Raw genomic sequence first — 55,808 nt, 5'->3', positions numbered from 1 at the left:
CCCTGCTTGCGCACCGGCACAAACCCAAGGTTAAGCTCGTAGGCCAGCACCGACCCGACAATAAAACCACGCGCATCGATCCCTGCCACGAGATCCAGGCGCTGGCGCATATAACGATATACAAAAAGGTCGATCAATACCCGGAAGGATCGGGGGTCTTGCAGTACAGGGGTAATATCGCGAAACTGCACGCCGGGCTTGGGCCAGTCGGGTACGGTGCGGATCGTGTCGCGGATGTACTGGGCCGGATCGGTTTGCATGACATCATCCTGTGGAAAAAATCTGGGCGGGCACAGTGTAGCCCACAGAGCGGGGCCTGAACCAATCGGTTTTTTGACCACCCGCCGGGTGCAAAAGCGCCCTCTGGCAGTATCCCATCGTCTAGTGCAGACGAATAGCCGCCAGGCACAGTAAAATCGCCTGATGCATACTCTACCGCAGATGACACCTCAGGCGCTGCGCCTCAGTGCCTCGCGCACCTTCACTACCGAAATCCAGGCGCTGCAGGCCTTGCAAGGGCGCATCGACACCTCGTTCGACAACACCGTACAGGCCATTTTGGCCTGCTCTGGGCGTGTCGTGGTTACCGGCATTGGCAAATCCGGCCATATTGCCCGCAAAATCGCGGCCACTCTGGCGTCCACCGGTACCCCTGCGTTTTTCATGCACGCAGCCGAAGCCATCCATGGCGATCTCGGGATGCTGACAGGCCAGGATATCCTGCTGGCCATCTCGTACTCGGGATCGGCACAAGAACTCATCACCATTATCTCGGTGGCCAAGCGGATGGGCACGCGCATCATCGCCATCACAGGCCATCCCGATTCCGAACTCGCCCACAATGCCGACATCGCACTGGATGCAGCGGTGGCACAAGAAGCCTGTCCGCTGAACCTGGCACCCACAGCCAGCACCACAGCGGCTTTGGTTCTGGGAGACGCCATTGCAGTGGCCTGCCTTGAGGCCCGTGGCTTCAACCAGGAAGATTTCGCCCGCTCGCATCCGGGCGGCGCCCTGGGACGGCGCTTGCTTACTTCGGTATCCGACATCATGCGCAGCGGCGCGGCACTGCCCTGCGTCAGCCCCGACACCCTGATTCCTGATGCGCTCACAGAGATGTCCTCCAAAGGCATGGGCATGACCATCGTAGTCGATCCTGCGCATCATCCAGTGGGGATTTTCACCGACGGCGATTTGCGCCGCATGATTGCCCAGCACGGCGATATCCGGGCATTGCCGGTGTCCGCAGGCATGAGCCTGCACCCCCGGGCCATCGACGCCCGGGCACCTGCCATCGAAGCGGCCACCATCATGGACGCCAACAAACTCAACCAGATGCTGGTGCTTGACACCGGCGGTCTATTATTGGGAGCCCTGCACATGCACGATCTTCTGGCCGCAAAGGTGATCTGATGAACGAACTCCCTGGCTTCTCTCATCCCACCGAAGCACAAATCCTGGCGCGCATCAGCCCCGAAGTACGTGAGCGCGCCAAGGCGGTGCGGCTCATGGTGTTCGATGTCGACGGCGTACTCACCGACGGCAGCCTCTGGTACAGCGAACACGGCGAGGCAGTCAAGCCATTCAATGCTCTCGACGGACATGGCCTGCGCCTGCTGCGCGAACACGGCATTCGCGTGGCATGGGTGAGCGGGCGTAAAAGTGCCATTACCGCCCGCCGGGCAGCCGAACTGGGCATCTCGCCCGTGCTGCAAGGTATCCGCGATAAGATCGGCACTGTCGAGACCCTCGCACAAGAATCCGGGCTGAGTCTAGACGCCGTGGGATACATGGGCGATGACATTATCGACCTCCCCGCGCTCCAGCGCGTGGGGTTTGCCGTCAGCGTACCCAACGCGCCCTTTTACATCGGCCAGGCCGCCCACTGGGTATCCGGACAAACCGGCGGGCACGGCGCGGTGCGCGAATGCTGCGACCTCATCCTGGCTGCCCAGGGCCGGCTGGGCGCCTGCTTCACAGCGTCGTTGTCCACACTGGGCGGCGCAATCCAATGAAAGACCGCCTGCCTGGTCTGGTTGCAGCATTTTTGCTAATCCTGCTGGTGTTGGGTACCTGGTGGGCGTCCGATTACGCGCTCAATTCCATCCAGGTAGATCCTCCACGACGGCTTACCCACGAACGCGACTCCTGGGCCAGCCACTTCGTCATGATCCGCACCAGCCCCCAGGGCTTTGCGATCAACCGTCTCGAAGGTGATGCCATGCAGCACTACCCCGACACGGACAGTTATGACATCACCCTGCCGCGAGCCGTGGGCCACCAGCAAGACGCCCCCACCACGATAGGGACGGCCGATATGGGGACACTCGACCAGCACGGCGACCGCATTGTGCTAAATGGCCACGCAGTGGTTAAACGCCTGCCGGACGCCAACAACCAGTTGCTCGAAGTACACAGCGACCAACTGATCATCCAGCCCAATCTGGATCTGGTGCACACCGACCGCCCGGCACTGGTGATCAATGGTCGCTCGACCCTGCGCGGCCAAGGGATGCGCTACGATAATCGCACCCGCCAGTTGACGGTCAAGGCCGCCAGCGACGTCAAGATTTCCGGCGAAGACCAGGCTGCAAAAAATGCCGGACCAAAAAAGGCTCCAACACCATGAACAAACTGTCCCACGCCCTGCTGGCGGCTTCGTTGGCCACCTGCCTCGCCGCCAGTGCGGTGGCGGCGCCTGCCGCCCAAACCCCTGCCCCAGAACCCGACACGATCATTCTGTCGGACACTCTGCACTACGATGATGTCACTAAAACCAGCACATTTACCGGCAATGTGGTGCTAACCCGCGGCGCCATGACATTGCGCGCCGACAAACTGGTCACTCACGAAGACAAAGATGGCAACCAGTTTGGTACGGCCACCGCAGCTCCCGGCAAACTGGTTAATGTCCGGCAAGAAGATCCCCAAAAATCCGAAGTCCTGATCGGCACCAGCCAGCAGGCCGATTACGTGGGTCAGTCGGGCGACATCACACTCACAGGCCAAGCCACCGTTATTCGCCAGATCTGCGGAGAAACCTTTGACAGCGTGCGTGGTGCCCGGATTGTTTACCACGACAAATCCGGCACCTACGAGGCCTTTGGTGGCAAAAACTCTGCCGCCGCAGGGGGACGTGTCCGCTCTCTGGCACAACCGCAATCCAAAGTTGATCAAGCCATTGCCAAGTGCCGTGCAGGGCGTTCATAAGCAGTCACCCATGTCCACCACTTCTACCAGTTTTTCCAGCTCTTCTGATAGCGCCCGCGACAGCGGCAGCCTGCAAGCCATTGGCCTAGGCAAAACCTTTGGCCGCCGAGCGGTGGTGCAAGATGTCTCGCTGTCGGTCAACAGCGGCGAAGTAGTGGGATTGCTGGGGCCTAACGGCGCCGGAAAAACCACCAGCTTTTACATGATTGTGGGGCTGATTCCGGCCGATACCGGGCGCATCATCATCGATCAACATGATGTCACGGGTGTCCCCATGCACCAGAGGGCGCGCCGGGGGCTGTCATACCTGCCGCAAGATGCGTCCGTGTTTCGCCGCCTGACAGTCGAACAAAACATCCGCGCGGTGCTTGAGCTGCAGCGCGACGAACACGGCCATAGTTTGTCGGCCCACCAGCTTGAAGAGCGTCTTGAATCGCTGATCGATGAGCTGCAAATCGAGCACATCCGGCGCAACATGGCACTGTCGCTTTCGGGGGGCGAGCGCCGACGCGTTGAGATTGCCCGGGCATTGGCTACCCACCCACGGTTTATTTTGCTGGATGAGCCCTTTGCCGGGGTCGACCCTATCGCCGTGATCGAAATCCAGCGCATCGTGCAATTTTTGCGGGGACGCAATATCGGGGTGCTGATTACCGACCACAATGTGCGCGAAACCCTAGGCATCTGCGACCGTGCCTACATCATCAGCGAAGGCAAGGTGCTAACCAGCGGCCATCCGGCAGAAATCGTTGACAACGAAGCCGTGCGCCAAGTGTATCTGGGCAAGAACTTCCGGATGTAGCCAATCCAACTATCTTACCCTTTTTCACCCCCCTTGCTGTATCGGCGGCACCCGGTACACTGGATCCATCCATTCACTCATCACAAGGAGCCTTAATTACGTCAATCCCGGTTCACCCAGAACCACCCTTGTTTTTTCCGTAAGGAGTCTGCACTATGAGCCTGACAATCACCGGCCGTCATCTGGAAATTACCCCCGCAATCCGCGAATACGTTCACACCAAGACAGCCCGCGTCCTGCGGCACTTCGATCAGGTTATCGATACCCAGGTCATGCTCTCCATCGAGCCGCTCAAGCACACCGCAGAAATCACCATGCGCCTGCGTGGCAAAGACTTGCACTGCGAAGCCTCGGATGAAAATCTGTATGCCGCCATCGATCTCCTCATCGACAAGGTCGACCGCCAGGTCATCAAGTACAAATCCAAGGCCCAAACCTACGCGCATGAACCACCAAAGCGGCAAGAGATCCACGCTGAGTAAGCACTTGCCCGCGCTGGCCTAGCCTGGCCAGCCTAACTCATGGCCTCGCTGCACTGCTTCGAGGCCATGTTGCTGTTTGCGCCCCTATAATGCTGTTATGAACCTCAGCTCCCGTATCCTGCCACCCGGCAATATCGTCCTGGATCTGGCGGCCACCAGCAAAAAACGCGCCTTCGAGCACGCCGGCCTGCTGTTTGAAAACAATCAGGGTGTCGCCCGCATGTCTGTTTTTCACAGCCTGCTGGCGCGTGAAAGGCTGGGCTCTACCGCCCTGGGCCACGATGTTGCCATTCCGCATGGCCGTCTGAAAGACCTCCGCGAACCCCATGCCGCGTTCATCCGCCTCTCAGAGCCCATCCGCTTCGACGCCAACGACGGGCGTACCGCCCGGCTGCTGTTTTTTCTGTTGATGCCCGAAGCAGCCACCCAAACCCACCTCGATCTTCTGGCCGGTATTGCCCGGCTGCTTTCCGACACACAGATCCGTCACACTCTGACGCACTCTGAAAGCCCCGAAGAAATCCACCAGTTGATCCTCAACGGCTCACTTGCCCGGCCCACCGAATATGCTGACCATCCAAGAGCTGATTCGTGACAATGCTGAGAAAATCAGCTTCACCTGGTTGGCAGGCGAAGAGGCTGCCACCGATCACACCATCCCGGATACCCGCGAATCCGCTGCCGATCTCATTGGCCACCTCAACCTGATCCACCCGGGGCGCATTCAGGTTTTTGGCGCCGAAGAGATCTCGTACTATCAGCGGCTGGACACCAAACGGCGCCTGCATCACCTTGACGATCTGGTGGCTGGCGGTGTACCCGCCATTGTTCTGGCCGGCAACGTCGAGATCCCCGAAGATCTCCACACGTTTTGCCAGGAACATGCCATTCCTCTGGTCAAAACCCCCGTCGACGCCGCGCATCTCATTGATCTGCTGCGCGTCTACCTGGGCAAGCGTACGGCCCCAAAAACCACCGTGCATGGTGTATTCATGGACGTACTGGGGCTGGGCGTCCTGATTACCGGAGAATCCGGCCTGGGCAAAAGCGAGCTGGCGCTCGAGCTCATCTCCCGCGGCCACGGGCTGGTGGCCGACGACGCGGTCGAGCTCTCGCGCACCGCGCCCAATTTTGTCGAGGGCCAATGTCCCTCGCTGCTGCAAAATCTGCTTGAGGTTCGCGGCCTGGGTCTGCTGGACATCCGCACCATTTTTGGCGAAACCTCCGTACGCCGAAAAATGAAAATCAAGTTGATTGTGCATCTGGTGCGCATGACGCCTGACCACTTCGAGCGCCTGCCCATGCAGGACGAATACCAGGATATCCTGGGCATTCCGATCCGGCGCGTCATGCTGCAGGTGGCAGCCGGCCGCAACCTGGCCGTGCTGGTTGAAGCTGCCGTACGCAATACCATTCTTACGCTGCGCGGCATCGACACCATGGGCGACTTCATCGAGCGCCAGGCACTGGCCATCATGGAGAGCACCCAGGAGAAGCGCCCGTGCTGAATATTGTCCTCATCACCGGCATCTCAGGCTCAGGAAAATCTGTCGCGCTGCGCGTGCTTGAGGACACCGGCTATACCTGCGTCGACAACCTCCCGGCGCGATTTCTGCACGACTTCATTGCCAGCACCCAGGATACGGGCCTCGAACGCGTGGCTGTTTCCATCGACGTGCGCACGCCGGGCGATCTCGACGACCTGCCTGGTATTCTTACCAGCCTGCGGGCAATGGGCATCGCATTGCATGTAATTTTTCTGGATGCCGACGACCACACCCTGATGCAGCGCTACTCAGAATCCCGACGTCGTCACCCGCTGACCGATCGCCTGCAAAAAGAAGGCATCAATGCCTCCTTGCAAGACTGCATCAGCCGCGAGCGCGAGCTCCTGGCTCCCCTACGCAATCAAGAACACGTAATCGACACCTCCGACCTTACCCCCGGACAACTGCGCAGTTGGGTGCGAGACCTGGTGCAGGTTGCCCGCTCATCGGTCATCCTCACCTTCGAATCCTTCGCCTACAAGCGCGGTGTACCTCACGACGCCGACCTGGTGTTTGATGTGCGCTGCCTGCCCAACCCACACTACGATCCCTTGCTGCGCCCCCTCACAGGTCGCGACGACGCCGTGGCCGCCTGGCTGTCCCAGTTTGGCAGTGTGGATTCAATGATCGAAGACATCAGCAGCTTCATACGCAAGTGGCTGCCCTTGTACATGCAGGACACCCGCAACTACCTCACGGTGGCCATCGGCTGTACCGGGGGCCAGCACCGCTCGGTGTATGTCACCGAGCAACTGGCGCGCCGCTTTGCCGATCACTCTCCGTTGCTGGTTCGTCACCGCAACCCTCTGCTACATACGCCCACCTCATGAGCCCACGCCCCATTGGTCTGCCCCGCCTTGCTGTTTTACCCGCCTGGCCTGCATCATGCCTTGCCCAACGCCTGTTGCTGGCGCTGCTGTGCCTGACACTGCTGGTACTGGCCGGATGTGCATCGCGCTCGGGTGGCTACTACAAAGACGACAGCCCCGGCACCGACATCCCGGCCGATATTGCCTCGATTCCCAACGCCGTACCCCGCATTGAAAAACACGCCCCGGCAAATTTTCGGCCTTACGAAGTCTTTGGCGTGGAATACCGGCCTATCGGCGAAAACCAGGCCTATCGGCAATCGGGTATCGCCTCCTGGTATGGCCGTAAATTTCACGGTGCCAAGACAGCCAACGGTGAAACCTACGATATGTACGCCATGACGGCGGCACATCCCACCCTGCCAATACCCAGTTACGCCCGTGTCACCAGCCAGGAAAACGGTCGTTCAGTCATCGTCCGCATCAACGACCGCGGGCCATTTCACCCCGGACGTATCATCGACCTCTCTTATGTGGCTGCCGCCAAACTGGGCTTGATCGGCCCCGGAAGCGGCCGGGTAACCGTGCAGGCCATCACCAATGCCGATATCCTGGCCGGCCGCTATCCCTGGGCCACATCCACTCAAACCGCTTCCACAAGCGATACCGCACAAGCCAGTGCCATCACACTGGCGCCAGCGCCCTCTGTGCAACAGGTTCCCCCGCCACGCGCAGTGTCTACCGCACCCGTCCTGGCTGACAGTAGCCCGCTGGGTGGCAAGATCTACCTGCAATTTGGTGCTTTTTCATCCGAAGACAACGCCCAGGCACTGGCTCAACGGGTAAATACCCAAATTACAGACGTTTCTGTGCTGGGCCAGGCGGTGGTGGGCTACGAAGCCCCGCTCTACAAAGTGCGGATGGGCCCGTTTCCCAGCCGGGATCAGGCGCATCAGGCGGCAGCCACCCTTTCCTTGTCCACAGATCTGAATCCAGTGGTGGCACTCGATCAGGGGCTCTGACGCAAGGCCCAGGCATACAGACGATCACGGGCAAGTCCAGTAACCGTTGCGGCAATGCGTGCCGCATCGCGCACGGATAACTCTGCCAGCAGCGCACGCATCAGCTTTTGCTGATCTGCCGAGAGCTCTTCCGTATCAGGCGCTGTTGCCTGTGCAGGATGCAGCACCAGCACAAACTCGCCCTGGCCGCGATGCGGATCCTGCGCCAGCCAGCCCTGCACATCGCCCAAAGAAACCGTGTCAATTTCCTCGAAGCGCTTGGAGAGCTCACGTGCGATGGTGATTTCGCGCGTATCACCTGCCAAGGCTTGAAGTTCGGCCAGCGCAGCCTTGAGCCGATGAGGTGTCTCAAAGAACACTACCGGCATGGGCGAATCCAGCCAACGCGCCAGAAATTTGCTGCGCGCCTGGGCTTTGCTGGGCAAAAACCCGGCAAAGACAAACCCCGGCTCATCATCCAGCCCGGCGCCACTGGCCATCAAGGCGGCAATGACGGCACTGGGGCCTGGCAGCGGGACGACACGAAAACCCGCTGCACGCACCCGCTTGACGATCCGGGTGCCTGGATCACTGATGGCCGGTGCGCCTGCATCCGAAATAAGCGCAATACGCTCGTCTGCCGCCAACCGCGCCAAAATGGTCTCGGCCGCCTCGGCTTCGTTGTGCTTATGGGCAGCCAATAATGGCGTGCTGATCCCCCAGGCATCCAGCAAGGTGCGGCTGGTACGTGTATCTTCTGCGGCGATCGCATCGCAGCAACGCAGGGCTTCCCAGGCGCGCAAACTGAGGTCGGCCAGGTTGCCGATGGGGGTGGCCACCACATACAGGCATGCCGTGGGCCACATCTGCTGTGACACCTGCTCGGCGTGATGTTTCCATGTCGCCGCAACCGAGTCTGTACCGACGATCTCGCTCATACTGTTATCCCCTGCACGACCGGCCCCTACCGCATCATGCTCATTGACCCGTATGCACGCGCACAGGCAGCACAGGATCTGATCCGAAAAAAACGTCGGCGTGCCTTGCGTGCCGCCGAGCGCCGCCCGCCCGCCAAAAAAGAGCCTTCGATGCGGGAATCCCCCACCCAGACACGCGGTTTTGCCGCCGAAGCACAGGCTGCCGACTATCTGCAGGCACATGGCCTGCTTGTCCTGGCCCGCAATTTGCACTGCAAGCTGGGCGAACTCGATCTGATTGCTCAAGACGGCCAGACCCTGGTGTTTGTCGAGGTACGCATGCGCCAGGACAATCGCCACGGTGGCGCCGCCGCCAGTGTAAACCGTGACAAGCAGGCCCGGCTGATCCGTACGGCGCTGTGGTTTCTGCCCTCGCTCTGCCGGTTGTATTTTCAGGGCCATGTCCCGCCTTGCCGCTTTGACGTCATCGGCGTGCGGGGCAACACGATCGAATGGATCCGCAACGCCTTTGAGGCCTGAAGAACTGTTACGTCCGGTGTTACCGGACCAGCGGGCTCATGCGATAATCAGCGATATGGACATGACCTCTCGCATGACGTCGCATTTTGATGATGCCGTCGACACTTTCAAGGCCAGCGCACGCGAGCTCGCCCCCTCACTGGCCGCCGGGGTAGAGCTTCTTTTTGGAGCGCTCACCAATAATGGCCGCATCCTGGCTTGCGGCAACGGCGGCTCGGCCGCCGACGCCCAGCACTTTGCCGCCGAGCTCGTTGGCCGCTTCGAGCGCGACCGCCTGCCCCTGGCAGGCATTGCGCTCAATACCGACACCTCCATCCTTACCGCAGTGGGCAACGATTACTCCTTTGCCTCCATCTTCGAGCGCCAGGTCAATGCCCTGGGCCAGCCCGGCGACGTACTGGTGGCGTTGTCCACCAGCGGCAACTCGGCCAATGTGCTGCGCGCCATCGAAGCTGCCCACGACCGCGAGATGCAGGTTATCGCCCTGTCGGGCAAGGGCGGCGGAAAGCTGAACAGCCTGCTCTACGAAACCGACATCCATCTTTGCGTGCCCCACGACCGCACCATGCGCATCCAGGAGGTCCATATCCTGCTGCTGCACGCCTTGTGCGACGGGATCGACGCCTTACTTCTGGGAGACCCCCTCTGATGCCATCGTTCACCCGACTGTCCATCACCCGTCCCCTGGCCCGCGGCCTGCTGGGGTTTGCCTGTCTGTCCACACTGGCGGGTTGCGGCCTGCTGGTGGTGGGGGGCACTGCCGCCACCACCGCCGTGGTAGCCACCGACCGCCGCACCGCGGGCGAGCAAGTAGACGACCAGACCATCGAGCTTCGTGTCAGCAACGAAATGACCCAGGCCTTTGGCGATAAAGCACGCGTCTCCGGAACCGCCTACGCCGGACGCCTGCTGCTGATCGGAGATGTCCCCACCGAAGCCGACCGCCAAAAAGCCGTCCAGATCGCACAAACCATCCAGAAAGTGCGTAAGGTCGACGACCACATCCGCGTCGGAGACCTCACCCCGCTCAGCGTGCGCACCAACGACACCTGGATCACCTCCAAGGTAAAAAGCCAGCTGGTTACCACCGAGCACGTACCCTTTCGCACCATCAAGGTCACCACCGAACGCGGCATCGTCTACCTGATGGGTAAAGTCACGGCCACCGAGGGCGATCTTGCCAGTAAAGTGGCTTCCAGCATCAGTGGTGTCAACAAAGTCGTAAAATTGTTCCAGATCGTCTCACGGGAGAGCCTGATCACTGATCAAGGCAAGCCGGCCCCCGTCACAGATAGCAGCACTACCAGCGCCCCTGCTCCGTCCCCGGCTGGCGACAGCTCAGGCGCACAACCCATGCCTGTGCAATGAAAAAATTCGTTCTCGGTCTGGCGGCCGTTATCGCCATTGGCGGCGCTGCCCTGCTTTGGCAGCAACAAGGGGTAGCCAAAACAGCGCCCGATGTCGTGTTCACCGATCTCCAGGGTCACGCGGTCACCACCCAGGATCTCCGTGGCAAGGTTGTGCTTGTCAAATTCTGGGCCACCAGTTGCACCACCTGTATCGCCCAGATGCCCGACACCATCCGCCACTACCAAGAGCTTAAGGCCCAGGGTTTTGACACCATTGGGGTGGCCATGCAATACGACCCCCCCAATTACGTCAAAAACTACGCTGAAACCCGTCAGTTGCCCTTTCCGGTGGTTATTGATGCCCAAGGCAAGCTGGCCAAGGCATTTGGCGATGTCCGCCTGACTCCCACCGCTTTCCTGATCGACAAGCAGGGCAACATCATCAAACGCTATCTCGGAAACTACGACGAACAGGCCTTTCTGGCCACAGTAGAGAAGGCACTGGCTTCATGAACGCTCTTGTAGACACCTCTTCGGCGCAATCAGCCAGCATCAAGGCTGAAGTCCTCTCCGAAGCCCTGCCTTACATCCGACGTTTCCATGGCAAAACCGTCGTCATCAAATACGGCGGCAACGCCATGACAGACGAAGCACTGCAGCGCAGCTTTGCCCACGATGTCGTGCTACTCAAGCTGGTGGGCCTCAATCCCGTCGTTGTACACGGCGGCGGGCCACAGATCAACAGCGCCCTCAAGCGTATTGGCAAAGAAGGCACCTTCATCCAGGGCATGCGGGTCACCGACGCCGAAACCATGGAAGTCGTCGAATGGGTGCTGGGCGGCCAGGTGCAGCAAGACATTGTCATGATGGTCAACGAGGCCGGCGGCAAGGCAGTTGGTCTTACCGGCAAGGACGGCTGCCTGATTCAGGCACGCAAAAAGATGATGCCCGACCCCGAAAATCCTGGCCAAGTACTGGATATCGGCTTTGTGGGCGACATCGAACGCATCGAGCCCGCCGTGGTCAAGGCCCTGCAGGACGACCAGTTCATCCCCATCATTTCATCCATCGGCTACGGTGAGGACGGCCAGGCCTACAACATCAACGCCGATGTCGTGGCAGGCAAGATGGCCGAAGTACTGGGTGCCGAGAAACTGGTGATGCTTACCAACACGCCCGGCGTGCTGGATAAGAGCGGCCAGCTATTGCGCAGCCTGTCTGCACAAACCATCGATACCCTCTTTGAAGATGGTACTTTGTCGGGGGGAATGCTGCCCAAGATTGCCTCAGCCGTGGATGCCGCGCGTTTTGGCGTCAATTCAGTACACATCATCGACGGACGCGTTCCACACTGCCTGCTGCTCGAGATCCTCACGGATCGTGGCGTAGGCACGATGATCAGTTCTCACTGATGTCTCCCTTACGGCCGCCCAGCCCCTTGCGGCGGGGGCGGCATATCCCCGCCGACGCCCCAGTCTGGCTGTTCGACCTCGACAACACCTTGCACGATGCATCACGAGGCATCTTCGGGATGATCGACCAGCGTATGGGCTCGGCAGTGGCCCAGGCGCTGGGCGTACCTGCCGACCAAGCCGACATCCTGCGACGCCGATACTGGAAACGCTACGGGGCCACGGCCATCGGGCTGGCCCGACACCATGGCGTGAACCTGAACCAATTCCTGGCAAGCTGCCACAATTTTGACGTCCAGCCGCTGGTTCATGCAGAAACCGGGCTCAAGGCACGCCTGCGAGCGCTGCCGGGCACACGTATTGTGCTGACCAATGCACCGGCCCATTATGCGCGACGCGTACTCAAGGCGCTGGGCATCCTGCAAGAGTTTGACGGCCTGTGGGCCATCGACCACATGATGCCCATGGGGTTTGCCCGGCCCAAGCCATCGCCAGGCCTGATGCATCAGATCATTGCACAGCTGCAGGTACCCGCCCACCGCATCATCCTGGTAGAAGACACTCTGCGCAACCTGAGATCAGCCCGTCAGGCGGGGATGAAAACCGTGTACCTATACCATCCAGGTACCCCGTTTGCGCGCCAGCAGCACGGGCGCGATCAGTATGTGGATGTACGCATCAATCGCCTGAGCACCCTGCTGCTGCAGGCGGCCGCCGGGCACATACCAGGCAGTCGGGGTCGCGCTTAAACCGGATGGTGTGCCATTGCATGCGCAAGGCATCCACGGATAACAAGCGCCCCACCAGGGGCTCTCCCATACCGGCAATCAGCTTGATGGCCTCTGCCGCCTGCACGCTGCCCACCATGCCCAGCAAGGGCCCCAGTACACCTGTGGTGGCACAGCGCAGTTCTTCGAGATCATCAGCCTCGGGGAAAAGGCAGTGATAGCACGGGGAGGCCTCATCGCGCAGATCGTAAACGCTGACCTGCCCAGAAAACTTGATGGCTGCACCAGACACCAGGGGGGTGCGGGTGGCCACGCACGCGCGATTGATGGCGTGCCGGGTAGCAAAGTTGTCACAACAGTCGAGCACGAGATCAACCTGGGTAGCCAGGGCAATGAGGCGCGCATCATCCAGGCGTTCAACCAGGGCCTGCACTTCGATATCCGGATTGAGTGCCAGCAGGGCATCCCGGCCAGACTGGGCCTTGTGCCGCCCCAGGCCACTGGTGTCATGCAAAATCTGGCGCTGCAGATTGCTGAGCTCGACCACGTCATCATCCACCAGCACAATCCGGCCTACACCCGCTGCAGCCAGATACAAGGCCGCAGGAGAACCCAGCCCACCAGCGCCAACAATCAGAACCCGCGCAGCCAGCAGACGCTCCTGGCCTTCGATACCCAGCTCATCCAGAAGGATGTGCCGGGCATAACGCATCAGGCGGATGTCATCCAGAACACTCATGGAAGCCTGATCAAACCATCCGGTGTAATCCGGTAACGCTGAACCGGGGTCTCGGGCCCGTCATTCAGGGTTTTTTTTTCAGCAGGCGCCTGTTGGGGCTGCGGTGCCGTGACAGGCGTGCTGGAGGCGCTGTCTTTGGTGTCCTTAGCCTTGGCCTTCTGCTGCTTCGCCAGCAGAGGATCCAGCTTGAGTACCGGGCGGCCTTGCAAGGCGTTGAGCGCCTGCTGCAATTGCCAGTCGTCGGCACCGCCAAACTCGAACATCTTGATCTCACCCTCGACAAAGCTGTCTTCATCTTCGGCCTTGGCCGCCTGGCCAGCCGCCTGATTGGCCAGATGGTGCTGGAGGTCGACCTCCCGCTCCATGCGGAACAGATTGCCCGCAGCGCTATCGTCCACGATGTGGTCGGGGGTTACCCCAGTGTTCTGGATGGAGCGGCCACTGGGCGTGTAATACCGTGCTGTGGTGAGCTTGATACCGGTGTCCTTGCCCAATTGCAGCACCGACTGCACCGAACCCTTGCCAAAGGTGCGATTACCCACCACCTGGGCCCGCTTGTAATCCTGCAAGGCGCCAGCCACGATCTCCGAGGCAGAGGCCGAACCCACATTAACCAGCACCACCATGGGCACGGTGCGTGCCCAGCTGGGCAATGACACCCCGGCGTCCATACCATGGCTGCCATTGAGCGGGCGGGCGTAGAACTCTTCGTTGGACGAGGGAATGCGGCCCTTGGTGGACACCACCAGCTTGCCGGGCTCTATGAAGGCCGAGGTAACGCCAATAGCGCCATCCAGCAGCCCCCCCGGGTCGTTGCGGAGATCAAGCACCAGGCCTTTGGGGGCCTGCTTTTTGCCAAAGCTTGCCAGCATTTTTACGAGATCGGATGTGGTGCGATCCTGGAACTGGCTGATACGCACGTAGGCAATATTGTGTGCCAGCATCTTGCCGCGCACACTGCGCGTCTTGATCATTTCGCGCACGATATGAAACTTGAGCGGCTTGTTGCTGCCCGCACGCTGAACCGTCAGGACGATCGGGGTGCCGGGCTCGCCCCGCATTTTTTTGACTGCATCATTAAGCGACATGCCCTTGGTGGGCTCGCCATCGATTTCGGTGATGAGGTCGCCCGTGAGGATTCCGGCCCGGGCAGCTGGTGTGTCTTCGATAGGCGCGATCACCTTGGGCATGCCGTCCTGGGTACCGATCTCGATGCCCAGCCCGCCAAAGCCACCACGGGTGATATCCTGCATCTGTTTGTAGGCTTCTTCGTCCAGATACACAGAGTGGGGGTCGAGATCAGAAAAAAGCCCCTTGATGGCGTCATCCATCAACACCTGATCGGCAACCGGCTCTACGTAGCTGGACTTGATGGCACCATAGACGTTGGCAAACTGCTGCAAGCTTTTTAGTGGCAGGGGCTCGCCCTTTTGGGCGGTTGCCGTGATGCCCAGGGTAAGCAATACGCCGCCCAGCATCCCCACCATGATCCAGCCCAACGATCGATTTTTTCGAGTGCCCATGCACGCCTCTAGGATAAGTGTCTTGTGGTGCCTGAATTCAGGCTTGATGCGCTGCAAAAAGAACGCGCACCAAACCTAACATAGTACAGAAATTAAGGCTGCAACCATAGTTGGGGGTTGATGGGAGCCCCCTGATGGCGCAGTTCGAAGTACAACCCCGGATCTACCTGTCCCCCGGTGGCCCCCACCCTGGCCACAACATCGCCTTGCGCCACGATATCGCCCACCTGCTTGAGCACTGCCTGGTTGTAACCGTAGATACTGAGATACTGTTGACCGTGGTCGATAATCAGCAAATTGCCAAAACCACTCAGCCAGTGGGCATACACCACCCGTCCCGGCGCAACGGCCCGCACCGGGGTGCCCGCAGCCGCCCTCAGTACGACACCACGCCACAGGCCGCCCTCAGGCCGCTGGGCCCCAAAGCGTCCCAGCACATCACCCTGCACGGGCCGCGGCAAACGTTTGTGCAAACCGGCAAACCCTTGCTCGGGCATCGTGCGCGGGGCCGGGGAGGCATTCTCTCGGGGCTCTGCCTTCTGTGCCTGGCCCCCTGGCGCCGAGGCCACTTGCTCTTCCGCGGTCAGGCCCTGCGCAGGGGTTTCTGAAGAACGGACGTGACGTTCGGCCTGCTCGCGTATCTCTTGCGCATGGCGTGCTGTCTGCTCACGTTCGGCTTTCAGCTGCTGCGCCCGGCGGGCCTGCTCGGCTTTCTCACGGGCACGTTGTTTGGCAGCCGCCTTGATGGCTGCCTGTCTGCGCGCCTCGGCCTTGGCAATCTCGACATCCAGTGATTTGATCAGTGAGCCCAGACGCGCATCCCGGGCCTGCAGGTGCTCGGCCTGCTGCTGTTGTGTCTCGAGCTGCGCCTGCACCTTGGCAAGCACCATCTGCCGCTCATGTTGTTGCTCTTGCAGCGCCTGCTTTTGGGTTTTGGTATCGTCCAACAAGGTGTTGAGCTCTGCCTGACGGGCGTCGGTGTCACGCTGCAGCGCCGCCAGCTTATCGACCGTTTCTTGCACGGATTGAAGAGTATCGGTGCGTGCGCGCGATACGTAGGCCAGATAGGCCAGCGCACGGCCGATCTCCTGGGGATCCTCACCCGACAGCAAGGCCGTCCAGGGAGACAGGCCGCTGGCATACTGCGCGCGCAACTGTTTGGCCAATGCATCCCGCTGGCGATCAAACTCAGCCATCTGCTGCTGACGGGCGTTGGAGAGCCCTTGCAGGGTTTTGTCCAGCGCCTCGTGACGCTGAGCCAGATCAACCAGGCGACGGATAATGTCGGAGATGGCCTGTTCGGAAGCCTTGAGGTCCCGGGAGGCGTCCTCGCGGGCGGACTTCGAGGAATCAATGTGCTTTTGCACGGTCTCGATCTGCTCGCGCAACGCCTTGCGATCTTCTTGCGCCTGGGCCTGTCGGGTTTGCAGCGACGCCTGAACACTAGCGGGCAAGGCCACCAGACACACCATCAAACCCAGACCCAGAACACGCATATCAGCCCTGCTGCGCCTTACCCTGATTAGCCACAGCCTGCATGGCGGCACGAATTTTTTCTTCATCGCCCAAATAGGCATGACGAATCGGACGAAGCTCGGCATCGAGCTCGTAGACCAGCGGTTGCCCGGTGGGGATGTTAAGACCAATGATTTCTTCGTCTGACAGGCCATCCAGGTGCTTGATCAGGGCACGCAGGCTGTTGCCATGTGCAGATATCAGCACACGCCGGCCCGCACGGATGGCTGGCGCAATGGAATCATCCCAAAACGGCACCACGCGGTCGACGGTGTCACGCAAGCACTCGGTGGCGGGCAACTGATCGGCCGGCACCCGGTGATAGCGCGCATCGAAACGTGGATGACGCGGATCATCCCGAGACAGGGGCTCGGGGGCGATATCGTAGGCGCGACGCCATTGCAGCACCTGCGCTTCGCCATACTGCGCAGCGGTTTCGGCCTTGTTCAGCCCCTGAAGTGCGCCGTAATGGCGTTCGTTGAGCCGCCAGCTCAGCCCAATCGGGGTGTGCATGGCATCCATGGCATCCAGCGCAATCCACAAGGTGCGGATGGCACGCTTGAGCACGGACGAAAAGGCCAGGTCAAACTCGAAACCCTCAGCGCGAAGCAATGCCCCCGCCTGTTGCGCCTGGGCGCGGCCCGTGTCGGTGAGGTCGACATCCGTCCAGCCTGTAAAACGGTTTTCGAGATTCCATTGGCTCTCGCCATGACGCATAAGGACTAGTTTGTACATGAGCTGCCAGTCTGAAAAGTTGAAAATAGCTGATCATTTTATAATCCCCCAGCATACAATTCCCTCTCACCGCTGTAACAGGAATCGCCGTGGACTTTTTACTTGGCCAGAACAACCTCTGGATCGCGCTGATTGCGCTAGCATCGGGCGCCTTGCTGCTGTGGCCCTCCCTGTCCAAGGGACGCTCAAACGCACGAATCGCCCTCACCGACGCCATCCAGCAGATCAATCGCGAACAAGGCCTGTTCGTCGACATTCGCCCTGCCGAGCAGTTCAAGGCCGGTCACATCCCGCAAGCACGCAACATCACCCTCGATACACTCGAGAGCCACGTGGGCACGCTTCCCCAGGACAAACCGATTGTCGTGGTAGACGCCCACGGCCGCGAAGGCGCCCGTGCCGTCACGCAATTGCGCAAACACGGCTTTCAACGGGTATCCTGTCTTGATGGCGGCCTGAACGCCTGGACCGAAGGCGGCATGCCGCTCAAAAAATCCTGATAGAGTCTTTCGATGTCACACATTACGATGTACTGCACCACCGTGTGTCCATATTGCACACGCGCCGAGATGCTGCTCAAACAACGCGGCGTCCAGGAAATTCATAAAATCTATGTCGATCGCGACCCCACCCAGCGTTCCATCATGATGGAACGCACCGGACGGCGCACAGTACCGCAAATCTACATCGACGAACGCCACATTGGCGGCTACGACGATCTGTCCGCCCTCGATCGCGCAGACGGCCTATTGCCCCTGCTGCAGGCTTGATCCCTCTCCACCGACCCTTGCACGGAACTCCACATGTCTGAAGAAAACCAAACCGACGGCCAATCCCCAAGCTTCGGCTTGCAACGCACCTACGTCAAAGACCTCTCTCTCGAGATGCCCAATGCACCGGCAATTTTCCTCGAGCCCGAAGGCCCCACCGTCGAAGTTTCCATCCAGGTGGGTGGAGAACAACTGGCCGAATCCGTCTTCGAGGCTGTGGTCACTGCAACTGTCACCACCCGCATTGGCGACAAAGTCCTTTACCTGGTCGAACTCAGCCAGGCCGGCATCTTTGAGGCCGCCAATATCCCGGCCGACCAGCTCGATCCCCTGCTGGGCATTGTTTGCCCGACGATGCTGTACCCCTACCTGCGCGCCAACGTGGCCGACGCCATCACACGCACCTCGCTGCCACCGCTGCACCTGAGCGAAATGAACTTCCAGGCGCTCTACGAGCAACGCATGGCCCAGCAAAACGGCGAACAAGAAAAAGGCGAAGACTCCGGCCTGATCCTCCCTCCAGGCGCGCGCAACTAAACTGGATCATCCGGCCAGGTCCCTCAGGGCCTGCCGATCAGCGCTACTTATCTGCACATCATCATGTCCACTATCCGTCTGGCTGTTCTGGGTGCCGGCAACTGGGGCACCGCCTTGGCCGCCCTGGCCAGCCGTCAGGCCGATACTGTGCTGTGGGCTCGAGACCCGGTCACCGCGCAGGGGATACAACAAGCCCACCGCAATCCCCGCTATCTTTCAGACATCGATCTGCCGGGCTCGCTGCGCGCCACGCCGCACTGGGATGATGCGCTGTCTCATGTTCTGGATGTCCCCAAAGGCACCCAGTGCTTGATTGTGCTGGGCGTGCCGATGTCCGGGATGCCGGAAACCTGCCGGCACCTGGCACGCCATTTTCCGGCACGCGCCCCGGGCACCCTGCATATTCTCTGGACATGCAAGGGGATCAGCCCCGACACCCTGCAATGGCCGCATCAGATCCTGTGCGACTCACTGGCGCATCTGCCCTGGTTGCATGCCGGCGTACTCTCAGGCCCCTCGTTTGCCCGCGAAGTGGCGCAGGGGCTTCCCGTGGCACTCACCGTTGCCAGCACCCATGCCGACACCGGCGAGGTTGCCCAGGCGGCGTTTCACGGCAATCAGGCACGCATCTACACCACCCGTGACATCATCGGGGTTGAGGCGGGTGGCGCACTAAAAAACGTCATGGCCATCGCCTGCGGGATCAGCGACGGCCTGCGGCTGGGCACCAATGCCCGGGCGGCCCTCATCACTCGCGGCCTGGCAGAAATCCAGCGTCTGGGGGTTGCACTGGGCGGGCGTGCAGCAACCTTTACCGGCCTGACTGGTCTGGGCGATCTGGTGCTCACTGCAACGGGCGATCTTTCACGCAACCGGCAAGTGGGCGTTGCCCTGGGTCAAGGGCATTCCTTGCAAAGCATCCTGGCCAACGGGATGACCGCAGAAGGCGTGCGCTGCGCACAGGCCGCCCTGGCATTGGGGAGACGCCACAATGTGGATTTGCCCATTACGGAGGCTGTGTGCCAGGTACTGTTTGCCAACCTGCCCCCCCACCAGGCCGTGGCCAGGCTATTGGCCCGCGATGCACGCCCCGAATAAACGCGCTTTACACGCCACCTTCATATCCAGCCTGACGCCAGGCTTCAAAAACGGTAACCGCCACAGCATTGGATAAATTGATGCTGCGCTGTTGCGGACGCATGGGCAGCCGGATCCGCTGCCGCGTAGGAAACAGCGCCATCTGCTCATCAGACAAACCGGCCGTCTCGCGGCCAAACACAAATACATCGCCCGGCTGCAGCGGTTGCCGGCTGATCAACACCGAACCACGGGTGGTGAGTGCAAAGCGGCGAGTGGGGTCGCCACCAATGCGTTCAAAGGCCTGTGCCAGCGTATCGTGCACCTGCATTTGCGCCCACTCGTGATAATCCAGGCCCGCCCGGCGCATCTTCGCATCATCCAGCGGAAACCCCAGGGGGCGAACCAGATGCAAAAAAGTGCCGGTGTTGGCGGTCAGGCGAATGATATTACCGGTATTGGGCGGGATCTCCGGTTCGACCAGCACGACGTGAAACATAGGGTCTCAGAAAAAGCGTCATTGTAGATCCAGCGTAGGCCTCGGATCGAGGGGCCTGCAAAGCGTGCGCGCCAGCACCCAGCCGTCCACCCGCACAGCGCCCGCCGTCTTCAGGGCGTCTGCCACGGCCTGCAAGGTAGCGCCGGTGGTCATTACATCGTCCACCACGACAACGTAGGCGCCCGACAAAAAAGGCGGCCTGCCCGCCCGCAAGCGGCCAGGCCGCCACAGCACAGACGCCGCCTTCAGCTGCACCGAAGGGCCTCCGCCGGCAGCAAACACCCCCGCTTGGGCGCGCAGGCGCTGATCGCGGGTCATTGAGGCCTGACGTGGGCGGGCCTGCACACGACGCAAGCCATCGAGGTGGCAACAGAGGCCAAACTCGCGCGCCAGGCGGCGTGCAATTTCTGCGGGCGGACTGAACCCACGAGCACGCATGGCACCGTCGTGAGCAGGTACCGGCACGATCCAGTCTGGCATGCGGGCATTTGCCCCCGCCTGCCGGATAGCCTGCGCCAGCATATCCGCCAGAAGCCAGGTAAGCGACAGGCGGGCACACACCTTGTAGTCGTGGATCAGCTGACGCCCGATGCCTGCGTAATCGAAAGCCGTGACCACGCGTGTGTAGGCGGGCGGCGTTTCAGGACAATCGGGACAACAGCCCGCCAGAAGCGGATGGGTACACACCGGGCAGCGAGGCACGTGGCGGTGCGCAAACAGGCAAGCCGCACACGCCTGACATATCCTCTGCCCGGCCTGCCGTACCCCACAGGCCGGGCATTCTGCCGGAATCCACTGCCGCCAGTCGCGCCAGCTGGCCAGATGCCGCATAATGTCACCTTCGATTTTTGCCATTGCCGCCATCTCACCACAGAAGGCAGCGCCGCACTGCCGGCCTTGACCCTTTATGCCACAGCTTCCCCGCCTTCCCATCGACCCCACGGCCGTATCACGCCAGTTTGCCCGGCGCGCACCACTGGATGCCGCGCAATTCCTGTTTGGCGAGATCGCCCAACGCATGCTGCGCCGGCTCAGCTATATCCGCATCGCCCCTCACGACATCCTGGATGCCGGCTGCGGGGCCGCTCACGCCCTGGATCCCTTAAGGGCCCGTTACCCCGACCTGCATTACATCGGCCAGGATCACTGCACCACCTTGCTGGACACCGCCCGTGCCCGTTATCTCAGCAAGCCGGGGTTCTGGCACCGGCTGCGCAACAAGCCCACACCACAACCCGAGTTCATCCAATCCGATCTGGCTGAAACCGGCCTGGCCGACCAAAGCCTGGATCTGGTGTGGTCCAATCTGGCTCTGCATTGGCATGCCGAACCCCACCTGGTGCTGCAAGAATGGCGCCGGATATTGCGCAACGACGCACTGGCCATGTATTCCAGCCTGGGGCCGGGATCCCTGCGCGAGCTGCGCGAAGCCGTCGCCGAGGCGGGGCTGGACACCCAACCCATGGAATTCGTGGACATGCACGATTTTGGCGATCTGATGCTGCAAGTGGGATTTGCCGACCCTGTCATGGATCAGGAAGTCATCACCCTCACCTACAAAACGGCAGAAAAGCTGCTGGACGACGTCCGTGTGCTGGGCGGCAACCCTCACGCACAGCGTCGTGCCGGTCTGGTTGGCCGTGCCTGGCGTGCACGCCTCATCAAGGCACTCGAGCGGCGCCGCCACGACGACGGCACCATTCACCTGAGCCTTGAAGTTGCCTACGGGCACGCCTGGCGTGTTCAAGCCCGGCGCGGGGTAGTGGGCGAAATTCCCGTCACGGTCTTCAAACGCGCCAAACCCCTTGAAGACGGCAAACCACCACCACGTGTGGTGCCCCGCAAGCCGGACGAACCCACATGAACCCCCGCAGCATCGGGCTTGCGCAGCAGTTGCTGGCTGCCGCCCAGGCCATCTGCGGTGTACTCGAAGGCCGCTCGCTCTCCGACACCCTTGAGCGCACACCCGCCGATCTTCGCCCGGCAGCGCAAGCGCTCTCGTTTCACGCCATGCGTCAGTTGGGCTTTGCTCAGGCGGCGCAAGCTTTGCTGGTACCCCGGCGCCCAGCCAATCGTCTCACTGAAGCCATGCTGCTGCTGGGGCTTTGCCTGCTGGAGGCTCGCCTGCGCGAGGACGATGGCCAAAGCCAGGCGCCCAGCACACCCCTGTATGCAGGGCATACTTTGGTCAATCAACTGGTGCAGGCAGCGGCGGCCGATCACCATACCCGCCCGGCCAAAAATATGATCAATGCGGTATTGCGCCGCTATGGTCGCGAGCGCAATACCCTGCTGACACAGATTCAATCGCAAGGGCTGGCACGCTGGAACCACCCCGACTGGTGGATTCAGGCCATGCAGCAGGCCTGGCCCGAGCACTGGCAGGCAATCCTGCAATCGGGCGAGTGTCCGCCCCCCATGACCTTGCGCGTCAACATCCGCCAGATTTCCCGAGTAGAATTCCTGGCCCGCCTTACCCAGGCAGAGGTTGCCGCCTACCCGGTGGGCATATCCGGTGTCCAGCTGGCACAGCCACGTCCGGTTCGCGAGATTCCTGGTTTTACTGAGGGCTGGTGGTCAGTTCAGGATATCTCTGCACAGCAGGCGGGCGAACTGCTACCCCTGCAAGATGGCATGCGGGTTCTGGACGCCTGTGCCGCCCCTGGTGGCAAAACGGCCCACCTGCTGGAGCGCGCCCGTCTGGATCTGACCGCACTGGACAGCGATGCCACACGCCTGGCGCGTGTAAACGAGAACCTGCAGCGATTGCAGCTTCTGGGCGAAACCATCCGTCTGCAATGTGCAGACGCGGCCGATCCCGCCGCCTGGTGGGATGGCCGGCCCTACGATGCCATTTTGGCCGATGTGCCCTGCACCGCATCGGGGGTGGTGCGCCGCCATCCAGACATCCGCTGGCTGCGACGCGCAACTGACCTTAAACAAACCGCTGCCCTGCAAGCGCGCATTATCGATGCCTTATGGCCATTGCTCAAACCCGGCGGCCATTTGCTATATGCCACCTGCTCGGTGTTTCCGCAAGAAGGTGAGCAACAGATCCAGGCATTCATGACACGCCACCCCGAGGCCTTGCGGCTACCTGCTCCCGGACACTTGCTGCCCGGGGCCGCAGGCGCTGGAGACGGCTTCTTTTATGCCCTGATCCGCAAACCCGTCTGAGCCGGACGCGATGCACCAGAAGCAGGCCAACTTGCGCTTGCGCCCCGCGTCATCAACAATACGCCATCGTCTGCCTCATTCCGTCCGGCCCTTTTGCATGCTTCGTTCCCTGATCGCCCTGACGTTCTGCCTGCTGACCCTCCTGCCCGTGGCATACGGCCGCGAAGCGCATGTGGCGCACGTACAGCCCACGGCACCGCAGGGGCAACTGATGCTGGACGTGGATATCGACTTCACCCTGGGCAATGAGCTTCACGACGCCGCCCAAAAGGGTGTTCCGCTGTATTTCACAGTGGATCTCAATATTCTGCAGCCGCGCTGGTGGTGGTTTGATAAATCCGTGATCAGCACACAGCAAACCTGGCGCATCCAATACAACGCACTCACCCGCCAATGGCATGTCACCGTGGGCCAACGCTCTTTGCCCGCCACATCGCTGGATGAAGCACTCGACCTCGTACGGCACATCCGCCATTGGCCCGTGGGCACACCGCACAGCCTGCAGCCAGGCACGCAATACATCGGCCAGATCCGGCTGCGTCTGGATACCTCCCGCCTGGCCCGTCCATTTCAGGTAGATGCGCTTAACAGCAATGCCTGGTCCCTGAACACACCATGGAAAAACTTCGCATTTTCTCTTACCGAAGATATGCTCCGCGGCTGACGCGCTGGGCGCTGCGCATTACCCTGCTGGTGGCCGCTGTTAGTGCGGTTGCTCTGCTGGGCCTGCTGGTCTGGTCTACAGGCAATGCGTCGCGATATGCCCAGCAATACGATGTCCTTCTGCTGCTGAACGGCGTACTGGCAGTGGCCCTGATCTCATGGGTGGCCATGTTGTCGGTACGCCTGATCCGCCAGGTCAGGCGTCGCCAGTTTGGCGCACGGATGACGGCCCGGTTTACCCTGTATTTCACCCTGATCGGGATCCTGCCCGGCCTCATCATCTACGTGCTCTCCGTGCAGTTCATGTCGCGATCCATTGAATCCTGGTTCAATGTCCGCGTCGACAGCGCACTGGAGGCCGGCCTCAATCTGGGCCGGGCCGCACTGGATGCACAACTGGCTGAACTCAGTGGCCGTGCCCACAGCATGGGCACTCGGCTTGCCAATGCCAGCGATCCCGAAATCGCTCTGCTGATCACCTCGCTGCGCGAATCCAACGGTATCGACGAAGCCATGGTCTTTACCGGCAACGGCCGGCTGGTGGCATTTTCTTCCACCGCCTTTGGCCAGCTTCTGCCCGATCTTCCGCCCAGCAGCGTGATGAACCAACTGCGGGTTTCTCAAGGATATTCGGCAGCCGAATCCGACGTTGAACCTGGCTCTGGCCCCACCAGCACAGGATTGCACCTCCGGGTGGTGATCCCCCTGGGAACCAACACGGATCGCCTGGGCACTGCCATGGGCCTGGGCAGTGACTCACGCTGGTTGCAAGTCATCCAGGCAGTGCCCGAACGCATCGCACATAATGCCAACCAGGTACAACAAGGGTTTCAGGATTATCAAGAACTTGCCCTGTCGCGCCTTGGCCTGCGCAAGCTGTATGGCATCACGCTCACGCTAGCCCTGATCCTGGCTGTTTTTGCGGCCGTCGTCGTGGCATTGGCGGTTTCACGACGCCTGGTCAGGCCACTGCTGACGCTGGCGTCAGGCACACAAGCTGTGGGGGTGGGCGATTACCGGCCCTTGCCCGAGCCCCCGGCCCGCGACGAAGTCGGGCAACTCACCCGATCCTTCAATGCCATGACGCGCCAGCTGGACGAGGCACGAGGGATGGTCGATCGCCATCGGCGTCAACTTGAACAAAGCAATCTGTATCTTGAATCGGTACTCAGCAATCTGTCTTCGGGCGTGCTGGTGTTTGATCACAGCTTTCGCCTAACGCTGTTCAACCAGGGGGCGCAGTCCATCCTGCATATCGATCTGCGCACCTGTCAGGGCCGTCCACTGGAAACCGTAGATGGTGCACTGGCGCTCGCGCAACTTATCCGGCAGGCGTTTGCAGCCCACGAGGCAGTCGAATCCACGCGTCCCTACTGGCAGCAGCAATTTGAAATCGAGCTTCAGGAAGCGCCAGACAACGAACGCAAGAAACACATCATCACCTTGCTGGCACGCGGCACACGGCTGGTAATGGATGGACACGAAGACGGTTATTTGGTGGTGTTTGACGACATCAGCGAGGTGATCTCGGCCAGCCGCACGGTGGCGTGGGGCGAGGTTGCACGGCGCTTGGCCCACGAGATCAAAAACCCGCTCACCCCGATTCAGCTGTCAGCCGAACGCCTGGCCATGAAACTGAGCAACCGCCTGAATCCCGAGGACTCGGCGATGCTGCAGCGATCCACCCAGACAATCGTCAATCAGGTGTCCTCCCTCAAACGCATGGTGGATGATTTCCGAGAATACGCCCGCACCCCACCAGCCCAGATGCAGGACATCGACCTCAATGCATTGCTGATCGACGTGCTCACGCTGTACGGCTGGGATCCCGATCACCCCGACCACGCCCGCTCAGGCCTGCGCATCGACGCGCATCTGGCCGAGACACTTCCGGTGATCATGGGCGATCCGGCCCAGCTGCGGCAGGTGATCCACAACCTGCTGGCCAATGCCCGGGACGCCGCCCAAAGCCACGTGGGCAAAGAACAGGCAGAAGTGCGCGTCCAAACCCGTGCCATCTACCCGGAAGACACCAGCCGCCCGCCACAGGTGCGCCTGACAGTATCCGATAACGGCCCTGGGTTTGCCCCCGAAGTACTGCACCGGGTGTTCGAACCCTATGTCACCACCAAGGCAACCGGTACAGGTCTGGGGCTGGCGATCGTCAAGAAAATTGTCGAGGAGCACGGCGCCCAGGTGGATATTTCCAACCGCGCCGAGAGCGGCGCCCGTATCTCGATACTGTTCTCACGGCTGGCCACCGGCACCGCACGGCTGGACGTCAGGGATCAGGCACAGGATAATAGTCACAATACACAGGCGAGGTAATATGGCCAGAATTCTGGTGGTCGACGACGAAATTGGTATCCGCGAGCTGCTGTCCGAAATCCTCTACGATGAAGGACACACAGTAGAGCTCGCCGAAAACGCCGCCCAAGCGCGTGATTTCCGCCTGCGTCAGCGTCCCGATCTGGTTCTGCTGGATATCTGGATGCCGGACATCGATGGCGTCAGCCTGCTGAAAGAGTGGTCCAGTCAGGGGCTGCTCAATATGCCGGTCATCATGATGAGCGGCCATGCCACTGTCGATACCGCAGTCGAAGCCACGCGTATCGGGGCGGTGGATTTTCTCGAAAAGCCCATCACCCTGCAAAAGCTGCTTAAAACCGTGGCGGCAGGCCTGGCCCGGCCAGTCATCCCCGAATCCATGCGCACCCGTACCGAGCGCCCGGTGATTCCGGATCCCGTGTTTACGCAAACACCGGTGATCAATGGCGGTGCGGCTACTGTCGCTGCGGCTCAGGCAGCCCCCGTAATGGCAGCGGCTCCCGACGGCTCACACGTGGGCCCCATCACCCTCGACCAACCCCTGCGTGAAGCACGCGACGAGTTTGAGCGCATTTATTTCGAATATCACCTGCTGCACGAAAATCACAGCATGACACGTGTCTCCGAGCGCACCGGCCTCGAGCGCACTCACCTGTACCGCAAGTTGAAACAACTGGGAATCGACACATCCCGAAAAAAATCCGGCAGCTAAGGCCTGCCTACCCTTTAATCGGGCCGATACGACTGCACAAACACACTGACGGGCTGGCGGCGCCCACCAGGCTTTTGCAGCTCGGTGATGCGCAAAACGCCGTCGCCAGTGGCCATATCGATACCCTCGGGGGCCACCGACAGCAAAGTGCCAGGCGCCTCGTTTTGGGTAAGCGTCACAGCGTGTGCCGCCCACACCTTGACAGGCTGATCAATCCCCGGCAATGTCAGTGTGGTGCCTGGAAAAGGATCGAAGGCCCGAATACGCTGTGCCAGCGTATGGGCCGGTAAAGAAAAATCCAGTACAGATTCTGATTTTTGCAGTTTCTCAGCATACGTGATGCCGTCTGCTGGTTGTGGCACCGGAGCAGGCGCACGCCCTGCAGCCACCTGATCCAGCACCTGTACGATTGCCTGGGCACCCATGCGCGCCAGAGCATCATGCAAGCTGGCACCGGTATCATCCGGCCCGATCGCACGGGTGGTCTGCAGCAGCATTGCCCCGGTATCCAGGCCAGCATCCATCTGCATGATCGTGATGCCGGTGGCAGCATCGCCGGATTCTATTGCCCGCTGAATCGGCGCTGCGCCACGCCACCGGGGCAGCAGGCTGGCATGAATGTTGAGGCAACCATGGCGCGGAAGATCCAGCACCCACTGAGGCAGGATCAAGCCATACGCAGCCACGATCATGACATCTGGCAGCCACTCGGTCAGTGCCGCCCGAGCCTCTCTGGCCTCGTCCGGATACTTGCCATCCAGACGCAAGCTGCGAGGCTGCAGCACCGGAATCCCGGCCTCCTGGGCAGCCAGTTTGACGGGGCTGGCCTGAAGCTTCATCCCCCGGCCAGAGGGACGATCAGGTTGAGTAAGCACCCCCACCATCGAATGCCCGGCCTGGATAATGGCCAAAAGTGCCTGTTGTGCGAAATGCGGGGTACCTGCAAACACCAACCGCATGGGTTTTATACTCCTGCCGCTTCGCGCTGTGCCTCGCGCTGCTGCTTGCGCAGGCGCGTACGGATGCGATTTTGCTTCAGCACAGACAAGTATTCGACAAACACCTTGCCCAAGAGGTGATCAAGTTCGTGCTGGACACACACGGCCAACAGGCCGTCTGCGTCGAACTCGTAGGGTTCTCCTTGGGTATTGAGGGCACGCACGTGGATTCGGGCGGCACGCTGGACTTCGTCGTAAACCCCCGGCACCGACAGGCAGCCTTCTTCGTAGGTTTGAAGCTCGTCGCTTTTCCAGGTGATTTCCGGATTGATCAGCACGTGGAGATCGTTGCCTTCTTCGGAGATATCAATGACAACGACACGTTCATGAACATCCACCTGAGTGGCAGCCAAGCCCACACCAGGCGCTGCGTACATGGTTTCTGCCATGTCGTTGACCAGCTGACGAATGCGGTCGTCGACCTGCCCGACCGGCGCCGCCACAGTGTGCAGCCGGGGATCGGGATACTTGAGAATGGGAAGCAAAGCCATATCGATTGCCTGATTCTGTAATGCCTAAAGCTCTATCATAAAACATGTTTTCCGCCCCCACTGCCGTGCGAATGTCCCACAGGCACTAATTTGGGTATCAGAATCATGGCACACTGCCGGCATGCCCATCCTCCTGGAACACACCGAACTGCGGGCCTGGATCCGCCTGACACTGGAACCCGCTCTGGGGGCCGGACGCATCCATCGGCTTTTATCGGTGTTCAGCCTGCCACATAACATCTATACGGCCTCTACCAGCAGCCTGGCCCGATACCTCGATCCCGGGCTGGTAGCGCGACTGCGCAAGGCGCCTACGGCCGATGTACTGCAAACCATCGAGGACACCATCCGTTGGCTGGATCACCCGCAACATCATTTGCTGACGCTGGCCGACCCACTCTACCCGGCCACGCTTCTGCAACTGGAGGATTCACCACCCGTGCTCTATGCCCACGGCCAGCTGCCCGTGCTGACCCGGCCCATGCTGGCCATTGTGGGGGCACGCAGTGCTACCCCGGAGGGCGAACGCAATGCGCACGATTTTGCCGAGTATCTGGCCCGACACGGCTGGTGCGTGGTCAGCGGGTTGGCTGCCGGCATCGATGGTGCTGCGCATCGGGGAGCACTGGCTGCCGGACCCGGCAAGGGCGGCACGCTGGCCATCCTGGGCACGGGGATAGACCGCGTGTATCCCGCCAGCCACCGCGCGCTGGCGCACGAGATCGCCGAGCAAGGCCTTATGTTGTCGGAGTTTCCGTTAGGCACCCAGGGGCTGAAATATCATTTTCCCCGGCGCAATCGTCTGGTGGCTGCGCTGGGCCAGGGGGTCCTGGTGGTCGAGGCGGCCACACGCAGCGGCTCGCTGATCACAGCACGGCTGGCGGGCGAACTCGGGCGCGAGGTTTTTGCGATTCCCGGCTCTATTCACTCTCCCTTATCCAAGGGCTGCCACACACTGATCCGCCAGGGGGCCAAGCTGGTGGAATCCGGCCAGGATATTCTCGAAGAACTCTCCCAGACATCCTTGTCCGGCATACCGGCGGCCAGTTCTTCAAGGGCAGATACGCCAGCTTCAACCAGCCAGACACTCACACAAACCGGCGCATCGGACTCTTCGGCAAATACTTCTTCGCTGCCGGCTGCCGACACCGCCCCCAATCCCGACACCGAAGTTCTGCTGCGTGCCCTTGGTTACGAGCCCAAGAACATCGACGCACTGCAAGCCCACACTCAGTGGCCGCTCGATCATCTCATCAGCCAGCTCACCTTGCTGGAAGTGCGAGGCCTGCTGTCACGCCTGCCCGATGGGCGCTATCAACGACGCTGATTGCACTCTGGTTGCCACTACCCACCGGCTTCCGGGCCAGGGGCCCTACCATCTCCTCTTTGTCTCCCCAGCCAAACCCACCCCGCGCTATGATTAAGGGTTCAATCCTCCATCAACACAAGTACCCCCGCCCACCATGACCGAACACATCAAAATCGTCGAAGTCGGGCCACGTGACGGCCTGCAAAACGAAAAGCAGTTTGTCGACACAGCCATCAAGGCCGAGCTCATCACTCGCCTGGCGGCAGCTGGCTTTGCCAACGTCGAAGCAGTTTCGTTTGTTTCGCCCAAGTGGGTGCCACAGATGGCTGATGGTGCTGACGTCATGGCTGCGGTGCAACGCAAGCCCGGTACGCTGTATTCAGCCCTGGTGCCCAACATGCGCGGGCTCGAGGGCGCGCTGGCCGCACACATGGATGAAGTCGTCATCTTCGGTGCCGCCAGCGAGGCCTTTTCGCAGCGCAACATCAATTGCTCGATCGCCGAATCCATCGCCCGCTTCGAGCCTGTGGCACAAGAAGCCAAACGGGCGGGTTTGCGTTTGCGCGGCAGTATCAGTTGTGCACTCGGGTGCCCCTACCAAGGCGAAACCCCCATCTCTGCCGTTGTAGATGTTGCCCAGCGTTTTCTGGCCTTGGGTTGCGACGAAATCGACGTCGCAGACACCATCGGCGTGGGCACCGCCGCCCAGGTCCAGCGCGTGATGCAAGCGGTTGGCCAGGTTGCCGATCTGGGTACACAGGTATCCGGGCATTTTCACGACACCTACGGCCAGGCGCTGGCCAACATTTTGGCAGCCCTCGAATGCGGCGTGCGCATTTTCCATAGTTCAGTGGCTGGGTTGGGCGGTTGCCCCTATGCCAAAGGCGCCACCGGCAATGTGGCCTCCGAAGATGTCCTGTACCTGTTAAACGGTCAGGGCTTGCATACGGGTGTCGATCTCGATGCCGTGGTTGATATCGGCAGCTGGATCTCCGAAAAAATTGGCCGCACCACCGCCAGCCGAGCCGGCCGCGCCCTGGCACTCAAAAAACCTTGATTCCTGTTTATGTCGCCCTTTGATCGTCCCACCCCTGAAGAACACGCCGAACTCCTCTCGCAGATCGGCCCCCTGCCCTTGCGCGGTCGTGCCTGGCCGCGCTGGATCGCCGGTGTCGCCTGGCTGATCATGGCCGTGATTGCGTTTCGTTTATTTGTAGTGCTCGAGCAAGCGGCCGAGCTCAACCTTCCCTGGACGGTCTGGTTAAGCCTGCTGGTGTGCTTTGCCGCGCTGCTATGGATGAGCTGGCACATGTGGACATCCGAAACCGAGATCTCCGACTGGGGCATCCGCCAAACCTGGATTTCGCGGCGCGAAGTCCCCTGGTCGGAGATCCAGTCTACAAAGTTCATCCCCTTGTTTGCATCCAAAAAACTGGTGTGCTTTGTGCAAAAAGGCCGGCCGATGGTGTTTCAGGCTGGCAACCCGCAGTTGCAGTCGGCATTTGCACGCATTAGCCTGGTGTATCGCAAGAAAATATAGCGACGTTTAATCATAGCTGCGGACGTCTTCGATCACTTTGCCATCATTGGCCAGGCTGCCTGCCGGGACAACATCCACGACGGCTCGCAGCTTGGTTTGGTCGCGGACAGTTTCTGCAACCTGCTCAAGATCCAGGCCCTCGCCCGACTCGACCTTCAGCGTCATGATGTCGTGTCCCATCTCACCCGACACCACCAGCCGGGCCCGGTGAATGACCGGATGGCGCTCGAGTATCCGGGCGATCTGCTCGGGGTGGACAAACATCCCGCGCACCTTGGTGGTTTGATCTGCCCGCCCCATCCAGCCCTTGATCCGGGCATTGGTACGCCCGCATGCCGACACGCCCGGCATGATTGCGGAGAGGTCTCCGGTGCCAAATCGCACCAGGGGGTAATCCGGGTTGAAGGTAGTCACCACGACCTCACCGACCTCGCCGGCTGCCACAGGCTGGCTGGTACCGGGGCGGACGATTTCGAGAATGATGTCCTCGTTGAGGATCAAGCCGTCCCGGGCCTCGGATTCGAAGGCCACCATGCCGAGGTCCGCGCTGCCATAGGCCTGAAAGCCCTGTATGCCACGATCGTGAAACCAGGCCTGTAACGAGGGTGGGTAGGCTTCGCCCGAAAACAGGGCCCGGCGCAGGGTTGGCAAGCCCACCCCCATTTCATCGGCTTTCTCAAGGATGATGCGCAAAAAACTGGGTGTGCCGGTGTAAGCCTGTGGGGCCAGGTCAGCCATTACACGCACCTGCTGCTCGGTCTGGCCCACTCCACCAGGAAACACGGTGCAGCCCAGCGCATGTGCGGCCGTTTCCATCATCGAGCCTGCTGGAGTGAAATGATAAGAAAAGCAGTTATGCACGAGATCGCCCGCACGCACACCTGCTGCGTGCAAGGCACGCGCAAAGCCCCAATAATCAGGCCTGGCAGACTCGGGCTCGTAGATGGGGCCGGGCGAGGCAAACACGCGCCGGGCAGCCCCCCAGCCAATGGTGGATACGCCACCAAATACGCGGATGCGTTCGGCATCCGCAGACTGCGTATGCAGTGCCATACGCGCGGCATGCTGAATCTGCAAAAGCTCGGACTTGCGCAAAACAGGCACGCTAGCCAGCGCCTCGCGCGTAGTCAGACCAGAGAGATCATGCCCTTGCAGCTGCTTTGCAATCGCAGGCGCCCTTGCCTGAGCCGCAGCCAGTACATCAGGTAGCCGCTGAAAGAGGCTGCGTTCGCGGTCTTCAGCGGACTGCGTCTCGCGCGCATCAAAGTAAGCCTGCATGCCTTCCCCCTGTGTGTCAGGCCAGCCAGCGCTTGCGCCGGCGATAAAATTTGGTTTCGCGAAAACTGGTGCGGCCAGATCCCGACACGCCCAGATAAAACTCTTTGACGTCTTCGTTTTCGGCAAGTGCACGGGCAGCACCATCCATCATGACGCGGCCGTTCTCGAGGATGTAGCCGTAATCGGCGTACCGCAGGGCCACGTTGGTGTTTTGTTCGGCCAGCAAAAAGCTCACGCCCTCGCGCTGGTTGAGATCCCGCACGATCTCGAAGATTTCTTCGACAATTTGCGGCGCCAACCCCATCGAAGGCTCGTCCAGCAAAATCAGGCGCGGATCCGCCATCAGTGCCCGGCCAACGGCCGCCATCTGCTGCTCGCCGCCGGAGGTATACCCTGCCTGGCTTTTACGGCGCTGCTTCAGGCGCGGAAAATATTGATATACGCGATCGAGTGCCGCATTAAGATCGGCGCGCCCCAGCTGGCGGGTATAGGCGCCGGTCAGCAGGTTTTCTTCGATGCTCAGGTGCGCAAAGCAATGCCGGCCTTCCATTACCTGCACCACTCCGCGCTGGACGAGATCGGCAGGCGACAAAGACTCGATACGCTTGCCACGATAAACGATGCTGCCTTTGGTGACTTCACCGCGCTCGCCACGCAGCAGATTGGAGATCGCCCGTAATGTGGTGGTCTTGCCTGCGCCGTTGGCACCCAGCAGTGCCACAATCCGACCCTCGGGTACGCTGAGCGACACGCCTTTTAGCACCAGAATGACATGGTTATAGATGACTTCTATGCCATTGACATCCAGCAACAGTGCGGGCTCTGGGGCCTGTACGCTTTCCATAATCCTGTCTCCAGGGGGCCGGGGGATACCCGGCCCCGGTCTTGCTTACTCGGCTGCGCAGTCGCGCACGGGCAGTTTCTTCTCGGCGGCGTATTTCTCGCCCAGAGATTGCACCAGGGGTTTGATGAACTTGGGATCAGACTGATACCAGTCGGACACAACGTTGAACTTCTTGCCATCCCACTGAATGATGCGGGACCAATCGGTGCCCATGTGGTTTTCGCAGGTGGTTTTCACGGGACGCATCAACTTGGCAAAGCCCAGTTTCTCGAGCTTGGCTTCATCAAGATTGAGGTTCTCGTAGCCCCAGCGCACCTGTTCCGGCGTCATCGCCTTGCCCTTGCCAAATTTCTCCTGGGCTGTGCGGATGGCTTCGACTTGCAACATCGAAATCATCATGCCTCGCGTGTAGGCAATCGAGCCGAAGGTTTTGCCGTCTTTGTCAGCACCTTCGCCCTTGTCGTACACATATTTCTTGACATCGTCGTGCACACGGCCGTGCTCGGCACTGTTCTGGATGGTGATGCCCCGATAGCCCTTGGCTGTATCGCCGAGATCCACCACATCGGTTTCAGAGCTGGCCCACCAGATGCCATACATTTTGTCGCGTGGGAAGCCCACAGACTGTGCTTCGCGGATGGCGGTGGGTGTCATGATGCCCGCGCTTTGCAGCAACACGAAATCTGGCCGGTTTTTACGAATCTGCAACCAAGTGGACTTTTGCTCGACCCCAGGGGCAGCCACCGGGTAGGTTTGCAGCTCGAAGCCATTGGCCTTGGCCCGGGCCTCAAGCAGTGGAATCGGCTCTTTGCCAAAGGGTGAGTCGTGGTAGACCAGCGCAATTTTCTTGCCCTTAAGCTTATCTTCGCCACCCAGGTTCTTGGCGATGTCCTGGATCATGGAATCGTAAGCTGTCCAGTAGTTGCCCAGCAGCGGGAAATTCCATTTAAAGACGCGGCCATCCGCAGATTGCGACAAACCATAGCCGACAGAGATCACCGAGCGGCCATCAACCATGGCTTTGTCGGTGACGGCAAAGGTAATGCCGGTGGATTGCGTATCAAAGCCGGTGGCACCACCAAATTTGTCTTTGAGGCGCTCGTAGCATTCGACACCCTTGTCAGTGGAATAGCCGGTTTCACACTCTTCAAAGACGATCTTTACGCCATTGACGCCGCCATCCCGGGCATTGATCATTTTCAGGTAATCAATCTTGCCGTTGGCCCATGGGATCCCCAGCGGCGCAAACGAGCCCGTGCGGTAGACAAACAAGGGGATGAAATTTTCTTCGGCTGCCTGGGCGGTACTGGCAACACCCACCAGACCGGCCGCAGCCATCACGACCGCAGCCGTGGCTTTGGTGAATACATGCTTCATCTGTAGCTCCTCCTGGTGCTAATGGCACCTTTTTAATTGAGCGCATCCAGATGGATGCCGCCCGGGATAACACCACCCGGCCATGCGCGGGGCAAGGGCCAAAGCCCAGCCCCATGCCGTACGCCTAGTGGGGAAACGGCCAGATCCTTAGCTTCTCCTTGCCGATACTCCATAGTCTGGCCAGACCATGTGGCTCCACGATCAGAAAAAACACGATCAAAAAGCCAAACACCATGTGTTCGATGTGCGCAGCGATATCCACCGGAATGGACAAGCCCAGAGCATGCGGGACGTTGGTAAGCAGCACCGGCACCAGCACCATGAAAGCCGCCCCAAAGAAACTGCCGATGATGGAACCCAACCCGCCGATGATGATGATGAACAGCAGCTGCAACGAGCGGTTGAGGTCGAAGGCCAAGGGCTCCCAGGAGCCCAGATGGATATAGGCCCACAGGGCGCCCGCCACGCCGATAATGAAAGAACTGACGGCAAAGGCGGTGAGCTTGGCATACACCGGCCGGATGCCGATCACGGCTGCGGCCACGTCCATATCGCGGATGGCCATCCATTGCCGGCCAATGGCGCCGCGCACAAGGTTTTTGGCCAACAGGCCGATGACCACCACAAAGCCCAGCACAAAAAGATACTTTTGCACTGGCGAAACCACGGGCAGGCCGAAGAAATCGAGCGCCGGTACAGAGACGTTGCCTGAGGTGGAGTAATTGGTGAAATAACCAATCCGCAAAAAGGCCCAATCCATGAAAAACTGTGCGGCCAGCGTGGTGACAGCGAGATATAAGCCACGGATCCGCAAACTGGGCACACCAAAGACCACACCAGCCAGCGTGGCAAATACACCACCCAGCAAAATCTGAACCACCAGGGGGAGATCGAGGCGGACACCGAAGTTCCAGGCGGCATAGGCGCCCACCGCCATGAAAGCCCCCGAGCCGATGGAAATCTGCCCGCAGTACCCCACCAGGATGTTCAGCCCGACCGCTGCCAGCGACAAAATCAGAAAGGGAATCAGGATGGCCTGCAGCCAGTACTCGGATGCCACCGCAGGCACGACGACAAAGCCCAGCAATGTGAGCATTGCGATAAACCAGCGGTCCTGGCGGATCGGAAAAATCTGCTGATCCGAGCGGTAGCTGCTCTTGAACTGGCCGTTTTCACGATAAAACATGGATGTGGTCTCCCCCGTGGGCTCTGACGCGGTCAGACGCGATCGATGATTTTTTCGCCAAACAGGCCCTGCGGACGAAACAGCAGGAACACCAGCGACAGCATGTAGGCGAACCAGATTTCGATCCCGCCACCAACAAACGGCCCGAGGTAGACCTCGGATACCTTCTCGCCCACCCCGATGATGAGCCCGCCCACAATGGCGCCAGGCACGGAGGTAAGCCCGCCCAGAATCACCACCGGCAAGGCCCGCAAGGCGGCCGTCGAGAGGGTGAACTGCACGCCAAATTGAGATCCCCAGACAATGCCGGTAACCAGCGCCACCAGCCCGGCAACCGTCCAGACCACCACCCAGATGCGGTTGAGCGGAATGCCCACCGACTGCGCGGCCTGGTGATCGTCAGCCACGGCGCGCAGCGCCCGCCCCACCGTGGTGTACTGAAAGAAGAACGCCAGCACGGCCACCAGCACGGCGGCAATTACGGCGGCAGTGAGGTCTTCGAGACTGACCAGCACACCGCCTTCAAAGACACTGTCGAGGATGAAAATCGGATCTTTGGGCATACCGACATCGATGGAGTACACCGAACTGCCAAACATGATCTGGCCGATGCCGTCGAGGAAATAGCTGATGCCAATGGTGGCCATCAACAAAGTGGTGGCTTCTTGATTGACCAGATACCGTAACACCCAGCGCTCGACCAACACGGCAATCAGCCACATAAACCCTGCACTAAGCACAAACGCGAGGATATTGGCCAAAATCAGGGACTCTCCGCCCAGCCAGCCATCGATCCAGCCTGACAATCGTGCCATCGCCAGCGCGGCGATCAGCACCATCGCACCCTGGGCAAAGTTGAATACCCCGGAGGCCTTGAAGATCAGCACAAAGCCCAAGGCCACCAGGGCATACAGCATGCCGCTCATCAGGCCGCCAATCACAGTTTCAAGAAAGAATCCCATGGTGTTCCCTTAGTGGCTGGTGCCCAGGTAGGCGCTGATGACTTCCGGGTTGCCACGCACATGATCTGGCGTGCCATCGCCGATCTTGCGACCGTAATCCAGCACCACGACACGATCGGAAATATCCATGACGACCCCCATGTCGTGCTCGATGAGCACAATAGTGGTACCGAATTCGTCGTTGACGTCGAGGATATAGCGGCTCATGTCCTGCTTTTCTTCCATGTTCATGCCAGCCATGGGTTCGTCAAGCAGCAGGATGCGGGGCTCCATCGCCAGGGCGCGGCCCAGGTCAACCCGTTTTTGCAGGCCGTAGGGAAGGCGCCCCACCGGCGTTTTGCGGTAGGCCTGGATTTCGAGAAAATCGATGATGTTTTCGACAAACGTACGATGTTCGATCTCTTCGCGCTCGGCGGATCCCAGGTGAAACGCCTGGGCCAGAACCCCGCTTTTCATGCGCAGATTGCGCCCTGTCATGATGTTGTCGAGCACGCTCATGCCCTTGAACAAGGCAAGGTTCTGGAAAGTGCGGGCAATGCCCATTTCGGCGGCGCGGCGTGGGCTCATCCGCGTAAATTGCTGGTCTTGCAGCAGGATACGGCCTTGCTGGGGGGTGTAGACGCCGTTGATGACATTGAGCATCGAGCTTTTACCCGCGCCGTTGGGCCCAATGATGGCGCGGATCTCGTGCTCGCGAACATCAAAGGAAATATCCGTCAGTGCCTTGACCCCGCCAAAGGACAGCGAGATGTTCTGAAGATCGAGAATCACGGGCCCGATCTGACTGGCACGATCCGCCATGCCCGGCACGGCAGGATCCATCAGGGTATCGGTGGTGGGTGAAGACATTCAGGCTACCTTTTTGAGGGGTTCTGGGGCCACCACAGCGGCAGGTTCTATGCGCAGGTTGGCCGAAATACGCCCAACCCGGCCATCTTCGAACTTGACCTCGGTTTCGATGTACTGGCGCTCGCGCCCCGCAAAGAGAGCCTCGACCAGCACTTCATATTTCTGGGCAATAAACGCCCGGCGAACCTTGCGGGTACGGGTCAGCTCGTCGTCGTCGGGATCCAGCTCTTTGTGCAGGATCAGAAAACGCGCCACCTGGGACGCCGACATTTTGGGATCCTGGGAGAGGTCGCGATTTACCTGCTCGACACACTCGCGGATGACGCCATAGACCTCGTCCTTGGAAGCGAGATCGGTGTAGCCGGCATAAGGCAGGCCGCGGCGCTCGGCCCAGTTACCCACGGCTTCGAGGTCGATGTTGATGAAGGCGCAGACCTCCGGGCGATCGGCCCCAAAAACCACGACCTCTTTGATGAAGGGGAAAAACTTGAGCTTGTTCTCGATGTACTTTGGGGCAAACAGGCTGCCGTCAGCCAGACGGCCCACATCCTTGGCGCGATCGATGATCTTGAGCTGGCCGTCGGTGTCGAGGTAGCCGGCATCACCCGTGTGATACCAGCCGTCATCGGTATAGGACTCTGCTGTGGCGGTATCGTTGCGGTAATAACCGGTAAACAGCCCGGGGCTGCGCAACTGGATTTCGCCGTTATCGGCCACCCGGATCTCTACACCTTCGCAAGGCGGGCCGACAGTGTCGTCGCGCACCTGCCCATTAGCCTGCACACACACAAACACAGAGGTTTCTGTCGACCCATACAGCTGCTTCAGGTTGATGCCGATGGAGCGGTAGAACACAAAGAGATCGGGGCCGATGGCTTCACCGGCTGTATAGGCCACCCGTACGCGGCTCATGCCCAGGGTATTGCGCAACGGCCCGTAAACCAGCAGATCGCCCAATGCGTACTTGAAGCGATCCCAGGCACCGACAGTGCCATCGTTGTCCAGCACATGGGCCCCCACCCGACGGGCCAGGCCCATGGCACGATGAAACAGCCAGCGCTTGAAGCGGCCGGCGTCTTCCATGCGGATCATGACGTGCGTGAGCAAACCTTCTAATACGCGGGGGGGTGCAAAATAATACGTAGGCCCGATGTCCCGCATGTCGATGGCGACGGTTTCGGGAGACTCTGGATGATTGACCGTAAACCCTGTAGTGAGTACCTGGGTATAGGAGAACATGTTTTGGCCAATCCAGGCCGGCGGCAAATAGGCCAGCACGTCTTCGTGGTCGGTGAGGCCCTCGAAGCGCTCGATGGCACGTGCGCGGTCGATCAGGGCATGGTGACTGAGCACCACCCCCTTGGGCTTGCCCGTGGTGCCAGAGGTGTAAAACATGGCGGCGGTATCCTGGGGGCCTATGGCCGCCATCCGCTGGTTGATTGCATCGGGGTGGGCAGCAGTGTGCTGATCGCCTCGCTGCAGCAGGGCTTCCCAGGACAGCAGCCGCGGATCCTGATAATGACGCAGGCCACGCGGATCGTCATAGACCAATGCACGGATGGCCGTACAGCGGTCGGAGACCTCGATCATTTTGTCGAGCTGCTCTTGGTCTTCGACCACCACCACACCGATTTCGGCATCTTGCAGGACATAGGCCATTTCTTCGGCCACAGCATCCTGGTACAAAGGCACAGGGATCGCCCCAAGGCATTGGGTGGCCATCATGGCCATATACAGGCGTGGACGGTTTTCTCCTACCACGCCCACGTGCTCGCCAGCCGCCACACCCAGATCTGCCAGCCCGGCCGCCACGCGCAAGACTTCGTCGGCCACCTGTTTCCAGGTAAGTGTCTGCCAGATACCAAGGTCTTTTTCGCGAATCGCCGGACGGTGGCCACGCACGGCGGCATGATGCATCAACAAGGCGGGAAAAGTTACCGCGGCGGCGGATTCCTGTACCATGATGTCTCCTTGGACTGACGTGGACAACCACGCCAAGTACTGCATGGGGCGCCTCTCTCGGGCGATGCAACTAAGGTACAGGGCACGCACAGAGGCAACTGTCACACATATGACATTCATACATGATCTAGGGTAATTCCCCATGAACCTGTCAGAGTCTTTGCAGCAGCATGCCGCCTGGTTCGACCTCCTGGACGATGCCCAGCAGGCCCGGGTGGTTCAGGACACCACCGTCGCACAGGTGGATGCCGGCACCATCATCGAGCACAAGGGCGTCGTGGCCGGCGCCTGGATTGGTGTGCTGGATGGCTTGATCAAGGTGTCTGTGGGCAACGCCGACGGCAAACTGGCTTCACTCACGGGCGTGCCGGCAGGCGGCTGGATCGGAGAGGGGTCGCTGCTGAAACGCGAGGCCCGCAAGTACGACATTATTGCGTTGCGGCGCAGCACCATCGCACGGCTGCGTGGAGATACCTTCAATTGGTTGCTCGATAACAGCATCCCGTTCAACCGCTTTTTGCTGCATCAGCTCAACGAACGCGTGGCCCAGTTTATTGGCAAGGCCGAGCACGACCGTCTACTGGCTCCCGATGGCCGGGTGGCACGTTGCCTGGCTGAACTTTTCAACCCCCTGCTGTATCCCGGCAACTCAACACGCCTGGACATCACTCAAGAAGAAATCGGTTATCTGGCCCGTATTTCGCGCCAGCGCACCAACCAGGCGCTTCGTACCCTGGAATCTGCCGGGCTCCTGAAAATCGAATACGGCGCCGTCCAGGTGCTTAACCTCGACGGCCTGAAGCACTACGAAATCTAAACCGCAAACCCCTTTGACCACCTGTAGTCCTGACACAGAATCAAACGTGGCACTAAAATGGTGACGGTTGCATGTCCTTGTCACTTTTGAACTCATAAAAAAGGCTGTACTCATGGCTGACTCTCACACCCATACCTTGCCCTCTTACATGGATGCTGCTCACCCGGGCCCGTGGGGCATCTATCTAGAGCAGGTAGACCGGGTGACTCCCTATCTGGGCAACCTGGCCCGCTGGGTGGAAACCCTCAAACGTCCCAAACGCATCCTGATTGTCGATGTGCCCGTCGAACTCGACAACGGCGAGATCGCGCACTTTGAAGGCTATCGTGTACAACACAACACCTCGCGCGGGCCTGGTAAGGGCGGCGTGCGGTTTCACCAGGATGTCACTCTCTCTGAAGTCATGGCCCTGTCGGCCTGGATGTCCGTGAAATCAGCCGCAGTCAACCTGCCCTTTGGCGGTGCCAAGGGAGGTATCCGCATTGACCCCCGCCAACACTCGCAATCCGAGCTCGAGCGCATCACACGCCGCTACACCAGTGAAATCCACGACATCATCGGGCCTGCCAAAGATATCCCCGCCCCTGACGTCAACACCAACGGCCAGATCATGGCCTGGATGATGGACACCTACTCGATGAACGAGGGACGCACCACCACCGGCGTGGTGACAGGCAAACCGGTATCACTGGGCGGCAGCCTGGGGCGCGTCGAAGCCACCGGCCGCGGCGTCTACGTCATCGCCTGCGAAGCCGCCCGAGAATCCGGTATCGACATCAAAGGTGCCCGCGTCGCCATCCAGGGTTTTGGTAATGTAGGTGGCACGGCAGCCCGGCTGTTTCATGATGCCGGCGCCCTCGTGGTAGCCGTCTACGACCACACCGGCATCGTCTATGACGAGCGCGGCCTGAACATCCCCGGCCTGATCGAACACGTGCACGAAACCGGCGGCATTGCCGGCACGCCTGGTTGCCAAACACTCAGCCCCACCGAGTTCTGGTCGCTCGAAACCGACATCCTGATCCCGGCAGCCCTTGAAGGCCAGATCACGCGCGACAACGCCGATCTGATTCACACCCGCATTCTGGTTGAAGGCGCCAACGGCCCAACCACCCCTGAAGCCGATGACATCATCTCGGCCAAGGGTACGGTGATCGTGCCTGATGTGGTGGCCAACGCCGGTGGGGTCACAGTCAGCTACTTCGAGTGGGTACAGGATTTCTCCAGCTTCTTCTGGACAGAGCAGGAAATCAACCACCGCCTCGAAGCCATGATGCGGGCCGCCTACAGCGCCATGTCGGGTGTTGCCCGTCAGCATGGCGTATCGCTGCGTACAGCGGCCTTTATCGTTGCCTGCACGCGTATTCTCGAAGCCCGTCAGGTGCGCGGCCTGTACCCCTGATGGCCAATCTGCTGCTGATCGGCACCGGCGGCACCATTGCCGCCACCACCGATGCCCATCGTCTGACCGACTACCAGGTTACCGAGGGCATCGAATCCATGCTGGCCGCCGTCCCGGGGGCCAGCCGGATTGCCGATATCCACTGCGAGCAGCCCTTCAATCTCGATAGCCGGGCATTGCGTACGGCTGACATCCTGCAACTGGCCCGCCGTGTCGGGCAGGCCAGCCGCGATTCTTCCATTGATGGCATTGTCATTACCCACGGCACCGACAGCCTCGAAGAAACCGCCTTTTTTCTGCACCTCACCACTCCCACCGACAAGCCCGTGGTTCTGGTGGGTGCCATGCGTCCGGCTTCTGCACCCAGCGCCGATGGGCCACTTAATTTGCTGAATGCCCTGCGGGTTGCCGCACATCCGGATAGCACCGGCCGGGGCGTGCTTGTCGTGTTTAACGACAATATCCTTGCCGCACGGCTGTGCACCAAGCAGCACACCAGCCGCACCGATGCCTTTGGGCACGACGGGCTTGGGATACTGGGCCATGTGTGTGACGGCCAGGTACGCTTTCACCTGGCTGCGGCACCTATGCCTTCACACCTGCTGTTTTCGGCGCGTGGCCTGCGTGCGCTACCTGCGGTAGACATCCTTTACGATTACCAGGATGCCCCGCTGCACGTCTATCAAGCCGCCGTGCGGGCTAAAGTACAGGGCATCGTGGTTGCCGGCATGGGCAATGGCAGCCTTAGCCCAGCCGCCTTGCGGGGCTGCCGGCTGGCCATCAATCGCGGCGTGGTGTGCGTGCGCGCCAGCCGTGTGCCGCGCGGCAGTGTCACGCCAAAAGCGTCGGATGCCACCGACGGCCTGCTGGCCGCCCATGATCTCAACCCGCTGCAAACCCGTGTTGCCCTGCGGCTGGCATTGGCCAGAGGGATGGATCACACCAGTATCGGCCAGTTGCTGCGGGCGCTATAAGCCTGCAAGCACACGCCAGTACCACCCGTTGCCTGCTTGTGGCCGGCCATCCAGGCTTGGCCTGGCCACACACATAAGTAATACAGGCTAGGCCGCCCAATCAAGAATGACTTTGCCACTTTGGCCCGAGAGCATGGCTTCGAAGCCCTGACGATAGTCGTCCACCGGAAACTGGTGCGTGAGGATGGGAGACAGATCCAGGCCACTTTGCAGCATGGCCACCATCTTGTACCAGGTTTCAAACATCTGGCGGCCATAAATGCCCTTGATCTCCAAACCCTTGAAGATCACCTGGCTCCAGGCTGCGCCCACGCCATCCGGCAAGATGCCAAGCATGGCAATCCTGCCGCCGTGATTCATTTGCTCGAGCATGGAGGCAAAGGCGCTGGGCACCCCAGACATCTCCAGACCCACATCGAAGCCTTCTGCCATGCCCAGCTGCTGCATCACAGACCGCAAATCTTCTCGTGCCACATTGACGGTACGGCTGGCACCCATCCGGGCGGCAAGATCCAGGCGATAGTCGTTTACGTCGGTGATCACGACATTGCGGGCACCCACGTGACGCGCGATGGCTGCCGCCATGGCACCAATCGGACCCGCGCCGGTGATCAGCACGTCTTCACCCACGAGATCAAACGCCAGCGCCGTGTGCGTTGCATTGCCGTAGGGATCAAAAATGGCGGCAAGATCGTCCGGGACGTCGTCGGGAATGCGAAACGCATTAAAGGCAGGGATCACCAGATACTCGGCAAACGCGCCTGGGCGGTTGACGCCAACGCCCTGCGTATTGCGACACAGATGGCGTCGTCCCGCACGGCAGTTTCGGCAATGCCCGCACGTAATGTGGCCCTCGCCGGACACGCGATCGCCAATGTGAAAACCCTGAACCTCCTGACCGACACCCACCACCTCGCCCACATACTCGTGCCCCACATGCATAGGCACAGGGATTGTTTTGGCCGCCCACTCATCCCATTTCCAGATATGGATATCCGTGCCGCAAATGGCTGTCTTGCGAATCTTGATCAACAGATCATTGTGACCCATGACAGGCTTGGGCACATCGACCATCTCCAGCCCGGGACCTGCCTGCATCTTGGCCAATGCTTTCATGAAAGCTCCAGATAAAATTGAATATCGACAGGTGATCTGCCGGCAAATCCTGCAAACATGCGATGCGATAAATACTAGGTGGCCAGTACACCCAGTGTGCGCCCCACCCGGGCAAAAGCCTGCACCGCGTAATCAATATCCTCGGCCGTGTGTGCTGCACTCATTTGCGTGCGAATACGTGCCTGTCCCTTGGGGACAACCGGATAAGAAAACCCGATGACATACACACCCGCCTGCAACAGGGCATCCGCCATCTGCGTGGCCAGGCTGGCGTCTCCCAGCATGACGGGAATGATCGGATGGTCGCCCGGCACCAGCGAGAAGCCCAGCGCCTGCATCGCCTGACGGAAGCGCTGGCCATTTTGCTGCACTTGCGCACGCAAGGCCTGGCCTTCAGGGCTTTGCAGCAAAGCAAGTACCGCTTGCGAGGCTGCCACGATAGACGGCGCCAGAGTATTGGAAAACAGATAAGGCCGTGAGCGCTGACGCAGCAAATCGACAATGGCGGCATCTGCTGCCACATAGCCCCCCGATGCGCCGCCGAGCGCCTTGCCCAGTGTGCCGGTGAGAATATCCACACGCCCCTGCACACCACAGTATTCTGGTGTACCACGCCCGCCATCACCGATAAATCCCACGGCATGCGAATCATCCACCATCACCAAAGCGTCGAATTCGTCCGCCAGATCGCAGATAGCCGACAGATTGGCAATGATGCCATCCATCGAAAACACGCCATCGGTGGCAATCATCAGATGTCGGGCACCCTGATTGCGTGCAGCCTGCAGCTGCGCACGCAAATCTGCCATGTCGTTATTGGTGTAGCGATAGCGTCGCGCCTTGCACAGGCGCACGCCGTCGATGATGCTGGCATGATTGAGGGCATCACTGATGATGGCATCCTGCTCGCCTAGCAGCGCTTCGAAGAGGCCGCCATTGGCGTCAAAGCAGCTGGAATACAAGATGGCATCACCCATCCCCAGCCAACGGGCCAGATCGGCCTCGAGCGCCTTGTGCCCCGATTGTGTCCCGCAGATGAATCGCACCGAGGCCATCCCAAAGCCGTTTTTCTCGAGGCCCGCCTGTGCTGCCTGTATCAGGCGCGGATCATTGGCCAGACCAAGATAGTTGTTGGCGCAAAAATTCAATACCCGAGCGCCATTGGACAGTTGAATACGGGCCGCCTGCTGGCTGGCGATGATGCGCTCGGATTTATAGAATCCATCGGCCTGCAGTTGCTCGATCTGAGTCTGCACATCGGCAAGAAATGCCTTGGACATGAGTCACCTTTTTGGGGCATGCTGAAATCTGTTCGCATTGTACGCCGGCGTCGGTTTCGTTCCATAATGGCCGAAACTGTTGACAATCTGACCGTCAGTGCGCCTCTTTGTCTTGCAACGCTTGCCCGTATCATTGCAACATTAGTTGCATCCAGCCCTCTAATGCCATGACGCTCCGTCCGATTCTTGCGATAGCCCGGCTTACCTTGCTGATATGCGTGGGCATGGTCAGCCTGCAAGCCCGTGCCCTGACGCTAAAGATAGGCATCTACGACCAAAAGCCAGATGTCTTCGTGGATGAGGCCGGCCAACCCGCCGGCATTCTGGGCCAGCTTTTAAAAGAAATCGCCCGGCAGGAAGGCTGGACGCTGCATACCACATCCTGTAGCTGGCAGCAGTGCATGCATTGGCTGCAAGACGGCACCATCGACGTGCTGCCGGATGTTTATTTTTCGCCGGCCCGCGCCGAAACCCTGGGCTTCCATCATATTGCCGCCTTGCACAGCTGGTCGCAGATGTATACGCGCCCAGGCAGCAAGATCCAGGCAATCACCGATCTCTCGGGCCTTACTGTTGCGGTGCTGGCCGGGTCTGCCCAACAGGATTACCTGACAAGCACACTGAAAGGCCTGGGCGTTGATGCCCGCCTGACTCCCGTACAGCACCTGGAAGAAGGCTTCCAGATGGTACAGCGGCAACATGCTGATGCCGTTGCAGCAGATTTTTATGTGGGTGAACTCACCGCACGCGATTACGGGCTGGTCAGTACACCCCTGGTGTTTCAGCCTACGCAGGCTTTCTTTGCTACCCGCAAGGGCACACACCCCGAGGTGCTTGCCGCCATTGATAAACACCTGGCACTGTGGCAGGCCAATCCACAGTCATTTTATTTCCGTATCCTGAACCAATGGCGAGCACCAGTAGCGCCCGCACCACGCACAGATAGCGCATTCTGGCTGGCAGCCGGCCTGGCTCTGTTGCTGGCAATCATTTCCCTTACAACCGGGTGGTTGCTTGTCCGGTCACGGCGCGAATGTGCACAGATGCGCACCAGCGAACGACGGCTGAACGTCATCCTGGACAGCATAGATGCCATTGTCAGCATCAAGTCGCCCGATGGCCGCTACACGTTTGCCAACCACACACTGGAGTCATTCATGGGTGTGGGCCTGGGGCAAATGGCAGGCCATACAGACGCAGACTTCATCACCGACAAGACCTCCCTGGATTTCATCCAGCAAAGCGATCGTGCCATCGTCGAGACCCGCAGCCGCACTGTGGTGCAACAAATTCTGAAGCGCCCGGACACCCAAGAGACACGCAATTTCATCAGTATCAAGGCACCCCTGTTGGCTAGCGACGGTACCGTGGAAGCCATCGGCGTGGTGGCCACCGACATCACCGACCGTCTGCAGGCTGAGCAAACCGTCCTGTATCTATCCAGCCACGATCACCTCACCAAGCTGCCCAACCGGCGCAAGGCGCTGGAGCACATGCGGTCATTGATGGCGCGCACTGCCCACGATGACAGCTACAGTGCCCTGATCCAGCTGGATCTGGACAACTTTCAGCATGTCAACGAAACACTGGGCTACGGTGGGGGCGACCAGATCCTGATCGAAGTTGGTACGCGCCTGAAACAGGCCGCGCGCACGGACGATCTCGTGGCACACACCAGTGCCGACGAATTCGTGGTGCTGGCCCGGGATATGGGCGGCAATGCCCACGAGGCTGCTCACACCGCCCAGCAACTGGCCGATCACCTGCGTCAGTCCATCTCGGCCCAGCCCATCCAGGCATCTGATCAACCCGTGCTAGTCACCGCCAGCGTGGGGCTGACGCTGATCAACCGCGCCAGCCGATCGCTGGACCAGGTGATGAGTGAAGCCGAAATGGCCACACTGCGTGCCCGTGAGCAAGGTGGTAATCAGTCCACTTTTTACGAACACGAGCTGCAAGCCGAAGTAGAACAACGTCAGTGGGTTGAGCGTGATCTACTGCAAGCGCTCAATACACCACAACTGTCCTTGCATCTGCAACCCCAGTTTGGTCACACCGGACAGGTGACCGGCGCTGAACTGCTGGCACGTTGGCAGCACCCCGAACATGGTGCTGTTTCGCCGGCCCAATTCATTCCCATTGCCGAAGAATCCGGTCTGATCAACCTGCTGGGCGCCTGGACGCTGGATACTGCTTGCACCACACTATCCACCTTGCAGGCGTTGGGTGAAACCTACCCGCTGTCCATCAATATCAGCCCACGGCAACTGATGGATGCAACCTTTGTCGAGACGGTCAGCGATACCCTGGCGCGCCGCCATGTACCGGGCAACCGCCTGATCTTTGAAATCACCGAAGGCCTGCTCATCCGGGATATTTTGGCAGTTGCCAAACGGATGCAGGTGTTGGCACGGATGGGGATCCGTTTTTCGATTGATGATTTTGGCACTGGCTACTCCAACCTGGCCTCACTGAAGCGCCTGCCGCTATACGAGCTCAAGATCGACAAGAGCCTGATCCAGGATCTGCCCGGGGACGTCGACAGCCTGGCCATTGTGCAGATGATTTTGGCCATGGCCGATCAGCTGAACCTGCGTGTGGTGGCTGAAGGCGTCGAAACCGGTGAGCAATCCGAACTACTGTTCGAGCACGAATGCCATGCCTTGCAGGGCTATCTCCTGGCGCGACCCATGCCCATCGGGCACTGGATCGAACACGTGCGACAACGCCGGGCCAACCCCAGCACCTCCTGATATCACAGACAAAAAAACACCCCCTGCACCAGAGATATCCGGTGCAGGGGGTGTCGGTGATCCGCGAGGGATCAACCGTGCTTACTTGAACATGGAGTTGTAGTCTTCATCAGACGGGGTAGACGGCGCGGGTGTCGCCGGGACACTGCTGCCACCGGCATCGCCACCGCCAAACGTACTGGTGATATCGCCATAGCCACCCTGGCCATAGCCGCCAGTACCATAGCCGCCGAAAGTCCCCATGTCGATACTGATATTCTCGACATTGATCTGGGGACGGTCTGCCTTGTAGTGCGTGACAATACCCGGGAACGCCAGCACAACCACCACCATGATCACCTGGATGATGATAAAGGGGATGGAACCCCAGTAGATCTGGCCCGTGGTGACCTTGGCAATCAACTTGCCAGTGATCTTGTCGCGGTAATCCTCTTTGGGTGCCACCGAACGTAGATAGAACAGCGCAAAACCAAAGGGCGGATGCATGAACGAGGTTTGCATGTTCACAGCCAGCAAAACACCCAGCCAGATCAGGTCAATCCCCATTTTGTCGGCAACTGGCCCGATCAGCGGCACGATAATGAAGGCAAGCTCGAAGAAATCGAGGAAGAACGCCAGGCCAAAGGTGAGCAAGCTGACAACGATCAGGAAGCCCATCTGCCCACCGGGCAGGCCGGTCAGAAGATGCTCTACCCAGAGATCGCCGTTAACTCCGCGGAAGGTCAGGCTGAACACAGAGGAGCCAATCAGGATGAACACCACAAAGCAAGTTAGCGTGGTGGTGGTATCCATGGCCTGACGCAACAGGCTGAAGTTAAGCCGGCGCTTGATGAGCGCCATGATCAGCGCACCCACCGCACCCATGGCGCCGCCTTCGGTTGGGGTGGCCACACCGATGAAGATCGTACCCAGCACCAGGAAGATCAGGGCCAAGGGCGGGATCATCACAAACGTGACGCGCTCTGCAATCTTGGACAACAAGCCCAGACGCAGCAGCTTGTTAAGCCCCGCCATCACAAAGGCCGCACCACCCCAGATGAGGATGCTGGTGACGATCAGCTCATCAACGTGAGGATTATCGTCCAGCAGGAACTCGACCCCCACCATGGAGATCAGCACCGACAATGCCATCAAAATCAGCAAAGAAGGCACACCGTGCCCACCATTGGGCTCGACAAACGTACGGGCTTCGGGTGGGATTGCAGGTGCGGATTTGGGCTTGAGGAACGCCATCCCCACCACGTACAGGATGTACATGGCTGTGAGGGCAAAGCCCGGCAGAAATGCCCCCTTGTACATATCACCGATGGAGCGACCCAATTGGTCGGCCAGCACGATAAGCACCAGTGACGGCGGGATGATCTGGGAAAGCGTCCCGGAGGCGGCGATCACACCTGTTGCCAGGCGTCGGTCGTAACCGTAGCGCAGCATGATGGGCAAGGAGATCAGGCCCATCGAGATCACCGACGCAGAAACCACCCCGGTGGTGGCGGCCAGCATGGCCCCCACCAAAATCACCGCGATCGCCAGGCCACCGCGTAAAGGGCCAAACAGCTGACCCACGGTCTCCAGGAGATCTTCGGCCATGCCGGAGCGCTCAAGTATCAGCCCCATGAAGGTAAAGAACGGCACGGCCAGCAGGGATTCATTGGACATCACCCCAAAAACACGCTGTGGCAGCGCCTGGAACAATGCGGGCGACAACAGGCCCAGATCCATCCCGACCAGGCCAAACAAAATGCCATTGGCCGCCAGCGAAAAAGCCACCGGAAAGCCGAGCAGCAACAACACCACCAACATGCCAAACATGATGGGCGCCATATAGGCAAGCAACAAAGCTTCCATGGTTAGCGCTCCTCGTGCGAGGCAGCCTCGCGTTCTTCAGCCGCACGCGCGATTTCTTCGGCCAGTTCTTCTTCGGCCGATTTGCCCACATGGGTGTCCCGGGGATCAGGACACGCACCGCGCAGACAACCCACACACTTGATCAGGTGTGAGACCCCGGCGGCCACCAGCAAGGCAAACCCGATCGGGATCAACAGCTTGGCAGGCCAACGTATCAGGCCGCCAGCATTGGAGGATTGCTCGAAGTTGACGAAAGAATCCATGAAAAATGGCCAGGACAGCCACATGATGAGCGTTGCCATGGGCAACAGGAAAAACACCACGCCGAAGATTTCAATCAGCAGCTGCGTGCGACGAGACAGGTGGGAGGCCAGCACGTCGACGCGGACGTGCTCATTTTTAAGCAGGGTGTACCCGGCAGCGAGCAAAAAGACGCCGCCAAACAGATACCACTGCAGTTCGAGCCAGGCATTGGAACTGACATTGAAAACCTTGCGCACCGTTGCATTGGTGGCGCTGACCAGTACAGCAAGGAGAATCAACCAGGTCACAGCCCGGCCCACGCGACGATTGATTGCATCAATCAGCCGCGAAAGGGCAAGGAGTGCATTCATGATGAGAGCCAAAAAGAAAGAAGATGAGGCCAGACGCGCAGAAGCCCCCGCAAGCGGGGGCTGACGCACTAACCGACAACACGGCCCAGCCAGAGGCACTTTCGAAAGAAAGTGGCCTCATGACTGAAGTGATGGGCGATTATTTCGCCGCCGTCGCCATGTATTGATCGAAGCTGCCTTCGGCAATCCGGAACCAGGGGATTTCGTGGTCGCGGAAGCCCATGTAGGCGTCGTGAATCTTCTTGAAGTTGGCGTCTTTGGCCGAGAGTTCGGCGTAGGTTTCTTGAGCGGCCTTGTAGCACGCGTCCATGACCGGTTTGGGGAAGGCGCGCAGTTTTGCACCCTCGCCAATCAGGCGCTTGAGCGCGTTGGGGTTCTCGGCGTCGTAGGTGGCAATCATGGTGTTGGTTGCCAGCGCAGAGGCTTGGTCGATGACGGCCTGGTAATGCTTGGGCAGGGCTTCGTATTTGTCTTTATTGACATACAGAGACACCTGCAGGGTGCCTTCCCACCAGCCCGGGAAATAATAGAACGGGGCGACACGGTGGAAGCCCATTTTTTCGTCATCGTAGGGGCCAATCCACTCGGCCGCATCGATGGTGCCTTTTTCGAGGGAGGGATAGATATCGCCACCCGCGATTTGCTGAGGCACAACACCCAGGCGCATCAGCACGGCACCGGCAAAGGCAGCCGTACGGAACTTGAGACCTTTGAGGTCGTCGACGGTTTTGATTTCTTTGCGGAACCAGCCACCCATCTGGGTGCCCGTATAACCGCAAGGGAAATTAACGATGTTGAATTTTGCGAACAGGTCGCGCAACACCTTGAGGCCACCACCGTGGCGGATCCAGGCGTTGTACTGACGAGTGTTCAGGCCAAACGGAACTGCACCGTCGAAACACAGGGCAGGATCCTTGCCGTAGTAGTAGTAGGAAGCGGTGTGACCGCATTCGACTGTGCCGTTTTGCACGCCGTCGAGTACGCCCAGTGCCGGCAGAATTTCGCCGCCCGGAAAGGCGCGAATCTGGAATTTGCCGTCTGTGGCTTCGGAAATGTACTTGGCGACGTGCTCACCACCAGAATAGATGGCGTCAGCGCTACGAGGGAAACTGGAAGCCAGGCGCCAGTTGATGGTGGGTGCGTCTTGAGCGAAGACCGGTGCGGCTAGGGTTGTGCCGCCGGCGGCTACGCCAAAGGCAGCCTTCTTGAGGAAGGAACGACGTTGCATGAGAGAGAGCCCCTGAGAGTTAATGGTAAACCCGAGATTTGTACTGTTTTGTAAACAGCGAGAGCAGGCGCATTTTCCTCCGATTGCGCATCTGCGGCAATCAGTAATAACGCTGAGTCGCTCTGTAATAACTTTCTGCCAAGTAGGGTCTTTATGAGAGGGATTGGCGCAATATTCTGCTGCAATTACCCTCTTTCTGCGCTGCTTGCAGCTAATATGCGACAATGCCAGATTACATCTTCGCATTTTCATCCTGTGCCCGCTTCCCCCGAAACCTTCAGCCTGCGCAAAATTGCATTGCCGGCTTTTGGGCCGTCTCTCCTTTTTGGCATGGGCGAAGGTGCCGTGTTCCCCATCCTGGCACTCAGCGCCCGCGATCTAGGTGCAAGTTCTGCACAGGCCGGATTCATCGTGGCACTAGTAGGCGTGGGTTCTCTGCTGGCCAATTTGCCTGCTGCGGCCCTGGCCACACGCTACGGCGAGCGCCGGGCGATGGTGGGTGCCGCCCTACTCAGCCTGCTGGGGCTGGTACTGTGTTTGCTGGCCGCCAATCCCTGGCTGTTTGGCACTGGTGTTTTCATGGTGGGGATGTCCAGCGCCGTATTTTTGCTGGCGCGCCAAACCTTCCTGATCGAAGCTGTCCCCCTGTATCTTCGTGCCCGTGCCATGTCCACGCTAGGCGGCATCATGCGTATCGGCATGTTTGCCGGGCCCTTTATCGGGGCGGCCTTTATTCACTGGCTAGGCTTGCCAGGCGCGTACTGGCTAGCGATTCTCTCAATGCTGGGCGCCGGCCTGGTTTCACTGGCTATCCCCGACCTCGAGCCCCGTCAAACCGCTCAAGTTACTGCGCCTCCGCGCATCAGCATGCGCCAGCTGGCGCGCAAACATGCACACGTCCTGTTGACACTAGGGGTTGCCACAGCGCTGGTCTCGGCCTTGCGGGCCTGCAGGCAGATCGTCATCCCGCTGTGGGCCGACCACATCGGTCTGGACGCCACCACCACTGCCCTTATTTATGGCCTGATGGGCGCCGTCGACATGCTGCTGTTTTATCCAGCCGGTAAAGTCATGGATATACGCGGCCGGTTCTGGGTGGCTTTTCCCAGCATGCTGATCATGGGCTTAAGTCTGTTGATCATGCCCTGGACCACCGGCTTTGTCAGCCTGCTGGTGGTGTGCCTGGTGTTGGGCTTTGGTAATGGCATTGGCTCAGGCATCATCATGACCATTGGTGCGGATGCCTCACCCTCAGAGGGGCGTACGGTGTTCTTGGGCATGTGGCGCCAGATTACCGACCTGGGCGGCAGTGGTGGCCCGCTGCTGCTGTCAGGCCTCACAGCGGTAGCCTCTTTGGCCACCGGTATTGTCTCGATTGGTGGTATTGGTCTGATGGCCGCCTGGATGTTTTGGCGCTGGCTGCCGCGCGGACGCGCGGTTTAGCCTTCAATGGGCGGCACCGGCAAACCCGACTGCCCCCAATCCACCGGATGGCGCACGGGCAGCACCGAGCTGCCACAATCGGGATCGGCCAGATTGACCCGGCGCTCGGGGATGGCATGAGACCAGCGAATCGAATAGAAAATCTTCACAACCGGCTGCTCGGGTGTATCACGGTTTTGCGCCACCACCAGGCCAAGCTCGCAATTGTTGAGACTGATGATTGAACCCACGGGATAGCGGCCCACTGCGCGCACAAATACCGCCAGCACATCCATATCAAACTGGCCCTCGGAGGTCAGCATCTTGTACAAGGTGAAAGCTGGATCCCAACCCGTGCGATACGGGCGGGTGGAGGTCATCTCATCGTAATAATTGCAGATGGCCGCCATACGGGCAAGCAGGCCAATCTGCTTGCCTGCCAGCTGATCCGGAAACCCCTTGCCATCCATGCGTTCGTGATGATGCCGGCAGGCTGCAATGATCTCGGGCGACACAGTGGTGTCAGCCTGCAATATCTCGGCCCCAATAATCGGGTGACGCCGCTGGATTTCTTGTGGCATCTGGGTCGGGCGGCCTATCTTGCGTCCCTCATCGGCAGGATCTTTAACCTTGCCGATGTCATGCAGCAATCCGGCCATCCCGGCCATGTGCACGTGCTCGTCATTCAGCCCCATCGACCGCGCAAGCGAAGTCATCAGGGCAGCCACAGACACTGAATGCGCATAGAGATAATGATCGGCCTTTTTGATGCGGGCCAGGCTGGTGATTGCGTCTGGATGACCCTCGAGGGAATCGGCCATATCCTGCACCAGGCCCTGGGCCTGGCTGAGATCTAGCTTATTACCCAACTCGGCATCAGAAAAAAACTGCTGGACTTGCTCGCTGGAGCCGGCAAGAATTTCGCGTGCATCGTCAAAAGCCTGCTGCCCGGCCTGAGAGGCCACAGACGGCGCTGCTGACCCGCGATTGGCTACTTTACCGGGGGCAGCGGCGCCAGCGGATGGCGCCTGGGCTGGCCCGGTGGATATAGCCACGGGTTCTGGCGCGTCCTCTGGCAACACATCAACCCCTCGGGCGGAGTCAATCAGTACCCACTCAAGCCGCGAGGTTTGCAGCTTTTGCAGTTTGCGCTGATTAGTGATCAGAAAGCTGGATCGCCAGAATGAGTGGTCGAGGAAAGAGCCGCCGAGATCCTGGATATACATGCCCACGCGAAGTCGGTTTACCGGGATTTTCTTGATCATGGCACTTAGGTGTCGAGAGAATGGTCCATTCCTTCCCAGCGGGGGCCGGGAACATGAATATCAAACAAATCCAGCACCCGGCACACAGTGTGATCGATCATGTCGTCAAGTGTGGCTGGGCGCATATAAAACGCCGGCAAGGGTGGGAAGATGATACCCCCCATCTCGGTGACGGACGTCATGTTGCGTAAGTGTGCCAGATTAAACGGCGTCTCGCGCACCATCAACACCAGGCGACGACGCTCTTTGAGCGTAACATCGGCCGCCCGGGTGATGAGGTTATCGGACAGCCCGTGAGCCACGGCAGCCAAGGTACGCATGGAACACGGCACCACCACCATGCCGGCGGTGGCAAAACTGCCACTAGCCAGCGTAGCGCCCACATCGCGCGGGCTATAGACATGGTCGGCCAGCGCATGCACCGCCGCGCGATCAAGGCCGAGTTCGTGGCGGATATTGAGCACCCCGGAGGGCGAAATCACCAAATGGGTTTCGACATCCTGGGTGCGGGCCAGGCCGAGCAGGCGCAGCGCATACTGTGCCCCGGTGGCCCCGCTGATGCCGACAACCAGACGACGTCTGGGTGTCACTCGATGGCCCCGGCTTCCTTCAGCACGGGGGCGAGTTCGTTGTTGGCATGCATTTCGTTGAGGATGTCAGTGCCGCCAATGAACTCACCGCTGACGTAAAGTTGCGGAATAGTGGGCCAATTGGCGTAATCCTTGACGCCCTGGCGCACTTCGGCGTCTTCGAGGACATTGACAGTAACTAGTTTGGTGACGCCAACTTCTTTGAGGATCTGGATGGCACGGGCCGAGAAGCCACATTGTGGAAACTGAGCGGTGCCTTTCATGAACAACACCACCGGATGGCTGGTGACGGTTTCACGGATAAAGTTCAGAACTTCGGATTGTGCTGCTTCGGTCATGGTGGTCTCTATAAAAATCAGGCCGGCCAGCGGCCCCAGGTAAGCCTTTCGATGCCGGCCAGATCAGTTTTCGTGGCCACATCGATAAACCCGCACGATACAAACAGGCGCTGTACTGCAACCGCCTGATCCCAGCCGTGCTCGACACAGAGTGCCGCCCCAGGTAGCAAGTGCCTGGGCGCCCCCTGCACAATGGCGCGCAACGCGTCAAGACCATCGGCTTCGTCAGTGAGTGCCGCACGAGGCTCGAAGCGAAGATCGCCCTGCCCCAGATGGACGTCCTGTTTGTCGATATA

59 protein-coding genes (2 of these 59 running past the window's edge) are annotated in these 55,808 nt (G+C 60.0%); 33 read left to right on the top strand and 26 right to left on the bottom strand.

Annotated features, from left to right (window positions below; genetic code table 11):
• On the bottom strand, positions 1–260 hold the 5' end (the start) of the coding sequence (locus tag WA928_RS12275; protein WP_350381816.1) for an adenine phosphoribosyltransferase. The gene continues 295 nt to the left of window position 1, outside the view; only the first 260 of its 555 coding nucleotides appear in the window; the start codon lies at positions 258–260; the stop codon falls past the left edge of the window.
• Positions 261–423: 163 nt separating this feature from the next.
• Between WA928_RS12275 and WA928_RS12270 the strand changes: the two genes are divergently transcribed.
• From WA928_RS12270 to WA928_RS12225, 10 genes are all read left to right on the top strand, one after another.
• Positions 424–1,413 carry a KpsF/GutQ family sugar-phosphate isomerase gene (locus tag WA928_RS12270; RefSeq protein ID WP_424304002.1) on the top strand — a complete coding sequence of 330 codons (990 nt, stop codon included), beginning with the start codon at positions 424–426 and terminating at the stop codon, positions 1,411–1,413.
• Positions 1,413–2,015 carry a KdsC family phosphatase gene (locus tag WA928_RS12265; protein ID WP_424303999.1) on the top strand — a complete coding sequence of 201 codons (603 nt, stop codon included), beginning with the start codon at positions 1,413–1,415 and terminating at the stop codon, positions 2,013–2,015. Before WA928_RS12270 ends, WA928_RS12265 begins: the two co-directional genes overlap by 1 nt.
• Positions 2,012–2,629, top strand: coding sequence for an LPS export ABC transporter periplasmic protein LptC (gene lptC / locus WA928_RS12260; RefSeq protein WP_424303996.1), 618 nt, complete (start codon positions 2,012–2,014; stop codon positions 2,627–2,629). Before WA928_RS12265 ends, lptC begins: the two co-directional genes overlap by 4 nt.
• The gene (gene lptA, locus WA928_RS12255) at positions 2,626–3,210 is read left to right on the top strand and encodes a lipopolysaccharide transport periplasmic protein LptA (protein ID WP_424303993.1); all 585 of its coding nucleotides are present in this window, start codon (positions 2,626–2,628) and stop codon (positions 3,208–3,210) included. Before lptC ends, lptA begins: the two co-directional genes overlap by 4 nt.
• A 10-nt stretch (positions 3,211–3,220) precedes the next feature.
• Positions 3,221–4,012: an LPS export ABC transporter ATP-binding protein gene (lptB, locus tag WA928_RS12250; RefSeq protein WP_424303990.1), complete on the top strand. Its 792-nt coding sequence runs from the start codon at positions 3,221–3,223 to the stop codon at positions 4,010–4,012.
• 155 nt (positions 4,013–4,167) lie between these two features.
• Positions 4,168–4,494, top strand: coding sequence for a ribosome hibernation-promoting factor, HPF/YfiA family (gene hpf / locus WA928_RS12245; protein WP_424303987.1), 327 nt, complete (start codon positions 4,168–4,170; stop codon positions 4,492–4,494).
• Positions 4,495–4,591: 97 nt separating this feature from the next.
• Positions 4,592–5,089, top strand: a complete 498-nt coding sequence (locus WA928_RS12240; protein ID WP_350381809.1) for a PTS sugar transporter subunit IIA — start codon at positions 4,592–4,594, stop codon at positions 5,087–5,089.
• Positions 5,061–6,002 carry an HPr(Ser) kinase/phosphatase gene (hprK, locus tag WA928_RS12235; RefSeq protein ID WP_424303984.1) on the top strand — a complete coding sequence of 314 codons (942 nt, stop codon included), beginning with the start codon at positions 5,061–5,063 and terminating at the stop codon, positions 6,000–6,002. Before WA928_RS12240 ends, hprK begins: the two co-directional genes overlap by 29 nt.
• Positions 5,996–6,871, top strand: a complete 876-nt coding sequence (rapZ, locus tag WA928_RS12230) for an RNase adapter RapZ (RefSeq protein ID WP_424303981.1) — start codon at positions 5,996–5,998, stop codon at positions 6,869–6,871. The genes hprK and rapZ overlap by 7 nt, the downstream gene beginning before the upstream one ends.
• Positions 6,868–7,872: a septal ring lytic transglycosylase RlpA family protein gene (locus tag WA928_RS12225; RefSeq protein ID WP_424303978.1), complete on the top strand. Its 1,005-nt coding sequence runs from the start codon at positions 6,868–6,870 to the stop codon at positions 7,870–7,872. The genes rapZ and WA928_RS12225 overlap by 4 nt, the downstream gene beginning before the upstream one ends.
• On the opposite strand, the gene rsmI is transcribed toward WA928_RS12225, so the two are convergent.
• Positions 7,860–8,789: a 16S rRNA (cytidine(1402)-2'-O)-methyltransferase gene (gene rsmI, locus WA928_RS12220; protein WP_424303975.1), complete on the bottom strand. Its 930-nt coding sequence runs from the start codon at positions 8,787–8,789 to the stop codon at positions 7,860–7,862. The genes WA928_RS12225 and rsmI overlap by 13 nt on opposite strands.
• A gap of 36 nt (positions 8,790–8,825) precedes the next feature.
• On the opposite strand from rsmI, the gene WA928_RS12215 reads away from it, so the two are divergent.
• Genes WA928_RS12215 through WA928_RS12190 form a run of 6 tightly spaced genes read left to right on the top strand, consistent with a single transcriptional unit; the run spans position 8,826 to position 12,818 of the window.
• Entirely contained in the window at positions 8,826–9,308 is a 483-nt protein-coding gene (locus WA928_RS12215) for a YraN family protein (protein ID WP_424303972.1), read from the top strand.
• A 55-nt stretch (positions 9,309–9,363) separates the two neighbouring features.
• Positions 9,364–9,957, top strand: coding sequence for a phosphoheptose isomerase (locus tag WA928_RS12210; protein ID WP_424303969.1), 594 nt, complete (start codon positions 9,364–9,366; stop codon positions 9,955–9,957).
• Positions 9,957–10,676, top strand: a complete 720-nt coding sequence (locus tag WA928_RS12205; protein WP_417252522.1) for a BON domain-containing protein — start codon at positions 9,957–9,959, stop codon at positions 10,674–10,676. Before WA928_RS12210 ends, WA928_RS12205 begins: the two co-directional genes overlap by 1 nt.
• Positions 10,673–11,170, top strand: a complete 498-nt coding sequence (locus WA928_RS12200) for a peroxiredoxin family protein (RefSeq protein ID WP_424303965.1) — start codon at positions 10,673–10,675, stop codon at positions 11,168–11,170. Before WA928_RS12205 ends, WA928_RS12200 begins: the two co-directional genes overlap by 4 nt.
• On the top strand, positions 11,167–12,069 hold the full coding sequence (gene argB, locus WA928_RS12195; RefSeq protein ID WP_424303962.1) for an acetylglutamate kinase: 903 nt from the start codon (positions 11,167–11,169) through the stop codon (positions 12,067–12,069). Before WA928_RS12200 ends, argB begins: the two co-directional genes overlap by 4 nt.
• Complete coding sequence (locus WA928_RS12190; protein WP_424303959.1) at positions 12,069–12,818, top strand: pyrimidine 5'-nucleotidase; 750 nt, start codon at positions 12,069–12,071, stop codon at positions 12,816–12,818. Before argB ends, WA928_RS12190 begins: the two co-directional genes overlap by 1 nt.
• Here the strand turns inward: WA928_RS12190 and WA928_RS12185 are convergent.
• The 4 genes from WA928_RS12185 to gpmA all read right to left on the bottom strand — a co-directional run bounded on the left by WA928_RS12185 (position 12,748) and on the right by gpmA (position 17,309).
• Positions 12,748–13,527, bottom strand: coding sequence for a HesA/MoeB/ThiF family protein (locus WA928_RS12185; protein WP_424304052.1), 780 nt, complete (start codon positions 13,525–13,527; stop codon positions 12,748–12,750). The genes WA928_RS12190 and WA928_RS12185 overlap by 71 nt on opposite strands.
• A 5-nt stretch (positions 13,528–13,532) precedes the next feature.
• The gene (locus tag WA928_RS12180; RefSeq protein WP_424303956.1) at positions 13,533–15,059 is read right to left on the bottom strand and encodes a S41 family peptidase; all 1,527 of its coding nucleotides are present in this window, start codon (positions 15,057–15,059) and stop codon (positions 13,533–13,535) included.
• Between the two features lie 92 nt (positions 15,060–15,151).
• Entirely contained in the window at positions 15,152–16,555 is a 1,404-nt protein-coding gene (locus tag WA928_RS12175) for a murein hydrolase activator EnvC family protein (RefSeq protein ID WP_424303953.1), read from the bottom strand.
• 1 nt (position 16,556) lies between these two features.
• A complete protein-coding gene (gene gpmA, locus WA928_RS12170; protein ID WP_424303950.1) occupies positions 16,557–17,309 on the bottom strand; it encodes a 2,3-diphosphoglycerate-dependent phosphoglycerate mutase in 753 nt (250 codons plus the stop codon).
• Between the two features lie 89 nt (positions 17,310–17,398).
• Here gpmA and WA928_RS12165 point away from each other — a divergent pair, with 89 nt between their 5' ends.
• The 4 genes from WA928_RS12165 to WA928_RS12150 all read left to right on the top strand — a co-directional run bounded on the left by WA928_RS12165 (position 17,399) and on the right by WA928_RS12150 (position 19,714).
• Complete coding sequence (locus tag WA928_RS12165) at positions 17,399–17,809, top strand: rhodanese-like domain-containing protein (protein WP_424303947.1); 411 nt, start codon at positions 17,399–17,401, stop codon at positions 17,807–17,809.
• A gap of 12 nt (positions 17,810–17,821) precedes the next feature.
• The gene (grxC, locus tag WA928_RS12160) at positions 17,822–18,079 is read left to right on the top strand and encodes a glutaredoxin 3 (protein WP_424303944.1); all 258 of its coding nucleotides are present in this window, start codon (positions 17,822–17,824) and stop codon (positions 18,077–18,079) included.
• A 33-nt stretch (positions 18,080–18,112) separates the two neighbouring features.
• Complete coding sequence (secB, locus tag WA928_RS12155; protein ID WP_424303941.1) at positions 18,113–18,616, top strand: protein-export chaperone SecB; 504 nt, start codon at positions 18,113–18,115, stop codon at positions 18,614–18,616.
• Positions 18,617–18,679: 63 nt separating this feature from the next.
• Positions 18,680–19,714 (top strand): NAD(P)H-dependent glycerol-3-phosphate dehydrogenase, encoded by a 1,035-nt coding sequence (locus WA928_RS12150; RefSeq protein ID WP_424303938.1) that lies wholly within the window; start codon positions 18,680–18,682, stop codon positions 19,712–19,714.
• A 7-nt stretch (positions 19,715–19,721) separates the two neighbouring features.
• On the opposite strand, the gene WA928_RS12145 is transcribed toward WA928_RS12150, so the two are convergent.
• Together WA928_RS12145 and WA928_RS12140 are read right to left on the bottom strand one after the other, a co-directional pair.
• The gene (locus WA928_RS12145) at positions 19,722–20,192 is read right to left on the bottom strand and encodes a tRNA (cytidine(34)-2'-O)-methyltransferase (protein WP_424303935.1); all 471 of its coding nucleotides are present in this window, start codon (positions 20,190–20,192) and stop codon (positions 19,722–19,724) included.
• 18 nt (positions 20,193–20,210) lie between these two features.
• Positions 20,211–21,047, bottom strand: a complete 837-nt coding sequence (locus WA928_RS12140) for a ComF family protein (RefSeq protein ID WP_424303932.1) — start codon at positions 21,045–21,047, stop codon at positions 20,211–20,213.
• A gap of 52 nt (positions 21,048–21,099) precedes the next feature.
• Here WA928_RS12140 and WA928_RS12135 point away from each other — a divergent pair, with 52 nt between their 5' ends.
• The 5 genes from WA928_RS12135 to WA928_RS12115 all read left to right on the top strand — a co-directional run bounded on the left by WA928_RS12135 (position 21,100) and on the right by WA928_RS12115 (position 27,072).
• On the top strand, positions 21,100–22,056 hold the full coding sequence (locus WA928_RS12135) for a methyltransferase domain-containing protein (RefSeq protein ID WP_424303929.1): 957 nt from the start codon (positions 21,100–21,102) through the stop codon (positions 22,054–22,056).
• Entirely contained in the window at positions 22,053–23,369 is a 1,317-nt protein-coding gene (rsmB, locus tag WA928_RS12130) for a 16S rRNA (cytosine(967)-C(5))-methyltransferase RsmB (protein WP_424303926.1), read from the top strand. Before WA928_RS12135 ends, rsmB begins: the two co-directional genes overlap by 4 nt.
• Before the next feature lie 97 nt (positions 23,370–23,466).
• On the top strand, positions 23,467–24,033 hold the full coding sequence (locus tag WA928_RS12125) for a DUF4390 domain-containing protein (protein WP_424303923.1): 567 nt from the start codon (positions 23,467–23,469) through the stop codon (positions 24,031–24,033).
• Positions 23,985–26,360: an ATP-binding protein gene (locus WA928_RS12120; RefSeq protein ID WP_424303920.1), complete on the top strand. Its 2,376-nt coding sequence runs from the start codon at positions 23,985–23,987 to the stop codon at positions 26,358–26,360. Before WA928_RS12125 ends, WA928_RS12120 begins: the two co-directional genes overlap by 49 nt.
• A gap of 1 nt (position 26,361) precedes the next feature.
• Complete coding sequence (locus WA928_RS12115; protein ID WP_424303917.1) at positions 26,362–27,072, top strand: response regulator; 711 nt, start codon at positions 26,362–26,364, stop codon at positions 27,070–27,072.
• Between the two features lie 14 nt (positions 27,073–27,086).
• Here WA928_RS12115 and fmt read toward each other — a convergent pair whose 3' ends face one another.
• Positions 27,087–28,031, bottom strand: a complete 945-nt coding sequence (gene fmt, locus WA928_RS12110) for a methionyl-tRNA formyltransferase (protein ID WP_424303914.1) — start codon at positions 28,029–28,031, stop codon at positions 27,087–27,089.
• 5 nt (positions 28,032–28,036) lie between these two features.
• Entirely contained in the window at positions 28,037–28,561 is a 525-nt protein-coding gene (gene def, locus WA928_RS12105; protein WP_350381783.1) for a peptide deformylase, read from the bottom strand.
• Positions 28,562–28,682: 121 nt separating this feature from the next.
• Between def and dprA the strand changes: the two genes are divergently transcribed.
• The 3 genes from dprA to WA928_RS12090 all read left to right on the top strand — a co-directional run bounded on the left by dprA (position 28,683) and on the right by WA928_RS12090 (position 31,410).
• Positions 28,683–29,888: a DNA-processing protein DprA gene (gene dprA / locus WA928_RS12100; RefSeq protein WP_424303911.1), complete on the top strand. Its 1,206-nt coding sequence runs from the start codon at positions 28,683–28,685 to the stop codon at positions 29,886–29,888.
• Between the two features lie 136 nt (positions 29,889–30,024).
• Positions 30,025–30,927, top strand: a complete 903-nt coding sequence (locus WA928_RS12095) for a hydroxymethylglutaryl-CoA lyase (RefSeq protein WP_424303908.1) — start codon at positions 30,025–30,027, stop codon at positions 30,925–30,927.
• 9 nt (positions 30,928–30,936) lie between these two features.
• A complete protein-coding gene (locus WA928_RS12090; protein WP_424303905.1) occupies positions 30,937–31,410 on the top strand; it encodes a hypothetical protein in 474 nt (157 codons plus the stop codon).
• A gap of 6 nt (positions 31,411–31,416) precedes the next feature.
• Here the strand turns inward: WA928_RS12090 and WA928_RS12085 are convergent, their stop codons facing one another.
• From WA928_RS12085 to WA928_RS12055, 7 genes are all read right to left on the bottom strand, one after another.
• Complete coding sequence (locus WA928_RS12085) at positions 31,417–32,688, bottom strand: phenylacetate--CoA ligase family protein (RefSeq protein ID WP_424303902.1); 1,272 nt, start codon at positions 32,686–32,688, stop codon at positions 31,417–31,419.
• A 16-nt stretch (positions 32,689–32,704) separates the two neighbouring features.
• Positions 32,705–33,532, bottom strand: a complete 828-nt coding sequence (locus WA928_RS12080) for an ABC transporter ATP-binding protein (RefSeq protein ID WP_424303899.1) — start codon at positions 33,530–33,532, stop codon at positions 32,705–32,707.
• Positions 33,533–33,577: 45 nt separating this feature from the next.
• Entirely contained in the window at positions 33,578–34,909 is a 1,332-nt protein-coding gene (locus tag WA928_RS12075; protein WP_424303896.1) for an ABC transporter substrate-binding protein, read from the bottom strand.
• Between the two features lie 124 nt (positions 34,910–35,033).
• On the bottom strand, positions 35,034–36,095 hold the full coding sequence (locus WA928_RS12070) for a branched-chain amino acid ABC transporter permease (protein WP_424303893.1): 1,062 nt from the start codon (positions 36,093–36,095) through the stop codon (positions 35,034–35,036).
• A 32-nt stretch (positions 36,096–36,127) separates the two neighbouring features.
• Positions 36,128–37,057 carry a branched-chain amino acid ABC transporter permease gene (locus tag WA928_RS12065; protein WP_350381775.1) on the bottom strand — a complete coding sequence of 310 codons (930 nt, stop codon included), beginning with the start codon at positions 37,055–37,057 and terminating at the stop codon, positions 36,128–36,130.
• A 9-nt stretch (positions 37,058–37,066) separates the two neighbouring features.
• Entirely contained in the window at positions 37,067–37,858 is a 792-nt protein-coding gene (locus WA928_RS12060) for an ABC transporter ATP-binding protein (RefSeq protein WP_424304049.1), read from the bottom strand.
• A 48-nt stretch (positions 37,859–37,906) separates the two neighbouring features.
• Positions 37,907–39,868, bottom strand: coding sequence for an AMP-dependent synthetase/ligase (locus WA928_RS12055; protein WP_424303889.1), 1,962 nt, complete (start codon positions 39,866–39,868; stop codon positions 37,907–37,909).
• A gap of 142 nt (positions 39,869–40,010) precedes the next feature.
• On the opposite strand from WA928_RS12055, the gene WA928_RS12050 reads away from it, so the two are divergent.
• From WA928_RS12050 to WA928_RS12040, 3 genes are all read left to right on the top strand, one after another.
• Entirely contained in the window at positions 40,011–40,685 is a 675-nt protein-coding gene (locus tag WA928_RS12050; RefSeq protein WP_424303886.1) for a Crp/Fnr family transcriptional regulator, read from the top strand.
• Between the two features lie 112 nt (positions 40,686–40,797).
• A complete protein-coding gene (locus WA928_RS12045) occupies positions 40,798–42,087 on the top strand; it encodes a Glu/Leu/Phe/Val family dehydrogenase (RefSeq protein ID WP_424303883.1) in 1,290 nt (429 codons plus the stop codon).
• Positions 42,087–43,061 (top strand): asparaginase, encoded by a 975-nt coding sequence (locus WA928_RS12040; protein ID WP_424303880.1) that lies wholly within the window; start codon positions 42,087–42,089, stop codon positions 43,059–43,061. The genes WA928_RS12045 and WA928_RS12040 overlap by 1 nt, the downstream gene beginning before the upstream one ends.
• Before the next feature lie 87 nt (positions 43,062–43,148).
• Here the strand turns inward: WA928_RS12040 and tdh are convergent, their stop codons facing one another.
• Both tdh and WA928_RS12030 read right to left on the bottom strand, forming a co-directional pair.
• The gene (gene tdh / locus WA928_RS12035) at positions 43,149–44,177 is read right to left on the bottom strand and encodes an L-threonine 3-dehydrogenase (RefSeq protein WP_350381770.1); all 1,029 of its coding nucleotides are present in this window, start codon (positions 44,175–44,177) and stop codon (positions 43,149–43,151) included.
• Between the two features lie 74 nt (positions 44,178–44,251).
• Entirely contained in the window at positions 44,252–45,457 is a 1,206-nt protein-coding gene (locus WA928_RS12030; RefSeq protein ID WP_424303877.1) for a glycine C-acetyltransferase, read from the bottom strand.
• 167 nt (positions 45,458–45,624) lie between these two features.
• Between WA928_RS12030 and WA928_RS12025 the strand changes: the two genes are divergently transcribed.
• Positions 45,625–48,210, top strand: coding sequence for an EAL domain-containing protein (locus WA928_RS12025; RefSeq protein ID WP_424303874.1), 2,586 nt, complete (start codon positions 45,625–45,627; stop codon positions 48,208–48,210).
• 81 nt (positions 48,211–48,291) lie between these two features.
• On the opposite strand, the gene WA928_RS12020 is transcribed toward WA928_RS12025, so the two are convergent.
• From WA928_RS12020 to WA928_RS12010, 3 genes are all read right to left on the bottom strand, one after another.
• Positions 48,292–50,055 carry a TRAP transporter large permease gene (locus WA928_RS12020; RefSeq protein ID WP_424303871.1) on the bottom strand — a complete coding sequence of 588 codons (1,764 nt, stop codon included), beginning with the start codon at positions 50,053–50,055 and terminating at the stop codon, positions 48,292–48,294.
• A 2-nt stretch (positions 50,056–50,057) separates the two neighbouring features.
• Positions 50,058–50,669, bottom strand: coding sequence for a TRAP transporter small permease subunit (locus WA928_RS12015; RefSeq protein WP_424303868.1), 612 nt, complete (start codon positions 50,667–50,669; stop codon positions 50,058–50,060).
• A 139-nt stretch (positions 50,670–50,808) separates the two neighbouring features.
• Positions 50,809–51,897, bottom strand: a complete 1,089-nt coding sequence (locus WA928_RS12010; protein WP_424303865.1) for a TRAP transporter substrate-binding protein — start codon at positions 51,895–51,897, stop codon at positions 50,809–50,811.
• A 255-nt stretch (positions 51,898–52,152) separates the two neighbouring features.
• On the opposite strand from WA928_RS12010, the gene WA928_RS12005 reads away from it, so the two are divergent.
• Positions 52,153–53,340: an MFS transporter gene (locus tag WA928_RS12005; RefSeq protein WP_424303862.1), complete on the top strand. Its 1,188-nt coding sequence runs from the start codon at positions 52,153–52,155 to the stop codon at positions 53,338–53,340.
• On the opposite strand, the gene WA928_RS12000 is transcribed toward WA928_RS12005, so the two are convergent.
• The 4 genes in view from WA928_RS12000 to prmC are tightly spaced (at most 17 nt apart) and all read right to left on the bottom strand, a layout consistent with a single transcriptional unit that may run on beyond the window.
• Positions 53,337–54,584, bottom strand: a complete 1,248-nt coding sequence (locus WA928_RS12000) for an HD-GYP domain-containing protein (RefSeq protein WP_424303859.1) — start codon at positions 54,582–54,584, stop codon at positions 53,337–53,339. The genes WA928_RS12005 and WA928_RS12000 overlap by 4 nt on opposite strands.
• Positions 54,585–54,589: 5 nt before the next feature.
• The gene (locus WA928_RS11995) at positions 54,590–55,174 is read right to left on the bottom strand and encodes a UbiX family flavin prenyltransferase (protein ID WP_417252499.1); all 585 of its coding nucleotides are present in this window, start codon (positions 55,172–55,174) and stop codon (positions 54,590–54,592) included.
• Positions 55,171–55,512, bottom strand: coding sequence for a Grx4 family monothiol glutaredoxin (gene grxD, locus WA928_RS11990; protein ID WP_417252498.1), 342 nt, complete (start codon positions 55,510–55,512; stop codon positions 55,171–55,173). The genes WA928_RS11995 and grxD overlap by 4 nt, the downstream gene beginning before the upstream one ends.
• Before the next feature lie 17 nt (positions 55,513–55,529).
• On the bottom strand, positions 55,530–55,808 hold the end of the coding sequence (gene prmC, locus WA928_RS11985; RefSeq protein ID WP_424303854.1) for a peptide chain release factor N(5)-glutamine methyltransferase. It continues 543 nt past the right edge of the window; 279 of the gene's 822 nt are visible here — the last part of the coding sequence; its start codon lies beyond the right edge, outside the window; it ends in the stop codon at positions 55,530–55,532.

Origin of the sequence: Castellaniella sp. (genome assembly GCF_049651205.1) — a bacterium.
Lineage (GTDB): Bacteria > Pseudomonadota > Gammaproteobacteria > Burkholderiales > Burkholderiaceae_B > Castellaniella.
Note: the sequence above shows the minus strand (reverse complement) of the source record. Positions and strands in the feature narration are given on the sequence as shown.

What these genes read in the sequence shown, in the direction of transcription:
- WA928_RS12045 (WP_424303883.1), top strand. Translation starts at nt 40,798, where the DNA reads ATGGCTGACTCTCACACCCATACCTTGCCCTCTTACATGGATGCTGCT.
- grxC (WP_424303944.1), top strand. Translation starts at nt 17,822, where the DNA reads ATGTCACACATTACGATGTACTGCACCACCGTGTGTCCATATTGCACA.
- WA928_RS12080 (WP_424303899.1), bottom strand. Translation starts at nt 33,532, where the DNA reads ATGGAAAGCGTACAGGCCCCAGAGCCCGCACTGTTGCTGGATGTCAAT.
- hpf (WP_424303987.1), top strand. Translation starts at nt 4,168, where the DNA reads ATGAGCCTGACAATCACCGGCCGTCATCTGGAAATTACCCCCGCAATC.
- WA928_RS12075 (WP_424303896.1), bottom strand. Translation starts at nt 34,909, where the DNA reads ATGAAGCATGTATTCACCAAAGCCACGGCTGCGGTCGTGATGGCTGCG.
- WA928_RS12030 (WP_424303877.1), bottom strand. Translation starts at nt 45,457, where the DNA reads ATGTCCAAGGCATTTCTTGCCGATGTGCAGACTCAGATCGAGCAACTG.
- WA928_RS12055 (WP_424303889.1), bottom strand. Translation starts at nt 39,868, where the DNA reads ATGGTACAGGAATCCGCCGCCGCGGTAACTTTTCCCGCCTTGTTGATG.
- WA928_RS12200 (WP_424303965.1), top strand. Translation starts at nt 10,673, where the DNA reads ATGAAAAAATTCGTTCTCGGTCTGGCGGCCGTTATCGCCATTGGCGGC.
- WA928_RS12210 (WP_424303969.1), top strand. Translation starts at nt 9,364, where the DNA reads ATGGACATGACCTCTCGCATGACGTCGCATTTTGATGATGCCGTCGAC.
- WA928_RS12140 (WP_424303932.1), bottom strand. Translation starts at nt 21,047, where the DNA reads ATGGCAAAAATCGAAGGTGACATTATGCGGCATCTGGCCAGCTGGCGC.
- dprA (WP_424303911.1), top strand. Translation starts at nt 28,683, where the DNA reads ATGCCCATCCTCCTGGAACACACCGAACTGCGGGCCTGGATCCGCCTG.
- WA928_RS12135 (WP_424303929.1), top strand. Translation starts at nt 21,100, where the DNA reads ATGCCACAGCTTCCCCGCCTTCCCATCGACCCCACGGCCGTATCACGC.
- argB (WP_424303962.1), top strand. Translation starts at nt 11,167, where the DNA reads ATGAACGCTCTTGTAGACACCTCTTCGGCGCAATCAGCCAGCATCAAG.
- WA928_RS12010 (WP_424303865.1), bottom strand. Translation starts at nt 51,897, where the DNA reads ATGCAACGTCGTTCCTTCCTCAAGAAGGCTGCCTTTGGCGTAGCCGCC.
- secB (WP_424303941.1), top strand. Translation starts at nt 18,113, where the DNA reads ATGTCTGAAGAAAACCAAACCGACGGCCAATCCCCAAGCTTCGGCTTG.
- WA928_RS12020 (WP_424303871.1), bottom strand. Translation starts at nt 50,055, where the DNA reads ATGGAAGCTTTGTTGCTTGCCTATATGGCGCCCATCATGTTTGGCATG.
- fmt (WP_424303914.1), bottom strand. Translation starts at nt 28,031, where the DNA reads ATGCGGTTGGTGTTTGCAGGTACCCCGCATTTCGCACAACAGGCACTT.
- WA928_RS12050 (WP_424303886.1), top strand. Translation starts at nt 40,011, where the DNA reads ATGAACCTGTCAGAGTCTTTGCAGCAGCATGCCGCCTGGTTCGACCTC.
- WA928_RS12215 (WP_424303972.1), top strand. Translation starts at nt 8,826, where the DNA reads ATGCTCATTGACCCGTATGCACGCGCACAGGCAGCACAGGATCTGATC.
- grxD (WP_417252498.1), bottom strand. Translation starts at nt 55,512, where the DNA reads ATGACCGAAGCAGCACAATCCGAAGTTCTGAACTTTATCCGTGAAACC.
- WA928_RS12070 (WP_424303893.1), bottom strand. Translation starts at nt 36,095, where the DNA reads ATGTTTTATCGTGAAAACGGCCAGTTCAAGAGCAGCTACCGCTCGGAT.
- WA928_RS12150 (WP_424303938.1), top strand. Translation starts at nt 18,680, where the DNA reads ATGTCCACTATCCGTCTGGCTGTTCTGGGTGCCGGCAACTGGGGCACC.
- hprK (WP_424303984.1), top strand. Translation starts at nt 5,061, where the DNA reads ATGCTGACCATCCAAGAGCTGATTCGTGACAATGCTGAGAAAATCAGC.
- rsmI (WP_424303975.1), bottom strand. Translation starts at nt 8,789, where the DNA reads ATGAGCGAGATCGTCGGTACAGACTCGGTTGCGGCGACATGGAAACAT.
- WA928_RS12065 (WP_350381775.1), bottom strand. Translation starts at nt 37,057, where the DNA reads ATGGGATTCTTTCTTGAAACTGTGATTGGCGGCCTGATGAGCGGCATG.
- WA928_RS12025 (WP_424303874.1), top strand. Translation starts at nt 45,625, where the DNA reads ATGACGCTCCGTCCGATTCTTGCGATAGCCCGGCTTACCTTGCTGATA.
- WA928_RS12270 (WP_424304002.1), top strand. Translation starts at nt 424, where the DNA reads ATGCATACTCTACCGCAGATGACACCTCAGGCGCTGCGCCTCAGTGCC.
- lptC (WP_424303996.1), top strand. Translation starts at nt 2,012, where the DNA reads ATGAAAGACCGCCTGCCTGGTCTGGTTGCAGCATTTTTGCTAATCCTG.
- lptB (WP_424303990.1), top strand. Translation starts at nt 3,221, where the DNA reads ATGTCCACCACTTCTACCAGTTTTTCCAGCTCTTCTGATAGCGCCCGC.
- WA928_RS12125 (WP_424303923.1), top strand. Translation starts at nt 23,467, where the DNA reads ATGCTTCGTTCCCTGATCGCCCTGACGTTCTGCCTGCTGACCCTCCTG.
- WA928_RS12190 (WP_424303959.1), top strand. Translation starts at nt 12,069, where the DNA reads ATGTCTCCCTTACGGCCGCCCAGCCCCTTGCGGCGGGGGCGGCATATC.
- WA928_RS12175 (WP_424303953.1), bottom strand. Translation starts at nt 16,555, where the DNA reads ATGCGTGTTCTGGGTCTGGGTTTGATGGTGTGTCTGGTGGCCTTGCCC.
- WA928_RS12120 (WP_424303920.1), top strand. Translation starts at nt 23,985, where the DNA reads ATGGAAAAACTTCGCATTTTCTCTTACCGAAGATATGCTCCGCGGCTG.
- def (WP_350381783.1), bottom strand. Translation starts at nt 28,561, where the DNA reads ATGGCTTTGCTTCCCATTCTCAAGTATCCCGATCCCCGGCTGCACACT.
- WA928_RS12085 (WP_424303902.1), bottom strand. Translation starts at nt 32,688, where the DNA reads ATGCAGGCTTACTTTGATGCGCGCGAGACGCAGTCCGCTGAAGACCGC.
- WA928_RS12265 (WP_424303999.1), top strand. Translation starts at nt 1,413, where the DNA reads ATGAACGAACTCCCTGGCTTCTCTCATCCCACCGAAGCACAAATCCTG.
- rsmB (WP_424303926.1), top strand. Translation starts at nt 22,053, where the DNA reads ATGAACCCCCGCAGCATCGGGCTTGCGCAGCAGTTGCTGGCTGCCGCC.
- WA928_RS12040 (WP_424303880.1), top strand. Translation starts at nt 42,087, where the DNA reads ATGGCCAATCTGCTGCTGATCGGCACCGGCGGCACCATTGCCGCCACC.
- WA928_RS12115 (WP_424303917.1), top strand. Translation starts at nt 26,362, where the DNA reads ATGGCCAGAATTCTGGTGGTCGACGACGAAATTGGTATCCGCGAGCTG.
- gpmA (WP_424303950.1), bottom strand. Translation starts at nt 17,309, where the DNA reads ATGTACAAACTAGTCCTTATGCGTCATGGCGAGAGCCAATGGAATCTC.
- WA928_RS12240 (WP_350381809.1), top strand. Translation starts at nt 4,592, where the DNA reads ATGAACCTCAGCTCCCGTATCCTGCCACCCGGCAATATCGTCCTGGAT.
- WA928_RS12205 (WP_417252522.1), top strand. Translation starts at nt 9,957, where the DNA reads ATGCCATCGTTCACCCGACTGTCCATCACCCGTCCCCTGGCCCGCGGC.
- WA928_RS12095 (WP_424303908.1), top strand. Translation starts at nt 30,025, where the DNA reads ATGACCGAACACATCAAAATCGTCGAAGTCGGGCCACGTGACGGCCTG.
- WA928_RS12090 (WP_424303905.1), top strand. Translation starts at nt 30,937, where the DNA reads ATGTCGCCCTTTGATCGTCCCACCCCTGAAGAACACGCCGAACTCCTC.
- WA928_RS12000 (WP_424303859.1), bottom strand. Translation starts at nt 54,584, where the DNA reads ATGATCAAGAAAATCCCGGTAAACCGACTTCGCGTGGGCATGTATATC.
- WA928_RS12015 (WP_424303868.1), bottom strand. Translation starts at nt 50,669, where the DNA reads ATGAATGCACTCCTTGCCCTTTCGCGGCTGATTGATGCAATCAATCGT.
- lptA (WP_424303993.1), top strand. Translation starts at nt 2,626, where the DNA reads ATGAACAAACTGTCCCACGCCCTGCTGGCGGCTTCGTTGGCCACCTGC.
- WA928_RS12225 (WP_424303978.1), top strand. Translation starts at nt 6,868, where the DNA reads ATGAGCCCACGCCCCATTGGTCTGCCCCGCCTTGCTGTTTTACCCGCC.
- WA928_RS12060 (WP_424304049.1), bottom strand. Translation starts at nt 37,858, where the DNA reads ATGGCGGATCGTGCCAGTCAGATCGGGCCCGTGATTCTCGATCTTCAG.
- WA928_RS12145 (WP_424303935.1), bottom strand. Translation starts at nt 20,192, where the DNA reads ATGTTTCACGTCGTGCTGGTCGAACCGGAGATCCCGCCCAATACCGGT.
- tdh (WP_350381770.1), bottom strand. Translation starts at nt 44,177, where the DNA reads ATGAAAGCATTGGCCAAGATGCAGGCAGGTCCCGGGCTGGAGATGGTC.
- WA928_RS12180 (WP_424303956.1), bottom strand. Translation starts at nt 15,059, where the DNA reads ATGGGCACTCGAAAAAATCGATCGTTGGGCTGGATCATGGTGGGGATG.